Here is a 56101-nt window from a genome sequence, read left to right as displayed (position 1 = left end):
CCTGACCTGCCTTTCCACGAGTCGGCATGGTGGCCACACGCATAGCCATCCCCAGAACTGTGTTGTGCCGCCACATGTGCCCTTGACGTGCGCGTTCCTACGGTGTGCGAACACGTACCCGTCCCCACCGCACACGAGGAAGTGGCGCACATGGCCTCCGCAGCATCCGCTCCCCCGACGCCGAACAACTTGAAGCGCATCGTCGCCGCCAGCCTCATCGGCACCACCATCGAGTGGTACGACTTCTTCCTCTACGGCTCCGCGGCCGCCCTCGTCTTCAACAAGCTGTTCTTTCCCGACTCCGACCCGCTCGTCGGCACGCTGCTCTCCTTCCTGACCTACGCCGTCGGATTCGCCGCCCGGCCGCTCGGCGCCCTGGTGTTCGGGCACTACGGTGACCGGCTCGGACGCAAGAAGCTGCTGGTCCTGAGTCTGCTGCTGATGGGCGGGGCGACCTTCGCGATCGGACTGCTGCCGACCCACGCGACCGTCGGCGCGGCCGCTCCCGTGCTGCTGACCGTGCTGCGCCTGGTCCAGGGCTTCGCGCTCGGCGGAGAGTGGGGCGGCGCCGTACTGCTCGTGTCCGAGCACGGGGACGCCCGGCGGCGCGGCTTCTGGGCCTCATGGCCGCAGACCGGCGCACCGGCCGGGCAACTCCTAGCCACGGGAGTGCTGTCCCTGCTGACCGCCGTTCTGTCGGACGCCGCGTTCGGCAGCTGGGGCTGGCGGATTCCCTTCCTGCTCTCCGGGGCCCTGGTGGTCGTCGGTCTGTGGATCCGGCTGTCCGTCGATGAATCCCCTGTGTTCAAGCGGGCGTTGGCACAGGCGGAGGCCCGCAAGGCGGCGCGGGACGGCGCGGTCGAGAAGCTGCCGGTCGTCTCCGTGCTGCGCCACCACTGGCGCGATGTGCTGGTCGCGATGGGCGCGCGCATGGCGGAGAACATCAGCTACTACGTCATCACCGCGTTCATCCTCGTCTACGCCACCACGTCGGCCGGTGTCTCCAAGCAGACCGCCCTCAACTCGGTGCTCATCGCCTCAGCCGTGCACTTCGCGGTGATCCCCGCCTGGGGTGCCCTCTCGGACCGCGTCGGCCGGCGCCCGGTGTACCTGTTCGGCGCCGTCGGCGTCGGGCTGTGGATGTTCCCGTTCTTCCGGCTCGTCGACACCGGCGGCTTCGGCAACCTGATCCTCGCGGTGACCGTCGGACTCGTCCTGCACGGCGCCATGTACGCGCCCCAGGCGGCCTTCTTCTCCGAGATGTTCGCGACCCGGATGCGGTACTCCGGTGCCTCCATCGGCGCCCAGTTCGCCTCCGTAGCGGCAGGCGCCCCGGCCCCGCTCATCGCCACCGCGCTGCTGTCCGACTACGGCAGCTCCACCCCGATCGCCCTGTACGTCATCGCCGCGGCCGTTTTGACGGTCATAGCGGTGGGTGTCGCCAAGGAGACCCGCCACCGGGACCTGGCCGACGTCGAGCCGGACGCCGAACCGGAGGCGGCGGCCACCTCCCACGCGGCGGACGCCCGGACCGTCTGAACCCCGCCCCGGACGGGGCCGGCCCCCGTACGCCCGGGCGTGCGGGGGTCAGGGGCGTGTCGGCGCCGACAACCGGTGCAGCCGCAGCGCGAGTTGGATCTCCAACGCGCGCGCGGGGCTCTGCCAGTCCTGGCCGAGCAGACGGCCCACGCGCTCCAGGCGCTGGGCGACGGTGTTCACATGGACGTGCAGCTCGTCCTTGGTGCGGGCCGGGCTCATCCCGCACGCGAAGTAGGCATCCAGGGTGCGCAGCAGATCGGTGCCCCGCCGGTCGTCGTAGGCGACCACCTGGCCGATGGCGCGGTCCACGAAGCCGGCGATGTCCCGGTCACCGGCCAGGAGCAGACCGAGGAACCCGAAGTCCTCGGCGGCGGCCCCGTCTCCCGAGCGACCCAGGAGCCGCAGCGCGTCGAGGCAGCGTCGGCCCTCCTCGTAGGCGGCGGCCACGGCGTCCAGGTGGACGGCGAGGTCGCGGACCGGGGCCGAGGCACCGACGGTCACCGCCTCGTGGACGGCTGTTCCGAGGTGCCCGGCGGTGCGGCGGGCCAGTTCGGTGGCACTGTCCCCGGCGGCGAGGGGCAGTAGCAGGACGGTGCCGCCGTCGCGGGCGGCGGCCAGGCCGTGCCGGGTGGCGGCGAGGTGGGAGGCCGCGGACCACAGGCGCCTGCGGGCGGCCGCCTCTTCGTCGGCGTCGGCCGCGGGGCCGTCGAGACGGGCGGCCAGCACGACGTGGGTGGCGTCGAGGTCGGCGTCCAGCCGGGCGGCCCGTTCGCGCAGCAGACGGGGGTCGCGGTCGCGGGCGTCGAGCAGGTCGTCGAGGAGCTCGCCACGCACCCGCTGTTCGGCCTCGGCGGCGGAACGCCTGGCCAGCAGCAGCAGCGAGGTGACCATCGCGGCGCGCTCCAGGGTGCGCTGGTCCACGGGGTCGAGCCCAGGGTGGCCGCGCAGCACCAGCGCGCCGAGGAGTTCCCCGCCGGCGGCGACGGCGGCGATCCAGTCGTCGCCCTGCTGTACGGCGTGGCCTTCGGCCCGGGACGCCTCCAGTGCCTGGGCGGGTGCGATCTCGGCGAACTCGACCGTGCCGCCGAGGATTTCGGACACGGCCGCCGCCACGTCGTGCACCCCGCCACCGCGCAGCACCAGTTCGGCGAGCCGGTCGTGGACGTCGGAGGCGCGCTCGATGACACCGCTGTGATCCCGGATGATCTCGTTGGCCCGCTCCAGTTCGGTCAGGGCCGAGCGGGTCTCGGTGAGCAGGTTCGCGGTGTCGATGGCGGCCGCGGCCAGCGCGGCGAAGGAGCCGAGGAGCGCGATCTGCTCCCGCTCGAAGACGCGGGCGCGCCGGTCCGCCGCGAACAGCACGCCGATGACGTGGTGCCCCAGGGTCAGCGGCACGCCGAGGATGGCGACCAGGCCCTCGTCCCGTACGCCCGCATCGATGGTGAGGGTGTGCTGGAAGCGGTCGTCCTTGAAGTAGTCGTCGGTGACGTAGGGCCGGGCGGTCTGGGCGACCAGTCCGCCGAGCCCCTCGCCCATCCCGAGCCGCAGTTGCTGGAAGCGGGCGGCGACCGAGCCCTCGGTGACCCGCATGTAGGTGTCGCCCCGCACCGGGTCGTTCAGGCTGAGGTAGGCCACGTCCGTGCCGAGCAGGGATCGGGCGCGCTGCACGATGGCCCGCAGCACCGCGTCCAGGTCCCGGAGCCCGGCCAGGTCGTGGGCGGTCTCGAACAGGGCGGACAGCTCGGCCTCCCGCCGCCGCCGGCCCTCCAGCTCGGAGCGCACGCGCAACGCGACCGCCTTGGTCGCTTCGAGCGCGGCGATCCGCTCGGCCGGCCTTCCCTCGGCGCGGGCGATCAGCACCGGCTGCTCGTAGGCGTCGGCGGACGCGCCCCTGGCCAGCAGTTCGAGGAAGGGTGCCTCGGCACTGCCTGCGGGGCGCTCGACGGACTGCGCGTGATCGCTGGACATGCCCACAGGATTGCTCATCGCACGCTCACCCCGTCAGGCCTGTGGAAAACCCCGGGCGGGGCGGCGTGCGGCCGGATGCCGGTCAGTGCGCGGTCCAGCCGCCGTCGAGGACGAGCGACGTACCGGTGACGAAGGACGCCTGCGGACCGCACAGGTAGGCCACGGCCTCGGCGACCTCCTCCGGCTCGATGAGCCGCTTGAGCGCGCTGTCCTGGAGCAGCACCTCGGACACCACCCGCTCCTCGGGGATGCCGTGCGCCCGGGCCTGGTCGGTGATCTGCCGCTCGACCAGTGGGGTGCGCACATAGGCGGGGTTCACACAGTTAGAGGTCACTCCGTGGGAGGCGCCTTCGAGGGCGGCCGTCTTGGACAGGCCCTCCAGACCGTGTTTGGCGGCCACATAGGCCGCCTTGTACGGCGAGGCGCGCAGACCGTGCACGGAGGACACGTTGACGATCCGCCCCCAGCCCTGCCCGTACATGTGCGGCAGGGCGCCGCGGATCAGGCGGAACGGTGCCTCCAGCATCACGGTGAGCACCGTGTGGAACACCTCGGGCGGGAACTCCTCGATGGGCCGCACCAGTTGGAGGCCGGCGTTGTTGACTAGGACGTCGGTGCCCGCGGCGGCGTGCTCGGCGGCGTCCAGGTCGGTGAGGTCGAGGACCTGTGCTTCGACGGTGCCCGCCAGCCCCGCGGACTGCTCGGCGAGCGCGTCCAGACCGGCGGTGTCCCGGTCGACCGCTCTCACCTTGGCCCCGGCCGCCGCGAGCCGCAGCGCACAGGCGCGGCCGATGCCGCCGGCGGCGCCGGTGACGAGGGCGGTGCGGCCGCCGAGGTCGAGCGTGGAGGCGTGGGGGCCCGGGAGGGCGCTGGTGGCGGTCATGCTCCGACTCTAGGCAGCACCCGCTGCGCACCACATGTGGTCACACCCCATACTTCACTCGGAACTCGTAGAGTCGAACCATGTGGGTGCGTCGGTCAGTGCCTGCTTGATCCGCTGCAGCCCGAACTCGTTCAGTTCCGGCAGGGCGTCCACCGCGAACCACCTCACCTCCAGCGATTCGTCGTCGTTGACCCGCGCCTCGCCGCCCACGGCCCGGCAACGGAACGAGATGTCCATGTACTGGCAGGTGTCGCCGTTGTCGTAGGTCACCGGCTTGAGCGCCTGGACCACGATCACCCGCTCGACGACGCAGTGCACGCCCGTCTCCTCCTCGACTTCCCGCACGGCACAGGCCGCGGGCTGCTCCCCCGGCTCCGGGATGCCGCCGATCAACGACCACTTGCGGGTGTCCGAGCGGCGGTTGAGCAGCACTCTGCCCTCGTCGTCGAGGACGACGGCGCTGACGCCGGGGAGCCAGAGGAGGTCGTGACCGATCGACGTGCGAAGGGCGCGGATGAAATCAGGGGTAGCCATGCGCCGACCCTAACCGCGCTCGACGACACCTCGGTGATCTTCCGGACGGCGCAGGACCGGCGTACGGTCACACGCTCTCGGCGCGACGCCCGCGCAGCCCCGAGCCGATCGCCCAGCCGAGCCCGCCCGCGGCGACCAGGACCAGGGCCATCTCGGGCAGGATGCCGAGCCGGGTCGCCGGGGTCTGCGTGGACCTCAGCGGCACCTTCTGCACCAGGGAGGCGGCCACGAACATGCCGGTCTTCTGGGTGATCCGGCCGTCCGGCATGATGATCGCGCTGACGCCGCTGGTCACCGGCACGGTCACGGTCCGGCTGTGCTCCACGGCGCGCACCCGGGACATGGCGAGCTGCTGGTAGGTCATCTCGCTGCGGTCGAAGGTCGCGTTGTTGCTCGGCACCGAGATCAGTTGCGCGCCGTCGGTCACCTCGGAGCGCACGGCCCAGTCGAACGCGGCCTCGTAACAGGTGACCAGGCCGACCTTGGCGTTGGCCATCCGGAAGACGCCCGGCTCGGTGCCCCGGCTGAAGTCCTGGCGGACCATCGAGGTCCAGTTCTTGTTGATCGCGCCGACGAGGGAGCGCAGCGGGAGGTACTCACCGAACGGCTGGATCTGCCGCTTGTCGTAGGTGTCGGTGGGGCCCTTGACCGGATCCCACAGGATCTGCTCGTTGTAGAGCTTGCCGTCCCGCTCGACGACGCCGCCGACGGAGATCGGGGCGTCGATGGCCTTGGCCGCCTGCGCGATGACCACGGCCGCCTCCGCGTCGGTGAAGGGGTCGACGTCGGAGGAGTTCTCCGGCCACAGCACGATGTCGGGCTTCGCGATCTTGCCGGCCTTCACCTCGGCGGCCAGCCGCTCGGTCTCGCGCGCGTGGTACTCGAGCACGGCCCGCCGCTGGGCGTTGAACTCCAGCCCGGCGCGCGGCACGTTGCCCTGGATGGCCGCGACGGTCACGGTGCCGTCCTCGGCCTTGTCACTCACCAGCGTCCGGGCCGCGAGCGCCCCGAGCACCGGTACCGCCACGCTCAGCAGGGCCACGGCCGCGGCGGGACGCCGTACGGCGCCGATGCCCCGCCACTCCACCACCAGGCGGACGATCTCGTAGAGGCCGAAGCCGCACAGGACGACGGCGAAGCCCAGCACGGGCGTGCCACCCAGCGCGGCGAGCGGCAGGAAGACGCCGTCGGCCTGACCGAACGCGATCTTTCCCCAGGGGAAGCCGTGGAACGGCGCACGCGCGCGTGCCGCTTCTCCGGCGATCCACACGGCGGCCGCCCACACGGGCGCGCCGGGCAGCTTCGAGACGGCGGCGATGCCCACGCCGACCAGCGCGACGAAGATCGCCTCGATCGCCACCAGCGCGAGCCAGGGCCCGGGACCCACTTCGACGCCGGTCCACACCAGCAGCGGCAGCAGGAAGCCCAGACCGAAGAGGTAGCCGAGACCGAAGGCCGCCTTCCAGCCACGGCCGCGCAGCACCCAGCCGAAGACGGCGAAGGCGGGCAGGGCCAGCCACCACAGGGGGCGTGGCGGGAAACTGACGTAGAGCAGCACTCCGGAGAGTGCCGCGGCGGCGGCCGGGACGAGACGGCGGAGCCAGAGGGCCCAGCGGGAGACGGTCGCTGACTGCGGTTCCAGCCGGTCCGACTCGTCCACGGAAGTTGCGGTGACGGTCACTCCGGGAGTGTACGGCGGTTGACCACGGCGTCCACAGCGCGGTCCGCCGGCCGGCCGTGGCACCGGCCGCGCACCTGGGCCGCATAGATCCCGCACAACTCGTCCACAAATCACCCATCAGCCGTTACGGTGTGCCGGAGTCCCTGTCGTACGGGCCGACAGCGTCCGGGCGGCAGGGGCCACAGGTCGGGGGACCGGGGTTTCGGGGGGCGGGGTGGGTTCCACGGGGATCACGTCTGTGGCCGGTTCCGAGGAGGACGGCGACAGACGAAACGTTTCCGATGTGGTGGGCGTACTGGTGCTCGGCGCCTGTGCCTCTTGGTCGCTGATCACCGCGGCCGCGCACGACGGGCGTCCGGAGGGCGTGCTGCTCGCCCTGCTGGCCGTCGCCGCAGGGTATGCGGCCGGCCGGATCTCGGGGGCGCTGCTGCCGGTCGCTGCCCCGTGCGCGGCCGCGCTGACCGGACTGGGCCTGACGGTGGGACTCCCCCGTCTCACGCCCGGACCGGACCTCGTCGGTCCACTGGGGCACGCGGGCGCCACGGCCGCCCTGCTGACGCTCGCCACCGGTGCCGCGTGCTGCGCCGCCTGGACCACCGGCTCTCCTGCCCTGCGGCTCCTGCTGCGGCTGCTGGCCGTCGGCATCGCGGTGGCCTCGGCCGCCCTGGGGTCGGCCTCGGGCCTGGCCACCTGCATCACGGTGCTGTTGTGCTCGCTCGCCGCCGGCCGGATGCGCCACCGCGGTCCGGGCATCGCCGGCCTCGCCCTGGCCGCGACCGCGGTGACCGGCCTGACCTGGGCGGTGGCCGGCAACGCTGTACCGGACGGGCTCGCCGATGCACTGCGCGGCCGGCTCACCCCGCACCGGATCGGCCTGTGGCACGACGCCCTCCACCTGGCCCGGAAGAACACTGCCCTCGGGGTGGGTCCGGGCCGCTTCGGGGAGCTGAGCACCACGGCGGCCCAGTCCCTGCTGCCCGACGGGAAACCGCACTCGGCTCCGCTTCAGATCGCCGCCGAGCAGGGGGTGACCGGTGTGCTGCTGCTGGTGGCGGCCTTCTGCTGGCTGCTGTACGCGCTGTGGCGCTCTCCCCGTCCCACGCCGGTCGTCCTCACGGCGGGCGCAGCTCTGACGGCGTTGGCGGCGATCGCCGCGGTCGGCAACGCGCTGAGCTTCACGATGGTGTCGGTGGGCGTCGGATTTCTGGCGGGCCTGACGACGGCCCACCCGCTCATCGACGAACCGGCCGGGAAGTGACCGATCGGCCCGGTCTCAGCGGCGCGGACCCGTCGCCCGGGGCCGCAGCCGGTCGCGGATGATGCGTACGGCGGCCTCGGCGTCGTCGACGGTCACGGTGAACGTGTGCCCGTCCCACAGTTGGAGGACCACGCCCTCGCCACGGCGTACGACGACGGCGGTGCCCTTCTCGGGGCGCCAGCGGTAGCCCCACCCGCCCCACTGCCGCGGAGTGACGTGCGGGATGAACTCGGCTCCGGCGACATGGTCCAGCGGGATCCGTCGGCGCGGCACCCCGATGTGGCCGCAGCGCACCTCCAGGGAGTCCATGTCGACCTTGAGGGCGACATGGACGAAGGCGAGCGTGAGGAAGAGGACCAGCAGCCCGGCCGCGATGCAGCCGACCACGGACATGACGAGCGGAGCGGCCCCTGAGGTCCACGTCGAGTCGACGGCGAGCTCGACGCCGAGCGCCAGGATCGCGGCGCCCCCGAGCGCCAGCAGCCACTGGATCCGGTTGGAGGCGCGGCCGGTCCAGACCTCGGTGTGGTGCGAGGTGTGCTCGCCGTGGGGGTGGTCCCTCATGCCTACGAGGTTACTCAGGTTTCGCCGCGCTGGTACCTCGTCGCACAGAGTGACTGCTCCGGGCGGGGCTTTCCGGCCGCCGACAGGTGGTCAGCGGGCGGGGGTGGCGGTCCGCAGGAGCCGGCCCTCCGCATAGGCCAGGGCGGGCGCGGGCAGGGCGGCACCCTCGCGTCCGCTGAGCAGCACCGTGAGGGTGCCGGTGGCCGCTGCCTCGGGCGCGGGCTGCTCACCGATCCGGCGCAGCGCCTGGGCGGCGACCGCTCCGGCGGAGCCGTGCAGGACGAGCGGCGGACGGCCGGGGCGCTGCACGGCGGCGCGGATGCGCTCGGCGACCAGTTCGTAGTGCGTGCAGCCCAGGACGACGGTCGTCACGTCCGCGGGGGTCAGGGCGGCGGCCGCGGCCACGGCGGCGTCGACGGCCGCCTCGTCGGCGTGCTCCACCGCCTCGGCGAGGCCGGGGCAGGGCACCTCGGTGACCGGCACCCCGTCGGCGAACTCCTCGATGAGACCGCGCTGGTAGGGGCTGCCGGTGGTGGCGGGGGTCGCCCAGATGGCGAAGGGACCGCCGGCCGCCGCCGCGGGCTTGATCGCGGGAACGGTGCCGATGACCGGCAGATCCGGTTCGAGACGGGCGCGCAGGGCGGTCAGGGCGTGCACGGTGGCGGTGTTGCAGCCGATGATCAGGGCCTCGGGACCATGGGCGGCGGCGGCCCTGGCGAGGGTCAGGGCGCGCCCGATGATGTCGGCCGGTGTGCGGGGCCCCCATGGCATGCCGTCGGGGTCGAGGGAGAGCACGAGATCGGCGTCGGGGCGCAGTCGCCGTACCGCGGCGGTGGCCGCCAGCAGACCGATTCCGGAGTCCAAGAGCGCGATCTTCACCCGGCCACGATAGACGATGAGCCCTTGGGGGCCGGTTCCGTGGGGCAGACTGCGGGCGTGAGCGCCATCGCGTGGACCGCCGCCGTATCCCTCGCCGCCTGGCTGTGGCTGCTGCTCTGCCAGGGCTCCTTCTGGCGCACGGACATAAGGCTCCCGCCGCAGCGTGATCCCGCGGCCTGGCCGTCCGTGACTGTGGTGGTGCCGGCCCGTGACGAGGCCGAGGTGCTGCCCGTGAGCCTGCCCTCTCTCCTGGCCCAGGACTATCCGGGGCGGGCGGAGATCTTCCTCGTCGACGACGGCAGCACGGACGGCACCGGAGAGCTGGCCCGCGAACTGGCGCGCCGGTCCGCCGGACTGCCGCTGACCGTGTCCTCACCGGGTGAGCCGCCGGCGGGGTGGACGGGCAAGCTGTGGGCCGTAGGCCATGGCATCGCTCTGGCACGCGCGCGTGAGCCCGAGTACCTGCTGCTGACGGACGCCGACATCGCCCATGAGGCGGACAGCCTGCGGCGGCTGGTCGCCGCCGCGCACGCCGGTGGGTTCGACGTCGTCTCGCAGATGGCCCGGCTGCGGGTGGAGAGCCGGTGGGAGCGGCTCGTGGTGCCGGCGTTCGTCTACTTCTTCGCGCAGCTGTATCCGTTCCGCCGGATCGGCAGGAGGGGCACGCGGACGGCGGCCGCGGCAGGCGGCTGCGTCCTGCTGCGCGCCGACACGGCCGAGCGGGCGCGGATCCCGGACGCCATCCGGCACGCCGTCATCGACGACGTGGCCCTCGCGCGGGCCGTCAAGGGCGGCGGCGGCCACATCTGGCTGGGCCTCGCCGAGCGGGTGCACAGCGTGCGCCCCTATCCCCGGCTGCACGACCTGTGGCGGATGGTGTCGCGCAGCGCGTACGCCCAGCTTCGCCACAACCCCCTGGTGCTGCTGGGAACGGTGGCCGGGCTGGCGCTGGTCTATCTGGTGCCGCCCGTCGCCGTCCTCGCCGGCCTGGCGACGGGCAGTGCGGCGACCGTGCTGCCGGGTGCTGCCGCGTGGCTGGTCATGACGGGGACGTACGTCCCGATGCTCCGCTACTACCGGCAGCCGCTGTGGCTCGCTCCCCTGCTGCCGTTCACCGCGTTCCTCTATCTCCTGATGACGGTCGACTCGGCGGTGCAGCACTACCGGGGGCGCGGCGCGGCCTGGAAGGGCCGCACCTACGCGCGCCCGGACGCCGTCGTCGGCGAGGAGCGCTGAGGTCTCACTTGCGGCCCGGGGTCCAGTTCATGCCCCAGCCGTACACGTGGTCCACCGTCCGCTGCGGGCTCACTCCGCGCTCGGGCACCAGATAGCGAGCCTCGCGCTGGACGACCAGGTCGTCGCCGGTGTTGGTGATCAGGGCCAGGGCGCACACCGTCGAAGGCACCGTGCACTCGTCGAGGGAGAAGTCGATCGGGGCGCCGTACTGCGGCTGGAGGGTGACCGTGGCGTGCAGGTCGGCGAAGGAGCGCGCGCCCTCATAGATGGTCACGAAGACGAGGATGCGCCGGAAGTCGCGCTTGTGGTCGAGGTTCACGGTGAGGTTCTCACCGCTCGCGAGCGCACCGGTGCGGTCGTCGCCGTCGAGGTGGATGTAGGGCGGCTGGTGCAGGGCTCCATAGGCGTTGCCGAGCGCCTGTACGACTCCCTTGCGGCCGTCGGCGAGTTCGTACAGGGCGCACAGGTCGAGGTCGGCGTGCATGGCCACCGCCCGGCCGCGCTTGCCGCTCCAGCCCGAGAACTGTTTACGCACCTGCCAGTTGAGGTTCACGCGCATCGCACCCGAGGTGCCGCCCTGTTTGGCGAGGGAGACGGAGGGAGCGGACTTGGTCAGCGTGACTTTGGAGAGGCGGACCGGTGGCGAGGAGGGGGCCGGCGGCGGCGTCACCGGTGCCTTCTGCTGGGGCTCGTCCACGGTGATGCCGAAGTCCGTTGCGAGACCTTCCAGTCCGCTGTCGTAGCCCTGACCGACGGCTCGGAATTTCCATGCGCCCTGGCGGCGATAGAACTCCCCGAGCACGAAAGCGGTTTCTACTGTCGCGCCCGTGCTGTCGAACCGCGCCGCCACAGTGCCCTGCGCGACATCTCGCACCTCGATGTAAAGATCCGGGATTTGGGCGAAGGTCCCGCCGTCCGCAGAAGCGGCGAGCACAACGGTCTCCACCGACGGCTCCACGCGCGCGAGATCGACGAGCAGCGTGTCGGTCACCCGGCCGCCGTCGGTCCGCTTGCCCTCGTGGCGGACGGCTCCGGAGGAGTGCTGCGGCTGGTTGTAGAAGACGAAGTCGGCGTCGGAACGGACCTTTCCGCTGACGAGCAGCAGGGCCGAGGCATCCGCGTCGGGGACCCCCGGCCCGGTACGCCAGCCCAATTCGACGCGCAGTGCCGTCGTGGGCACCTGAGCGTTCGAGCCTTTCGACATTGGCATGTCCGCCCCCATCAGGTGTCGGCAGGCCAGGACGCGCCCCGGCGGCCCTTCGAGTTCTACCCGCTCAACCTATTCCCCGGGGACAGCGAACTCCCATCGCGCGCACAGGAAGATCGCCGGCCAACCGGCGGTAACCCGCTCGGAACTCGGCTTTTACCAGGATGGGACCTGGATTGGCGTCCTTTTTTGCCGAGTTCGCTCGCATTGGGGATCCCACGTCACTGCCGACACGGAAAACAACCCTCTTATCGGTCTCCCCAACCAGCACATCGTGGGCTTAACTTATGTGCCATGACCTCCCCCCGCTCCACTTATGGCGGCGGCTACTACTCCGCCTCCTTCCCGGACACTCCGATCTACGACTCACTCGTGGCCGAGCGGGGCACCCCGCAGATCGCCCCGATTCGGGTCCCGGCCGCCTACGACGTCCCGGCAAGCCACCTTCCCGCGCTGCCGTCCGCGCTGCCCGCTCTTCCCGCTGGTCCCTCCTATTCAGGTCCGTCCTACTCCTCCTACGGCTACCCGCAGGCGCAGCAGCCCTCTCCGCTGCAGCAGGCGCCCGGGGCGTACATCCCGCAGCAGGCCGCCGCGCCTCGCGGTTATCCCGGGCCGCAGCAGCAGCCGCGTCCGGCCGGCCCCGGCATGGGCACGGGCTACGAGGCGATGCGCCCCGCGGCTCCCCGGCCCGCTCCGGCGGCTCCCTACCAGGACCCGTACAACAACCAGCAGTACCGCGGGTACTGATTCCCCTCCCGGGCTGTCGGTGCCGCCTGGCACGATGGGCTCATGGGGAATGCGCAGCTGTTGTCGATACATGTCCATCCGGTCAAGGCGTTCCGGGGTCTGGCACTCCGGGAGGCCGAGGTGGAGCCCTGGGGGCTGGCCGGTGACCGGCGCTGGGCGCTGGTAGACGACGGGGGAAAGGTCGTCACCCAACGACAGCAGCCGCGCCTCGCGCAGGCCGCCGCCGAGCTGATGCCCGGCGGCGGCGTCGTTCTGTCCGCGCCCGGTCTGGATCCGCTGACCGTGCCGGTCCCCGAACCGGGCGAGACCGTCACGCTGGACATCTTCGGGGACAAGGTCGAGGGGGTGCCCGCCGCCGACGCGGCCGCACACGCGTGGTGCAGCGAGTACCTCGGCGCCCGGACCCGCCTGGTCCACCTGGACGACCCCGCCACCCGCCGCCCGGTCGAGCCCGAGTACGCGCTGCCGGGCGAGACCGTCACCTTCGCCGACGGATACCCGCTGCTGCTGACCTCCGCGGCCTCCCTCGACGCCCTCAACTCCCTGATCTCCGAAGGCCGGCACGCGGCCGAGGGCCCCCTGCCCATGAACCGTTTCCGGCCGAACGTGGTCGTGAGCGGCGCCGACGCCTGGGCCGAGGACGACTGGTCGCTCATCGCCATCGGGGACGTCACCTTCCGGGTGGCCAAGATGTGCGGGCGGTGCGTGGTGACCACCACCGACCAGGACCGGGCCGTCCGGGGCAAGGAGCCGTTGCACAGCCTGGGCCGGCACCGCCGCTTCGGCGGCAAGCTCGTCTTCGGGCAGAACCTGGTGCCCCGCTCCCGTGGCACGATCCGGGTCGGTGACCCGGTGACGATTCTCGACCGGTGAGCCAGCACCTCGGGAACACCGCCCGGGGGCATGCACGTTGGGGCTTTCACGAGGAGTTCATGAGAGGCCCGGCCGCAGGTGATTTCGCTCTCTCTTCGGCCGGTCCCGCGCGTGAACGACTCCGTCGGGGGTTATCACGGAGCGGGAAGGGGGTGCGGACGGTGCGGGCGATCAGTGGGCTGTGGCGTTGGCGGCGCAACCCGCTGCGCCGCGGGACCGACCTGGCCGAGGCCTGGGCCGGCCTCCTGGCCCTGCTGCTGATCCTGGTCGTAGCACCGGTGATCGGCTCCGTCACCGGGGGCGCGGCCCAGGGAGCGCTGCAGCAGTCGGTCCGTGAGCAGCAGGATTCCCGTCGGCTGGTGACGGCGACCGTGATCCGCAGGCTGGAGCGTTCGCCGCTGGACGCCGACCCCGAGGCCGCCTCGGGGCGGGATGTGCGCAGCCGAGTGGTGGCCGGCTGGACCGCGCCGGACGGCACCGCGCACCGGGGCACGGTGATGGCCGCCCTCCAGACCCCGCACCGCGGCGACCACTTCAGCATGTGGACGGACCTGCACGGCCGCACAGCGGCCCGGCCGCTGGACTCCGCCACCGCCACCACCCACGCCGTCCTCGCGGGCACCGGGGCGGCCCTGCTGACCGCGGGCCTGATCGAGTGTGCCAGACGGTTCGCCGTCTGGCGCATGGTCCGTCGCCGGTACGCCCGTTGGGACCAGGCCTGGGACCGCGCGGGCCCGGACTGGGGCCGGACCGGCACCGGCAGCTGACCGCCTTACGGCTCTGGTCAACCCACCACCCGCGCGCACGCTACGGTGGACCGGCCGAGGTTCCTCGGCAGCACAAACCCGCGTACGACGAGGTGGGGGCATAGCAACGCCATGGCACAGGGCACGGTCCAGGTGACGCACACCGGTACATCGCGGTGGCGGCGCCGCACGGGTGAGTACGCGTCACTCGCCGCTGCCCTGGAGGCCGCGGCGGACGGGGACGTCCTCACGGTCGCGCCCGGCACCTACCGGGAGAACCTCGTCGTGCAGCGGGCGGTGACCCTGCGCGGCCCCGAGGGTTCGCCCGGTTCCGTGCGCATCGCGCCCCTGGACGGGGTGCCGTTGACCGTGCGTTCCTCCGCCGTGGTGCAGGACCTGCACGTGGAGGGCCAGGACGCGGCCGCCCCCGCCCTGCTCGTCGAGGAGGGCACACCGGAGCTCACCGACATCCGGATCGTCACGCGGTCCGCGGCCGGCATAGAGGTACGCGGCGGCGCGCGCCCGACCGTACGGCGCTGCACCGTCGACAACCCGGCCGGCATCGGCATCGCCGTACTGGACGGCGCGGGCGGGGTGTTCGAGGAGTGCGAGATCGTGGCGGCCGGCCAGTCCGGTGTCTCGGTGCGCGGCGGCGCCCACCCCCGCCTGGAGCGCTGCCGGGTCCACCACACCTCGGGCGCGGGACTGACGGCGACCGGCGAGAACTCCGCGCTGGAGGCCGTGGGTTGTGAGGTCTACGAGGTCCGCGGCAGCGGGGTCCAGATCACCGGCCGGGCCACCGCGCACCTCACCGACTGCGATGTGCACCGCACCACCGGCGACGGCGTCACCCTCGACACCGACGCGGTGCTGACCCTGGCCGACTGCCGTATCCACGACATCCCGGAGAACGCGGTCGACCTGCGCTCCCGCTCGGTGCTCACCCTGACCCGTACGACGGTCCGTCAGTTCGGGCGCAACGGCCTGTCGGTGTGGGATCCGGGCACGCGCGTGGACGCCAACCAGTGCGAGATCTTCGACAGCACCGGCGACTATCCGGCCGTCTGGATCAGCGACGGCGCCACCGCCGTACTGGACTCCTGCCGGGTGCACGACGTGCCGGACGCCCTGTTCGTCCTCGACCGCGGCTCCCGCGCGGACGTCGTCGACAGTGACATCTCCCAGGTCCGCAACACGGCCGTGTCCGTGAGCGACGGCGCCACCGCGCAGCTCGACGACTGCCGGATCCGGGACGCGGCGACCGGCGCCTGGTTCCGTGACCACGGCAGCGGCGGCACCCTCAACAACTGCACCGTCGACGGCACCCAGACCGGTGTGATCGTCACCAAGGGCGCCGACCCGACGATCGAGCGCTGCACGGTCGACTCCCCCGCCGAGGCGGGCTTCTATGTGTCGGCGGGCGGCCGCGGCAGCTTCCTGAACTGCCGGGTGACGGGCAGCGGCGGCTACGGCTTCCACGTCATAGACGGCTGCCGTACGACCCTCAGGAAGTGCCGCACGGAGCGCTGCGCGCGCGGCGGCTACGAGTTCGCCGACGCCCCCGACGCGGCGGCCGGAGCGGGCCCCGTCGTCGAGGACTGCACGAGCGACGAGAGCGGGGGCCCGACGCCGCCCGCGGCGCGCGAGACGGCCGTACTGACGGAGTCCAGCTCCCCCGGTCTGCTGATCCCCGGGCAGCGGGTCACCGAGCAGGAGCCGCCGGCCGTCCCCGCCGAGCCGGAGAAGCCCTCGCGCACCTCGAAGGCCGTTCTCGGTGAGCTCGACGCCCTGGTGGGCCTGGACAGCGTCAAGCGCGAGGTGCGGGCGCTCACCGACATGATCGAGGTGGGCCGGCGGCGTCAGGAGGCGGGCCTCAAGGCGGCGTCCGTCAAGCGCCACCTGGTCTTCACCGGCTCCCCCGGCACCGGCAAGACGACGGTCGCCCGGCTCTACGGCGAGATCCTCGCCTCCCTCGGTGTCCTGGAGAAGGGGCATCTCGTCGAGGTGTCCCGCGTCGACCTGGTCGGCGAGCACATCGGTTCCACCGCGATCCGCACCCAGGAGGCCTTCGACAAGGCGCGCGGCGGAGTGCTGTTCATCGATGAGGCGTACGCGCTGTCGCCGGAGGACTCGGGCCGGGACTTCGGCAAGGAGGCCATCGACACGCTGGTGAAGCTGATGGAGGACCACCGGGACGCGGTCGTGGTGATCGTCGCGGGCTACACCGCCGAGATGGAGCGGTTCCTGTCGGTCAACCCGGGTGTGGCCTCCCGTTTCTCGCGGACCATCACCTTCAGCGACTACAACCCAGAGGAACTCCTCCGCATCGTGGAGCAGCAGGCCGAGGAGCACGAGTACCGGCTGGCACCGGGCGCTCCGGAGGCTCTGCTGAAGTACTTCACGGTGCTGCCCAAGGGGCCCGCCTTCGGCAACGGCCGTACCGCGCGTCAGACCTTCGAGGCGATGGTGGAGCGGCACGCGAGCCGGGTCGCCCAGGTGGACGACCCGACCACGGACGATCTCACCCTGCTCTACGCCGAGGACCTGCCCGAGTCCTCCTGAGACCGCGGGACCGGCACGTCCGGCTGGAGCCGGCCCAGCAGTTTCGCCCGCTCCTCGGCGAAGACCGGGTCGGCCTGGTAGTCGGAGTGGCCGAGGATCGGCACGGGCAGCGGGTGCAGATCGGTGCGGCCGTAGGCGAGCGGGTCCTTGAGGGGCTCCCGGTCCACCTCGGGGCCGCAGTCGCCGGGCAGCCGGACCGGGCCGCCGATGGGGTCGGTGAGCCGGTAGAGGTTGCGCCAGCAGTCCACGTCGTGGTGCAGGGCGGTGAGCGCGGCCGGCCCGAAGTGGGCCGGGAACCAGCGACCGTAGAGGCGCTCCAGCGGGGAACCGTAGGTCAGCAGGCCGACGCGTTTGCGGACCGTGGGCTCCAGCTGCCAGGCCGCGGCGGCCGCCAGCACACTGCCCTGGGAGTGGCCGGAGATGACCAGCCGGCCGCGCGTGGCCCGGGTCCAGGTCGCGATCCGCCAGGTCAGGTCCGGTACCGCGCGCTCGGCGTAGCAGGGCGGGGCGAAGGGATGGGCGGCGCGCGGCCAGAAGGTGCCCACGTCCCAGAGGATGCCGATGGTCCGGCGCGCGGAGGGGTCCTTGTAGGCGCGGCGGCCCCAGGTGACGAACAGGATGAAGCCGAGGCCGATCAGCCAGGAGCCGAGGGCCTGCGCGGTGTCGGCGCCGCCCTGAACGAAGACGTACGCCCCCTCGGCGGCCTGTGCCGGTGTCCTGCGGGAGGTCAGGGCGCCGACGAGGGCCCCGGCTCCCAGGAGCAGGGTGCTGGCCGACGTCACTCCGAGCAGGCGCGGTCCCCGGTCCGTCAGCGCCGCCATCGCGCGGGTGCGGGCGATGCGGCGGGTGCGTGCCGCGTCCTTGGGCTCCGCGGGGTACTCGCTCTCGACCGTGCCCAGTTGGGCCCGTCCGGAGCGCCAGGTGCGCCGGCCGAGCCAGGCGCAGTGCGCCAGCAGCACGAGAAGGACCAGTGGGATCACGGACGCCTGCCAGGTCAGCAGGACCGGCGGGCCGAGGATGGTGGCGCCGGTACCGTCCAGCCAGTCCGACACGCGCTGCGAGACGCCGCCGGACATCACGCCGCCCAGCGCGCAGGCCAGTGTCGCCACGGCGGGTCCGGCGAGCCCGCGCATCGCGGCGCGCGGGTCGGGATGCGTGCGGTACAGCAGGTGGGCGACCGCGGCCAGGGTGACCACCAGCAGACCCTGCACGAAGGCGATGCCACCGAAGGTGGCGTCCCCCGACAGCCGGCCGTGCGACTGCCACCCGGGCCGCTCCCACCCGGCGTACACCGCGGCGAGGGCGAGCAGGAGGAGCGCGGCGAGCGGCAGGCGCCGTACGAGACGCTCGTCGAGCTGCCGGTCGAGATACCTCTCGCTGCGTCCTCGGCGGCACACCACCCAGACGACGGCGACCGCGGCGGCGACGAGAGCGGCCAGCAGGAGCCGGCCCAGCGTGTCGAGGAGCACGGGGCCGCCGGGTTCGCGGTCGAAGCGGGCCGCCGTGGAGCTGACCGCGGCGGCGATCGTCAGCAGGCCCGCGGCGGTGTGCGCGGCGCGCAGGCGGGCGACCAGACGGCGGCCGTACCAGAAACCGGGCCGGCTGAGCGCGGTGCGCCCGTGGTCCTCCTCGGGCTCGCCCCCGCGGGACAGGGGCTGCTGGGACTCGTAGGCGCTCCACGTGCGGTGGGACAGGTACCAGAGCAGGCCGGTCAGCGCTGCCGGGACCAGGGCCGCGAGGGCGAGACGGCGACCGGGCCTGCTCCACCAGCCTGCGTCCGAGACGTCGGGCGACAGGAAGCCCAGCCAGGTGTGCGACTCGGCGCACGCGCGTGTGCCCGCGCACTGCCAGGCCGCTAGGTCCAGGGCGACCTCGCAGGCGGCGGCGACCAGCAGAACGGTCAGCGTCAGGCCCGCGAGCCGGACCAGGAGGCCGTAGAGGCGCACGGTCCGTTTGCGGCCGCGTGCGGTGGGGCGCATCCAGTGGGCGAGGTTGACCACCATGAACGGCAGTAACAGCAGCCACAGGGCGCGGGTGCCGTTGCCGGAGGTGAGGTTGCACCAGACGTACGCCTCGGGCACCGGGCCGGTGCGGGCGTCGCGCGGTCTCCGCTCGGCGTCGACGTCGTCGGCGCGCCGGAAGACGGCCGCGATGTCGTCGCCGGTGATCCGCACCGTGCGCGGATCGTCGAGCATTTTCTCCGGCGTGGTGCCGCCCACCCCGTGGACCAGGAGTTCCAGGGCGGTTCCGGATGCTTCGGGCCGGGCGGGCGAGCCGTCCGCGCCCATGGTCGGGACACGTTCCACTGTCTTTGCACTTCCCCCGTGACGCGCTGTCGGCATCTGTCCGTGCGGGAACAAGGATCTCCCGTTCGGCGCGTCGCGCACACCACTCGTCACGGAATCTCCCCGATCCGGGCGACAGCCGGAGCCCGGGTGTCACCCCGGTGGCACGAGTGAGACGGGGCGGTCGGTGGCGCTGCGGGTGGGGGCCCGTGCGAGTATGGGACGTCCCGCGCACCAGGGACGGGCAAAATGTGCTTGTGGGCGAGGGTGCGCAGGGCGTGTCGGACAGCCGCAGGCGAAAGGACCGGAGCGTACGTGAGTGAGAATCAGAACCTCCTCGCGGAGCAGCGGCGCGCCCTGATCCTGGACGAGGTCCGGCGCCGAGGCGGGGTGCGCGTCAACGAGCTGACCCGCAAGCTCGGCGTGTCGGACATGACCGTACGGCGCGATCTCGACGCGCTGGCCCGCCAGGGTGTGCTGGAGAAGGTGCACGGCGGCGCGGTCCCGGTGGTCGAGGCGAGCACCCACGAGCCGGGCTTCGAAGCGAAGTCGGGTCTGGAGCTGACCGCCAAGGAGGACATCGCGCGGTCAGCGGCGGAGCTGGTCGCCCCGGGCACCGCGATCGCCCTGTCGGGCGGTACGACGACGTACGCGCTGGCCCACCATCTGCTCGACGTGCCGGATCTGACCGTCGTGACGAACTCGGTGCGGGTGGCCGACGTGTTCCACGCGGCGCAGCGCACCACCGGCCCCCGTCAGGGTGCGGCGACCGTCGTGCTGACCGGCGGTGTGCGCACCCCCTCCGACTCGCTGGTGGGGCCGGTGGCCGACCAGGCGATCGCGGCGCTCCACTTCGACGTGCTCTTCCTCGGTGTGCACGGCATATCGGTCGAGGCCGGCCTGTCGACGCCGAACCTCGCGGAGGCCGAGACCAACCGGCGTCTGGTGCAGTCGGCCCGGCGGGTCGTGGTGGTCGCCGACCACACCAAGTGGGGCACGGTGGGCCTGAGTTCGTTCGCCTCGCTGGAGCAGGTCGACACGCTGGTGACGGACGCCGGGCTGCCGGCGTCGGCGCGCGCGGAGATCTCGGAGCATCTGCGGCGGCTGGTCGTGGCGGGCGACTCCGTTGAAGGTACAGACATCTGACGGAGCGCCAGCTAGGGTGACCCTTCCCGTTCACACCTGAGGGGGTTGTCCATGGCTCACCAACTGCGCGAGGTGGGGCTCGACTTCATCGCGACCGCACCCGTACGGCTGGTGTTCGTACAGCAGATGTCGGCTCCGCCGGAGGCGGTCCACCGGGCGCTCGCCGAGGACGTACCGGGGTGGGAAGAATGGTTCTCCGCGGTGACGCTGGCCCGCTCGACCGGGAACGGCTCGACCCGGGAGATCCACCTCAAGGGCGGCGGGCGCTTCCAGGAGACCGTCCTCGCGGCGAAGGCCCCCGAGCTGTACGCCTACCGCGTCGACGTGGCCAACGCTCCCGGTGCCCGCGCCATCGCCGAGGAGTGGCGGCTGACTCCCGCCGGGGCGGGCACCCATGTGCGCTGGACCTTCGCCGTCGACGGCACGGCGGTGTTCCGCCTGGTCGCGAAGCTGGGCCGGGCCGGGCTGGGGCGGGCCTTCCGGGACGCGGTCCGGACGCTGGACCGGCGGCTCGGGGCGCAGGGCTCCTAGCCGGGGTTCGGGTTGGGCCGCCTTCTGCGCGATGTCGACGAGACCAGGCCCTTCTGGTCCAGCTTGAAGTGCCGGCGCCGGCGAGGGCCGTACAGCTTCTGTCTGCTAGGGGCTGACCTGAGTGACCTGGCCGGGCCAGACCCCCGTCTCCAGCAGTGCGGCGATCGCCGCTGTGTACGGCTCGATGTCCAGGCCCTGCTCGGCCAGCCACGCGTCCGAGTAGTACTTGTCCAGGTACCGGTCGCCTGGGTCGCAGAGAAGGGTGACGACGCTCCCCCGGCGGCCCTCGGCCACCATCTCGGCGACGATCTTCAGCGCGCTCCACAGTCCGGTGCCGGTCGAGCCGCCCGCCCGGCGCCCGATGGCCCGGTCCAGGGCGCGCACGGCGGCGACACTGGCCGCGTCCGGGACCTTCATCATGCGGTCGATCGCCCCGGGCACGAAGCTCGGTTCCATGCGCGGCCGGCCGATGCCCTCGATGCGCGAGCCGCAGTCGCAGGTGACGTCCGGATCGCCGGTGCTCCAGCCCTCGAAGAAACAGGAGTTCTCCGGATCGGCCACACAGATGCGGGTGTCGTGCTGCATGTAGTGGACGTACCGGGCGATGGTCGCCGAGGTGCCGCCGGTACCGGCCGTGGCGACGATCCACGCGGGCTCCGGGAAACGCTCCAACTCCAGTTGCCTGAAGATGGATTCGGCGATGTTGTTGTTGCCGCGCCAGTCCGTGGCCCGTTCCGCGTAGGTGAACTGGTCCATGTAGTGGCCGCCCCTCTCCACCGCGAGGCGGGCCGACTCCTCGTACATGGTGCGCGGGTCGTCCACGAAGTGACACCGGCCGCCGTGGAATTCGATCAGGCGGATCTTCTCGGCGCTCGTCGTGCGCGGCATGACCGCGATGAAGGGCACGCCGATGAGCTTCGCGAAGTACGCCTCGGACACGGCGGTGGAGCCGCTGGACGCCTCGATCACCGGGCGGCCCGGCCTGATCCAGCCATTGCACAGGCCGTAGAGGAACAGCGAGCGGGCGAGCCGGTGCTTGAGGCTGCCCGTGGGGTGGGTGGACTCGTCCTTGAGGTACAGGTCGATGCCCCACCTCTCCGGGAGCGGGAAGCGCAGAAGGTGCGTGTCGGCCGAGCGGTTGGCGTCGGCCTGCACCTTGCGGACGGCTTCTTTCAGCCAGCCGCGGTAGGCGGTGTCACTGTGGTCGACGTCGAGGGTGTCGCCGGTCCGGGTCTGCTGAGGGGTGCTCACGGCGGGGCTCCTAACACTGCGCGCCGACGGCGCGTCGCGCGGCCGATGTCTCGATCATAGACACCTTCCGCACGCTTCTCACCTGCATAAACACACCTTTGAGCGCCCCAAAGACAGCCTGGGGTCGCAGCGGAGCGCGGCGGCGGGGGCGCATTCGAACGAGTGCTCCGGGCGCCCCCGGCGAGATGTCATGCGCACTGGTGCTCGACGCCCATGGCGGGCAGACTGCACCGGGCGGGACGGACGTCTCGAACGGGGGCGCGCACACTGGATCACGACAGAAGCCGGCTCTCGACCCACACGGGAGCAAGGGCCGGCAACCGACGCGCACAAGGGGGCGGGGCGGCATGGCGGAGCCGGAGTTCACGGCTATGGGCGTGCGGATCGGGAAGAGGTTGCGCTCGCTCACCCGGGCCGGCCAGGTCCGGATCAACGACGGCAGGCTGGAACTGCTCACCAGTTACGGCAGCGAGATCGACAGCGCGCCGGTACAGGCGGTGCGCGCTTCCAAGCCCTGGTTCGCCGCGGACGACCGGGCACTCGCGGACCTCAACGGCAACCGGTATCTGCTGACCCTGGGCGAGAAGGATCCCGCGCCGGGCGAGCCCGGGCCGCCCGCGGCACGCCGGTTCATCGAGGCCGTACGCAGGGCTGCGGGGCGTAGCGACTAGGTCACCGCGAGTTGCGAAGTCACACCTCCTGCGTCACGCTGGTCTCACATCACTCTGGGTTTACCGGCGATCACGCTGCACACCAGCCCGCCGGGCACGACGGCAGGCGGCCGTTCACGCAGGCACCTGCCGCATCGATCCGAACTCCGTGTTCTTCCGGACCTCACGTCGGGGAGTCGCAGCCGTGATCAGTCACCCAAGCAGGCATTGCACCGTGGAGCTTCAGGCTCTGCCGGCGCGGATCGGCCAGGTCCGCAGAATCCTTTCCGCACAGTTGCGCTACTGGCATCTGGATCCCCTCATAGACCGGGCCGTGCTCGGTGTGACGGAGCTGTTGACCAACGTCCACCGCCATGCCCAGCCCGACAAGACGTGCACCGTGAAGATCGAGCTGCTGCTCGACCGGCTCATGGTCTCGGTGCACGACCACGACCCGCGTCTGCCGGTCGTGGCCGACATCAAGGACACCGAACCGCTCGCCACGTGCGGCCGCGGGCTCGCGATGGTCGCCGCGGTCAGCGAGAGCTGGGGCGTACGGCCGGACGGCGAGTCGGGGAAGTTCGTGTGGTTCACCCTCCCGACGCCCTCCGCCGCACGGCCACCGCGTCGCACCGTCCTCGACAAGTCCGCGCTCAGGTTCGCCGAGGTGCGGGTCGACGGCCGCAGGCCCGAACACGCTCCCGCCCGGTCGGCCGTTGCCGGCTGACCGGGCGGTGACGCCTTCTCCTTCCGCTCGTGCGCCCGCGGGGCGCGCCCCTCCCGGTCTCCCGCGGCCGACGCGCCGGCTCAGTGACCGTCGGCGGGCTCTTGGCGGCCTCACTCGGTGGCGATCGCCCGCAGTACGTCGAGACGGGCGGCACGTTGGGCCGGGCGCAGGCCCGCGAGGGCTCCCGCGGCGAGGCCCACCAGGGCGACCACCGCGAGTTGCAGCGGTGGTATCGCGAAGGCGAAGGTGCTGTCGCTGGTCCCGTCCGAGGCCTTGACCAGGACCCAGCCCAGGAAGGCGCCGAGAGTGAGTCCACCGACCGTGCCGAAAGCGGCGACCAGGACGGACTCCCAGCGGACCATGGCGCGCAGTTGGGAACGGGTCTGGCCCACGGCCCTCAGCAGCCCCAGTTCGCGGGTGCGCTCGTGGATCGCCAGGGTCAGCGTGTTGGCGATGCCCAGCAGTGCGATGAGGACCGCGAGGGCGAGCAGCGCGTAGACCAGGGTGAGCATCATGTCGATGCCGCCGGCCGAGGACTGCGCGTACTCGTCGCGGGTCTGCACCTCGGGATGGCCGTACCGCGCCGCCACCTTCTCCACCGCCGCCTTGCCCGCGCCGGTGCTCACGCCGTCCTTGAAGGAGACCGCGACGAGCGAGTCGGAGTCCTGCGTGCGGTGTGGGGCCCAGGCCGCGCGGGTGATGACGTAGTCTCCCGCCAGCTCGGACCGTCCGTAGACCGCGCGGACCGTGAACATGTCCTTCTCGCCATCCGTGAAGGTGAGTCGGGCCGTGTCGCCGGTCGTGAGCCCCTGCTTTCGCGCCTCCGCCTCGGTGATGGCGATGCCGTCGGTGCCGAGGTCGCGCAGGGAGCCCCGCACGGTGCCGAGGTCGAAGGTGCGCTCCAGGGCGAGCGGGTCGGTGACGGTCAACGCCCGTCCCTGGCCGTCGACTTCGGCGACACCGCGTCCGAGACCCACGGCCGTGTCCACCTCGGGCAGTTGCTGGACGGCTCCGGCGAGCCGGGGGCTCAGTCCGCTGCCGCCCGCGCCGAACGACGGTGTGCTGACGGCGACATCGCCCGCGAAGGACCGGGACACGGTCTGGTCCATGGTGGCCTTCAGGGACGCCCCGAACACCGTGAACAGCGAGACCACGGCCACGCCGATCATCAGCGCGCCGGCGGTGGCGGCCGTCCTCTTGGGGCTGCGCAGGGCGTTGCGCCGGGCGAGGGAGCCGGTGACGCCGCGGAGCCGGTCGAGGGGACCTCCGAGCACACGTACGGCGGTCGTGGAGGCGACCGGGCCGAGGACCACGAACGCGACGAGGGCCAGAAGGGCGCCGGTGCCCGCGAGCCAGAGGGACGGTGACACCAGGACGCCGGTGAGGGTGACCGCCACCGCCAGCGCGGCCAGGCCGGCTCCGGTGACGGCACGGACACGGGAGGCGCCCGACCGGTCGACGGCCGTCTCGCGCAGTGCGGCGAGAGGTGCGGTGCGGCCGGCGCGTACGGCGGGCAGCAGCGCGGAGCCCAGGCAGACCACGACGCCGACCGCGAGCGGCTGCAGCATCGACAGCGCGCTGACCACCAAGTCGCCCTCGGGGAAGGGGAATCCGATCGCCGGGAACAGTGCCTGGAGGCCGGCGGCGACCCCGATGCCGCCCGCGAGGCCCGCGGCGGAGGCGGTGACCGCCACGACGCTCGCCTCGGTGAGGGTCGATGCGGTGACCTGGCGACGGGAGGCGCCGAGTGCCCGCAACAGGGCGTTCTCGCGGGTGCGTTGGGCGACGACGATCGCGAAGGTGTTGTGGATGGAGAAGGTGGCGACGAGCAGGGCCACGCCCGAGAACACCAGCAGGAAGGCCGTGAAGACGGTCAGGAACTGGCTGGAGATCATGTCGGTGTTCTCCTCGGTCGACTCCTGACCGGTGATCGCCTCAACGCCCTGGGGCAGTACGCGTGTCAGTCGGTCGACGAGTTCGCGCTGGCTGACACCGGGGCCCGCGCGCACCTGGATGCTCGACGCCTCGCCGGGCCGGGCCGTGAGGTACCTCTCGGCGTCGGCCCGGGTCATGCCCGTGAAGGTCACCTGGGCCATGCCGTCTTCGCCGCCGAAGGTCGCGAGGCCGACGATGGTCACCTCGACGGGGTCGGGTGTGCGCAGGATCGTCGTGTCGCCGATCCTCAGGTCGCCCTTCTCGGCGGTGCCGCGGTTGACGACGACCTCGCCGGACGTCTTCGGCGCTCGGCCCTCGGCGAGTTGATACGGGTTGAGCTTCGGGTCGTCGATCCAGTTGCCGGCGAGGGTGGGCGGACCCTTGCCGCCGATGGGCTTGCCGTTCTTGCCGACGAGCTGGCCGGCGCCCTGGATGTCGGGGGCGGCGGCCGCGACGCCGGGTACCTTTTCGACGGTCTCGACCAGGTCGGTGGCGACCGGCTCGCGCACTCCCTCGCTCTCCCCCGGCGTGGTGATGGCCTCGGCACTGCGGACGACGGCGTCGGTGCCGCCGGTGGCGTTGCCGAACATGGTGTCGAAGCCGGCGCGGAGGGTGTCTCCCATGACGAGTGTTCCGGCGAGGAAGGCGACCCCGAGGAACACGGCGAGGAAGGTCCCGACGAAGCGGCGCTTGTGGGCGCGCAGGGAGGACACGCTCAGGCGGAGGGAGGCGTTCATGAGGGATCCTCCGTCCGGGTCGGAGAGGGAGTCTCCGGTCCCGGGAGGGCTCGGGTCCGCGAGGGCGCCTGTGGCTGCGTGGGGGCTTGCGTGCGTGGGGCCGCCTCGGTCCGGGGGGACACTTCCGTCTGGGGCGTCGGCTCGGACCGGGAGGCCCCTTCCGTCCGGGAGGCCCCCTCCGCCCGGGAGGCCGGCTCCGACCGGGAAGCCCCCTCCGCCCGAGAGGCCGGCTCCGACCGGGAAGCCCCCTCCGCCCGAGAGGCCGGCTCCGACCGGGAAGCCCCCTCCGCCCGAGAGGCCGGCTCCGACCGGGAAGCCCCCTCCGCCCGAGAGGCCGGTTCAGTCCGGGAGAACACACCCGCCCGGGCGGTCGGCTCGGTCTCGGCGGTCGGCTCGGTCAGGGAGGACACCTCCGACCCGGGGGATACCTGCGTCCGAGAGGACGCCTCGGTCCGGGACGGCACCCCCGCCCGGGGGGACACCTCCGCGCAGGACGTCACCTCCGCCCGGGACCGCACCCCCGCCCGGGATGTCACCTCGAAGGCCTTCAGGCGGTCCAGGACCCTGTCGGCGGTCGGGGATTCCATCCGGTCCACCAGGCGTCCGTCGGCGAGGAAGACGACCTCGTCCGCGTGGGCCGCGGCCACCGGGTCGTGGGTGACCATGACGACCGTGCGGGCCGTCCGGCGCACGGTCCTGCCGAGGAGGCCGAGGACCTCGCCGCCGGAGCGGGAGTCGAGGTTTCCGGTGGGCTCGTCGGCGAAGACGACGTCGGGACGGCCGACGAACGCCCGGGCCACGGCGACGCGTTGCTGCTGCCCGCCGGAGAGCTCGGAAGGCCGGTGACGGAGCCGGTCGCGCAGGCCGACCACGTCGATCAGCGCGTCGATCCACTCGGGGTCGCCCTTGCCTCCCGCGAGGTCCAGCGGCAGTCGGATGTTCTCCTCGACGGTCAGCGTCGGCACCAGGTTGAACGCCTGGAAGACGAAGCCGACGCGGTCCCGGCGCAGGAGGGTCAGGCGGCGGTCGTCGAGGGAGCCGAGATCGGTGTCGCCGATGTAGGAGGTGCCCTCGGTGAGCGTGTCGAGGCCGGCCGCGCAGTGCATGAGGGTGGACTTGCCGGAGCCGGAGGGCCCCATGATCGCGGTGAAGCGGCCGGCCGGAAAGTCGACGCTCACCCCGTCCAGGGCCCGCACGCCGGTGTCGCCGCTGCCGTACACCTTCACGGCGTCGACCACCCGGGCGGCCGGCAACGTCCTCGTCGAGGCGGTCGTGGCGGTCATGCCGCACCGCCCTTGCCCGCCGCACGGCCGAACTGCTCGTCCAGCACGGACAGCCGGCGCCAGTACTCGTCCTCGTCGATCTCGCCGGAGGCGAAGCGGCGGCCGAGCATGGCGATCGGCGAGTCCCCGGAGGGGCCGGCGTCGGCCGGAGTACGCCAGGGGCCGCGGCGGCCGCGCCAGGCGGTGCGGCGCAGGAGCGTGACGACGCCGAGCACGACGGCCGCCCAGATCAACGGGAAGAAGAGGATCCACGGGCCCGGGCCACCGTCCCAGTTCGCGAGAGTCTGCATGTCGGTTCATCTCCTTGGAGTGTCTGAACGTGTCGTTCGGTGCTGCTTCGAGACTGGCTCCGGGGAGGGGGTCGGGTCGTCCTACGGCCAGCGGCAGTGCGTGTACCTCACGGGGAGTACGCGGGTCTGTTCCGCCTGCTCCTCCGGGGCCTCGACTTCTGTAACTACTAGTATGTACAGTGAGGCCATGAGCGCCTCGGACCGACTGATCGAGTCCACCCGTGAGCTGCTGTGGGAGCGCGGCTACGTGGGGACGAGCCCCAAGGCCATCCTGGAGCGCGCGGGGGCTGGACAGGGCAGCATGTACCACCACTTCAAGGGCAAGCCCGACCTCGCCCTCGCCGCGATCCGGAGGACCGCCGAGGAGCTGCGCGCCACCGCCGAGGGAGTACTCGGCGGCCCCGGCACGCCGTACGAGCGCATCGAGGCGTATCTGCGGCGTGAGCGCGACGTGCTGCGCGGCTGCCCGATCGGCCGGCTCACGATGGACCCGGATGTCGTCGCCAGCGACGAACTTCGCGCGCCGGTCGACGAGACGATCGACTGGATCCGTGAGCGCATCGCCGGGATCGTCGAAGAGGGCAAGGAACAGGGCCAGTTCGCGGCGTCGCTGGACGGCGAGGAGATCGCGGCGACCGTACTCGCGACCGTCCAGGGCGGCTATGTCCTGGCCCGCGCGTCCGGCTCGCCCGCCGCGTTCGACACGGGTGTGCGGGGCCTGCTCTCGCTGCTCACCCCCCAAGCACCGTAGAGAAGGCGACCGATGCACGCGATGCAGTACGCACTCACCCTGCCCGCCGACTACGAGATGGACGTCGTCCGCGCGCGCGTGGCCCGGGTCGGGCATGTGCTGGACGACTGGGAGGGGCTCGGCCTCAAGACGTATCTGATGCGCGAGCGCGGGGTGAACGGCTCGCCCGTCAACCAGTACGCGCCCTTCTACCTCTGGAACACCGTGGAGGGCATGAACACCTTCCTCTGGGGAGGTGCCTTCCAGGGACTCAGCGACGACTTCGGGCGGCCGTCCGTGCGTCAGTGGACAGGCCTGTCGTACGAGGAGGGAGGCGCCGCCGGCTCTCCTGCCCGGTGGGCCGTGCGGCGGTGTCAACCTGTGCCGCAGGGCATGGAGTTGACCGAGGCGATGGCGGACGCGGTGGGTGAGACGGAGCGGCTGGCCGGGCAGGACGGCGCGGTGCTCGCGGCGGCTGTGGTGGACACGGCTCACTGGGAGCTCGGCCACTTCTCGCTCTGGGCGCATCAGCCGTCCGGGGCGGACGGCGAGGTGTTCGAGGTGCTGCATGTGTCGGCACCGGGCCGGGGGCGGCTGCCACGGGGACGACAGTGGTGAGCGCGGTCGCGGTCCGTACGGTGGCCGGTGACGTGCCCGCCGAGCAGCTCGGGGTGTGCGACGCTCACGACCATCTGTTCTTCGGCAGTCCCCGACTGCCGGGGCAGGAACTGCGGAGTGTCTCCGCGGCGCGGGCCGAGCTGGCGGCGTTCGCCGCGCAGGGCGGTGGCACCGTGGTGCAGTGGACGCCGTACGGACTGGGGCGGCGAGCCGCGGATCTGCCGCCGCTGGCCCGGGAGACCGGGGTGCGGATCGTCGCCGCCACCGGGCTGCACCAGGCGATCCACTACGACGACGACACGCTCTCCGGGCTGCGCGGCAGGCTCGCCGATGTGTTCGTCGCCGAACTGACCGAGGGCATCGGCCCGTCCGGCGTCCGCGCGGGGCTGATCAAGGTGGCGGGCGGTTTCCACGCTCTGGACGCGCACGCCCGCTGGACCATGTCCGCGGCGGCCGCGGCCCATCATGCGACGGGGGCGCCGATCGCCGTCCACCTGGAGCTGGGGACCGGCGCGCTGGACGTACTGGACCTGCTGTGCGGGGAGTTGGGGGTGCCGCCGCGGCGGGTGATCCTCGGCCATCTCAACCGCTCTCCCGACCTCACCGTGCACGCCCAAGCCGCCGCGTCGGGCTGCTACCTCGCCTTCGACGGGCCGTCGCGCGCCAACCACGCCACGGACTGGCGCATGCCGGACGCCGTACGCGCCCTCGCCGAGGCGGGTCACGGGGACCGTCTGCTCCTCGGCGGCGACACCACGACCGCGGCCGCCCGGTCGGTCGACGGGGGCCCCGGGATGCCGTATCTGCTGCGCCGGGTGCGTCCGCGACTCGCCGTCGAGCTGGGTGAGGAACTGGTGCGGCACATCTTCGTCGACAACCCCGGTCGGGCCCTGGCCGTGGAGTGGAGCCGCCCTTGACGCCGCTCACCGGCCGGGCGCTCACCCGGGGAGGGCGCTCACCGGCAGAGGGCGTCGATGTCCTCGGGGAAGGCCGGGAACTCGGAGCGGGCGGAGGTGACGATGTCGCGGGTGGGGCGGCGCGGGGTGCTCGCGTGACGCTCGGCGAGTTCGGTCAGCGCCGGGTTCGGGCGGGCGTCGTACTGCTCGTGCTCCACCACCTCCATCGGGCCCAGGCCGTCGGCCAGCACCCACAGGAAGTCGGACAGGTTCGCCGCGACCACACCGCGCTCGCCCTCCGAGCCCAGGAACACCACGGGCTGCTCGGCGAGGGGCCGCCCCGGCCGCACGCGCCACAGGGCGGCGAGGCCACCGGTACCGTCCTGTCCGAAGACCCGGTAGGCGTCACCGTCCAGTTCGTGGTTGCCGGTCCAGTGGCGCAGCCAGTCGGTGGTCTCCTCGGCGGAGTCGAAGTCGTCGTACGGCTCGAAGTCGACGCCCTCGCCGTCGGCGTAGTCGAACTCCACGCGGGCCACGTCGGCCAGGGCGGCCGGGAAGGCACGGTCGTCCTCAGTCGTGTCGATCATGCCCGCAGGCTAGTCGCCGCCACTGACAACGGCCCCGCGCCACCGAGATGTCCACCGAGGGCGGCGCAGGTAGGCGCACGTCGGCGCTGTGGAGCTTGACGGCACCGCCGGGCACTCGACCAGACTGACCTGACCGGCCTGACAGCGATGGGATGAACATGCGAGTCGTCGTGATCGGCGGAAGCGGGCACATCGGCACCTTCCTGGTCCCCCGCCTGGTGCGGGCCGGCCATGAAGTGGTCAACATCAGCCGCGGCACGCGCACCGCCTACACCGAAGCCCCCGAATGGCAGCAGGTGCGTCAGGTGGTCGCCGACCGGGAGCGGGAGGACAGGGAGGGCGGTTTCGGGGGCCGGGTGGCCGGGCTGGGCCCGGATGTCGTCGTCGATCTGGTCTGTTTCACCTCGGACTCGGCCACCGCGCTGGTGGAGAAGTTGCGCGGTGAGGTCGGGCATCTGCTGCACTGCGGCAGCGTGTGGCGCCACGGCCCCGCCGACAAGCTGCCGATCTCGGAGACCACGGGCGCCCCGCCCGTCGGGGAGTACGGAATCCAGAAGGACCGGATCGCCCGGATGCTGAAGGAGGAGACCGCTGCCGGGGGCCTGGTGACCACGTCCCTGCACCCCGGGCACATCGTGGGCCCCGGCTGGCACCCGGTCGGCCCGCTGGGGAACTTCGACCCCGCGGTCTGGTACGCGCTCTCGGCGGGACAGCCGCTACGGATCCCCGGCAGCGGTGTCGAGCTGATGCACCATGTGCACGCGGACGACGTGGCGCAGGCCTTCGAGCGAGCGATCGAGCACCGGGACGCGGCGGCGGGAGAGGACTTCAACGTCGTCGCTCCCAGCGCGCTGAACGTCCGCGGATACGCCCGCGTCGCGGCCGGCTGGTTCGGTCGGACCGCGACGCTGGAGCCGGTGACCTGGGAGCAGTTCCGCAGGACCACGGCCCCGGAACACGCCGAGGTGAGCTGGGAGCACCTGCACCGCAGCCAGTGCTTCACCATCGAGAAGGCCAGGACCCTCCTCGGGTATGCCCCGCGCTACGAACCGGAGGCCGCCGTACTGGAGTCGGTGCGATGGCTGACCGACCACGGGGAGCTGAAGGTGGCGGGCGAGGTCAGCGCCTGACCGAACGCGCGCTTCTAGGACCGGCCGACGTCCAGGCGCTCCACCCGGGCCACGTTCTCCCGGTCCTCGGCGTCCTCGCTCGGCTCGGCGGTGAACCAGGCGTCGAGGATCTCCTTGAGGAGCGGCTCGGAGGTGAGGCGGAGGCTGAGCGCGAGGACGTTGGCGTCGTTCCAGCGGCGGGCGCCGTCCGCGGTGTAGGCGTCCGTGCACAGGGCGGCCCGTACGCCGGGGACCTTGTTCGCGGCAATGGAGGCGCCGGTGCCGGTCCAGCAGCACACGACGGCCTGGTCGGCCGTCCCCGCGGCCACCTCACGGGCCGCGGCCTCCGAGCAGACGGCCCACTGCGGGTCGGCGCCGGGGCTCAGGGCGCCGTGGGCGACCACGTCGTGGCCCCGCGCGCGCAGTTCGTCGACGAGAGTGCGCGCCACTGGTTCGTCCATGTCCGAGGAGACGGAGATCCGCATGTCACGAGCCTACTCGGCGGTTCGTCCAACGGACGACGGGTTCCAGGTAGGCGACGTGCGGACCGGCGAGGTCCGGCAGGTCGGCGGGGGCGCCGACGAGGGCGATCCGGTCGAACTCCGGGGCGTGGCCTCGTGCCGTCTCGGCGGCCACGAGTGCCGCGAAACGCTCGTGGAGGCGGTGCGCGGGCAGGGGCGGCGCCAGGTAGTGGACACCGACCTGTCCGTCCTCGCCGTGGGTGATCAGACAGCGGGTGAGGTCGGCGGCCGGAGGGTCGACGCCCGTCTCCTCGGCCAGTTCCACGGCCGCGTGGCGGCGCAGTACGTCCTCGTCGAGCGGCGCGTCGCCGGTGGGCGGTTCCACGGAGCCGCCGGGGAACTGCCAGCGGCCGGGCGTGGCGGTGGACGAGGACATACAGCCCACCAGTACGCGCCCGTCCTGCGTCGGCTGCACCACGCTCACGAACAGGGACCGCAGGGCGGTGGCGCCCGGGACGCGACGCAGGGCGAAGTAGCGATAGGTGACGCGGGACCAGGAGACGAGCAGGGTGTCCGGGGTTTCCCGGGACAGTCCCGCGCAGACCACCACCGGACCGTCGAAGAGCGCCGGGTTGGCCAAAACCGCCCGGTCCCACTCGCGGTTCATGGCCGTCCGCGTCCCGGCCGGGACCACCGGGGGCGCCACCTCGACCAGACGCAGCCCCCGCGTCTCCAGCAGCTCAGCCACGGGTCAGTGCCCGCAGCGGATCGTCCAGCACCGGCTGCCACGCCAACTCGGCCGCGCCGACAAGGCTGTTGTGGTCCAGGGTGCAGGCCAGGATGGGGACGCCGCCGCTCTGTCCCCACAGGCTGCGCTCGGCGACGACGGCCCGCAGGCGCTCGGGGTCGGCGTCCAGGAGGGTGCGGTGGAGGCCGCCGAGGATGATGCGGTCCGGGTTGAGGATGTTGACGAGACCGGCGAGGCCCAGGCCCAGGCGGTCGATCAGCGACTCGGCCGCCGTACGGACGGCGGGGTCGTCGTAGTGGTCGCGGACGAGGTCGTCGGCCTGCCGGAGCAGGGACTGTTCGGGGCCGGGGTCGAGTCCCGCCGCCGTGAGCAGGGCCAGCGGGTCGGCCTCGACGTCCAGGCAGCCGCGGCTGCCGCAGTAGCAGGGGCGGCCCTCGGGGTTCACGGTGAGGTGGCCCACTTCCAGGGCCAGGCCCGAACTGCCCGTGTGCAGACGCCCGTCGAGCACCAGCGCCCCGCCCACGCCCCGGTGCCCGGTCGCCACGCACAGCAGGTCCCGGGCGCCGCGGCCCGCGCCGTGCCGGTGCTCGGCGAGGGCGGCGAGGTTGACGTCGTTGCCCGCGAAGGCCGGTCCGGTGATGCCGGCCGCGCGCACGCACTCGTCGAAGATACGACGGACGGGGGCGCCCGCGGGCCAGGCCAGGTGCAGGGGGTTGAGGGCGAGCCCCTCGGGTTCGGCGACCGCGGACGGCACGGCGAGTCCGGCGCCGACGCAGCGTCTGCCGGTCGTGCGCAGCAGGTCGGCGCCCGCCTCCACAACGGAGCCGAGGACCTTCGCGGGGTCGGCGTCGACGGTCTCGCAGCCGGGGGCGGTGGCGACGATACGGCCGCCCAGCCCGACCAGGGCGGCCCGGAAACCGTCGGCGTGCACCTGCGCGGCCAGCACGACAGGACCCTCCTCGGCGACCGCGAGGCGGTGCGAGGGCCTGCCCTGGGAACCGGCGGCCGCGGTGGGCCGGGCGTCGACGCGGATCAGTCCGAGCGCCTCCAGCTCGGCGGCGACCGCGCCGGCCGTCGCCCGCGTCACCCCGAGTTCGGCGGTGAGCACGGCCCGGGTCGGGGCACGCCCGGTGTGCACGAGCTCCAACGCGGGCCCGAGCGCACCGCGCCCCCGGTCCAGCCGCGCCCTCGACGTGGTCCCTTCCCCCGCCGGCCGGGGGTCCGCCTTGCCGCTCATGAGGGCGAGTCTCCCATGATCCGTTCGTCACTCCGGTCAGAGGCCGCTGACGCGCAGCGTGATGTTGAGCCGCCCGGTCAGCCCCAACTCGGGCGGGGCGGTGCCCGGATGCACGCGGGGCACCCCGTGGTACGCGAGTCTCGACGGGCCGCCGAAGACGAACAGGTCGCCGGTGCGCAGCTCGACGTCCGTGTACGGCTTGGTCCGGGTCTCGGGGTTGCCGAAGCGGAAGACACAAGTGTCCCCGAGGCTCAGGGAGACCACGGGGGCGTCCGACTTCTCGTCGCTGTCGCGGTGCATGCCCATGCGGGCGTCGCCGTCGTAGAAGTTGATCAGTGCGATGTCGTATCCGGAGACCTCGGTGTCCAGGGCGTCCCGCACCGCGTCCCGGCCCAGTTCGCCCAGCCAGTGCGGGAAGGGCTTGACCGGTGCCCCGTCGCCGTCGACGACCGTGGGGGCGTAGCCGTACGGGTACCAGTGCCGGCCCAGGCAGACCTGCCGGGCGGTCATCGTGCCGCCGCCGGGGGTGCGGACCGTGCGCAGTCCGGCGGGCGGGCGCGCCCACTCCCGGCAGGCCGCCAGCAACTCGCGCTGCCGCTCCGGGTCCAGCCAGTCCGGCAGGTGCACCGCGCCCGGCGCGATCTCCGTGCGGGCTCTGGGGAACAGCTCGGCTTCCATGGTTCCATCCTGCCCGAGCGGGCCTGAGCTGCGGCTCGGCTAGCCTGGACGCACGATGGACGACCGAATGACGACGCCCTGGGGCGAGCTCGCCCTCACCCGCTTCCCCGAGGACCCGCGTGACCGGCTGCGCGCCTGGGACGCCTCCGACGCGTATCTGCTGAGGCATCTCGCGGACGCGGGGGTGCCGCTGTCCGGCACGGTCGTCGTGCTCGGCGACCGCTGGGGCGCCCTGGTGACCGCGCTGGCGGCGCACCGGCCGGTGCAGATCACCGACTCCTTCCTCAGCCAGGAGGCGACCCGCGCCAACCTCGAACGCGCAGGTGCCGAGCCCGGTACCGTCCAGCTGCTCACCACCCAGGACCCGCCGCCCGACCGCGTCGACGTCCTGCTGGTGCGCGTGCCGAAGAGCCTGGCCCTGCTGGAGGACCAGTTGTCGCGGCTGGCGCCCGCGGTGCACGAGGGCACCGTGGTCGTCGGCACCGGCATGGTGAAGGAGATCCACACCTCGACACTCCAGCTGTTCGAGCGGATCCTCGGGCCGACCCGCACCTCGCTCGCCGAGCAGAAGGCCCGGCTGATCTTCTGCACACCGGAGCCGTCGCTCGACCGGCCCGCCAACCCCTGGCCGTACGGCTACACCCTCCCGGACGGTATCGGTGCCGCCTCCGGGCGGACCGTCGTCAACCACGCGGGCGTCTTCTGCGCGGACCGGCTCGACATCGGCACCCGGTTCTTCCTCCAGCACCTGCCGGACAGCCGCGGCTCCCGGCGGATCGTGGACCTGGGCTGCGGCAACGGAGTCGTCGGTACGGCCGCGGCCCTGGCCGACCCCGAGGCCGAGGTGCTGTTCGTCGACGAGTCCTTCCAGGCCGTGGCCTCGGCCGAGGGGACGTACAAGGCGAACGGGGTGTCGGGGCACGCGGAGTTCCGGGTCGGGGACGGTCTGACGGGGGTCCCGGCGGGCAGCGTCGACCTCGTCCTCACCAACCCGCCGTTCCACTCCCACCAGGCCACCACCGACGCGACGGCCTGGCGGATGTTCACGGGAGCGCTCAGGGCGCTACGGCCCGGCGGCGAACTGTGGGTCGTCGGGAACCGGCACCTCGGGTACCACGTGAAGCTGCGGAAGTTGTTCGGCAACAGTCAACTGGTCGCCAGTGACCCCAAGTTCGTGGTCCTCAAGGCGGTAAAAAGGCCGAGTGACTGATTCCTCGGCGCGGGACTTCTACGACTCGCTGGCTCCGGACTACCACCGGATCTTCGCGGACTGGGACACGAGCATGGCGCGGCAGGCGGCGGTGCTGGGCGCCCTGCTGGGGCCGGGCCCGCACCGGGTGCTGGACTGCTCGTGCGGGATCGGGACCCAGTCTATCGGGCTGGCGCTGGCCGGGCACCGGGTCGTCGGCAGCGATCTCAGTCCCGTCGCGGCGGCCCGCGCCGGCGCGGAGGCGGCAGCGCGCGGGGCCCGGCTGCCGACGGCGGCCGCGGACATGCGGCGACTGCCGTTCGTGCCGTCCGTCTTCGATGTGGTCGTCTGCGCCGACAACTCCCTGGCGCATCTGCTGACGGCCCCGGACGTGGAGGCCGCGCTCGCGGAGATGCGGCGGGTTCTGCGGGGCGGGGGTCTGCTGCTGCTCACCCTCAGGGACTACGACGAGATCCGCCGGACCAGGCCCGGGGCCGCACCTCCGCAGGTCTCCGAGAGCCCCGACGGCCGGGTGATCACCTTCCAGCTGTGGCACTGGCACGAGGACGGCGAGCACTACGACCAGGAGCACTTCCAGTTGCTGCCCGGCGACCGGGACGACTGGGCCGTCCGCGTCCGCCGTACGACCTCGTGGGCGCTGACCCGTGCGCAGCTGACGGAGTTCGTGACCGCGGCCGGTTTCGTCGACGTGCGCTGGCACGCTCCGGCCGCCGGCGGGTTCTACCAGCCCGTTCTCACGGCCCGAGCAGCCGGATGATCCGCCGGGCCGCCTCGACCATGGCGTCCCGCCCCGCGCTCAGGTACTTCCGGGAGTCCACCACCTCGGGGTGAGCCGCCAGGAACTCCCGGATCGCGCCGGTCATCGCGAGGTTGAGCGCGGTGCCGACGTTGACCTTGGCGATGCCGCCCGCGACGGCCGCGGTGAGTTCCTCGTCGCGGACTCCGGAGGAGCCGTGCAGGACGAGGGGGACGTCCAGGTTGGTGGAGAGACGTTCGAGGAGGTCGTGGTCGAGCGTGGCGGTGCGCTCGGTCATCGCGTGGGCGCTGCCGACGGCCACGGCGAGGGCGTCCACACCGGAGTCGGTGACGAAGGCGCGGGCCTCGGCGGGGTCGGTGCGGGCGCCGGGGGCGTGGGCGTCCAGCGGGGGCCGGCCCTGCTTGCCGCCCACCTCCCCCAACTCCGCCTCGATCCACAGCCCTTGGGCATGCGCCCAGTCGGCCGCGGCTCGGGTCGCCGCGAGGTTCTCGGTGTAGGGCAGATGGGCGGCGTCGTACATCACGGAACCGAATCCGGCGTCGGCGGCCTGGTGGAGCAGGTGGTCGCTCTGGACGTGGTCGAGGTGCAACGCGACGGGTACGGCGGCGTGTTGGGCCGCGGTGACGACGGCGCGGGCCAGTGGGAGGAGGCTAGCGTGGCGGAACTTGACGGCGTTCTCGCTGACTTGGAGGACGACGGGCGCGTCCAGGGACTCGGCGGCGGCGATGACGGCCTCGACGTGTTCCAGGGTGATGACGTTGAAGGCGGCGACGGCGGAGCGGGTGGCGGCGGCGCGGCTGACGAGCTCGCCGGTGGTGACCAGGGGCACGAGTCTCCTAGGGCCTGTGGTGTGGATCAGGTCGGCTGCGAGGGAAGGGAGCGGAGGAGGGAGTCGACGCCGCGCGCACCCCGACAGGCAGGGCCCTTCTGATGGCTCTCCGTGGAAGACGGAGCGGCGTTCGGTGCGTGCGGTCGGTGAGCGTGCGTGCGGGCGGCGCGATGTCGCGGAGATCCCTCAGAAGGGCCCTAGGGGCGGGCGAGGATCACCGAGCGGGTGAGGTGGCGGGGCCGGTCCGGGTCGAGGCCCCGGGCCGCGGCGACGGCGACCGCGAGGCGCTGCACGCGGACCAGTTCGGCGAGCGGGTCGAGGGCGCCCGGCACCCACAGTGCGCCGGTCTCCCGGACCTGTGCGGCCAGACCCTCGGGCGCCTCGCCGAGCATCCAGGTGGCGGTGCCGTGGGTGGTGATGCTGATGGGGCCGTGCCGGTACTCCATCGCCGGGTAGGCCTCGGTCCAGGCGAGGGCGGCCTCGCGCATCTTCAGCCCGGCCTCGTTGGCCAGCCCGACCGTCCAGCCCCGGCCGAGGAAGGTGAACTGCGTGCACGCGACCAGGCCTTCGGGCAGGGGCGTCGAGAGCGCGGTGCGGGCGTCGGTGACGACGGCGTCGGTGTGCAGGCCCAGGTGGGCGCGGAGCAGGGTGAGGGCGGTGGTCGCGAACCTCGTCTGGACGACGGAGCGTTCGTCGGCGAAGTCGAGGACGACGACCTCGTCTGCGGCGGTCATGACGGGGGTGGCGGGGTCGGCGGTGAGGGCGGTGGTGCGGGTGCCTCCTCCCTTCAAGTGCCGCAGCAGGTCGAGGACTTCGGTCGTCGTGCCGGACCGGGTGAGGGCGACGACACGGTCGTACGAGCGGCCGCGCGGGAACTCCGACGCGGCGAAGGCGTCCGTCTCGCCCTGGCCGGCGCCCTCGCGCAGCGCCGCAACCGCCTGCGCCATGAAGTACGAGGTGCCGCACCCGACGATCGCGACCCGCTCCCCGGCCGCCGGGAGCGCGCGGGCGTGATCCGCGGCCTCCGCCGCCGCCCGGGTCCAGCACTCGGGCTGGCTGGTCAGCTCGTCCTCGACATGAGTCATGCCGTACCTCTCTGTCACCGTGATTACTCTTGCAAGATATAGCCATCATTCGAGCACAAGCAAGCATTCGCGTGCAGAGGCGGCGCACCTCGCAGTGCGTGGGCCGTTTCCGTGACACCCGCGGCCGATCCTGCATAGGCTGATCCGCAGGAGGCTGCGATGAGCGGATCACCTGGGGATCACACGGGCTACCTGCCGATCGCCGAGCACGGTCTGATCGGCGATCTGCGCAGTGTGGCGCTGGTCGGGACCGACGGCACGATCGACTGGTACTGCTGCCCGTCCTTCGACGCGCCGAGCGTCTTCGCGTCGATCCTGGACGCGGAGCGCGGGGGCGCCTTCGAGCTGGCGGCAGCCGTGCCCGCGCGGACCAAGCAGTTCTACTTCCCCGACACCAACGTCCTGATCACCCGGTTCTACACCGAGGACGGGGTGGGCGAGGTCCAGGACTTCATGCCGGTCGACGGCGACATGGTGGAGACCGACCGGCACCGGCTGATCCGGCGGGTGGTGTGCGTCCGCGGCTCGATCCCGTTCCGCACCCGCGTGGCACCGCGCTTCGACTACGGTGCCCAGCCGCACACCCTCCGCATGGTCGGGGACGTCGCGGTCTTCGAGTCCCCCAAGCTGTCGCTGGGCCTGACCGCGACCGTGCCGCTGGAGACCGAAGGGCCGGACGTCCGCGCCGACTTCAAGCTCTCCGAGGGCGAGTCGGCCGTGTTCGCACTGGACCAGGTCGGCGGTGAGGTGACCCCGCGCCGGTGCGCGCGCACCGAGGCCGAGGAGCAGTTCAACAGCACGGTCGCCTACTGGCGGCACTGGCTGTCCGCCTCCAAGTACCGGGGCCGCTGGCGGGAGATGGTGCACCGCTCCGCCCTCACCCTCAAACTGCTCACCTACGCGCCCACCGGCGCCATCGTGGCCGCGCCGACCACGAGCCTGCCCGAACAGCTCGGCGGCGAGCGCAACTGGGACTACCGGTACGTATGGGTGCGCGACGCCGCATTCTGCGTGTACGCGCTGCTGCGCCTCGGCTTCACCAGCGAGGCCGAGGCGTTCATGGACTTCCTGATCCGGCACGTCAGCCCGTCCGGTGACGGCCACGCCGGGCCGTTGCAGATCATGTACGGCATCGACGGCCGCACCGATCTGACGGAGCGTGAACTCGGCCATCTGCAAGGACATCGGGGCTCCGCGCCGGTCCGGGTCGGCAACGCGGCCGCCGACCAGCTCCAACTCGACATCTACGGCGCCCTGATCGACTCGATCTACCTCTACGACAAGTGGGCCAAGCCGATCTCCAGCGGCCAGTGGGACGATGTGTGCACGCTGGTGGAGTGGGTGTGCGAGCACTGGGACCAGCCCGACGAGGGCATCTGGGAGACGCGCGGCGGCCGCAAGAACTTCCTGTACTCGCGGCTGATGTGCTGGGTGGCGATCGAGCGGGCGATCCGCATGGCGAACCGGCGCGGGCTGCCCGCCGACCTGAACCGCTGGCGGGAGTGCCGGGACGCGATCTACCGGCGGATCATGGACCGGGGCTGGTCGGAGACCCGGCAGGCGTTCGTGCAGCACGAGGACGGTGACGTGCTGGACGCGGCCGTCCTGATGATGCCGCTGACCAAGTTCATCGCGCCGACCGATCCGAAGTGGCTGTCCACGCTGGACGCGTTGACCGAGGAGCTGGTGTCGGACTCCCTCGTCTACCGCTACGACCCGACGGCGAGCCCCGACGGACTGCGCGGCGACGAGGGCACCTTCTCGATCTGTTCGTTCTGGTACGTCGAGGCGATGGTGCACGCCGGGCGGATCGACGAGGCGCGCCTGGCCTTCGAGAAGATGCTCACCTACGCCAACCATCTGGGCCTGTACGCCGAGGAGATCAGCAACACCGGCGAGCAGCAGGGCAACTTCCCGCAGGCGTTCACGCACCTCGCCCTGATCAGCGCGGCCTTCAATCTGGACCGGGCACTGGGCTGAGGACCTGGTCGGGGAATAGCTGTGGACCCGCCCCTCGTTTCTGTCAGCATGACGACGAACGCGCCGCGCACCGAGGTCCTGCGGTACACCGCCTTCTCCAGCAGCCCCGAGGGCGGAAACCCCGCCGGAGTCGTACTGGACGCCTCCGCCCTGGACGACGGCGAGATGCTGGCCGTCGCCGCCGAGCTCGGATACTCCGAGTCCGCGTTCCTGACCGCGCCCCCGGAGGGGCTGGCCGGGCCGGAGGGGCGGGTTTTCACCATCCGTTACTTCAGCCCCAAGGCCGAGGTGCCGTTCTGCGGGCACGCCACCGTCGCGACCGCTCTCGCGCTGGCGGAGCGGATCGGACCCGGGGAGCTGGTGTTCGCGACGCGCGCCGGAACCGTGCCGGTGGCGGTGACCGAGGAGGGCGCGGCGGCCGTGGCCACGCTCACCAGTGTCGAGCCGCACGTCGAGGCGGTCTCCGAGGCCGACCTCACCGAGGCGCTCGCGGCGCTCGACTGGCCGGCCGCCGATCTCGACCCGGCGTTCCCGCCCCGGATCGCCTTCGCGGGCGCCCGCCACCTGGTCCTGGCGGCGGCGACCCGGGCCCGCCTCGCGGACCTGGCGTACGACTTCGCCCGCCTTGAAGCCCTGATGCACCGACTGGATCTGACCACCGTCCAGCTGGTGTGGCGGGAGTCGGCCACCGTCTTCCACGTGCGTGACCCGTTCCCCGTCGGCGGCGTCGTCGAGGACCCGGCCACGGGGGCCGCGGCCGCCGCGTTCGGTGCGTACGTCCGCGAGTTCGGCCTGGTCCCGGAGGATGCCGTCCTCACCCTGCACCAGGGCGAGGACCTGGGCCGCCCCGGAGAGCTCACCGTCACCCTCCGCGCGGGCGACCCCCGGATCCGGGTGAGCGGCGCGGGGACCCGCATCGGCTGAAGGCCGGGGGCCGTGTGACCTCGAAGGCGTCCTCGCTCTGACCGGGGTCGGTGGCGCCGGGTTCGCCGGTCCTGTTCCTGAGCGCGCGCACGGCCCCGGCCCAGTCGTCCCAGGTCCAGTTCGCGCGGGAGCGGCACTCCGGAGCCCTTCCACGCCTTGACGTCGTAGACGACGGTCTCGGTGCCCCGGCCCTGCGGGATCGCGTACTGGATGTCGTCCACGCGGCCGGTGGCGAGCAGCCCCGGGTCGATCGCGGAGGTGCGCAGGACGGCCTTCTGCTGCGCCAGGTCGAGGAGGACCCCTCCGGAGGCGTACTGGTCGATCTGGCGGTAGTCGAGCTGCATCACGTCGGGTGCGTCGCCGCCCGTGGCCTGGACGGCGAGCTTCTGCTTGTAGGCGTAACCCGAGAACGACGTCTGTATGGATATGTCCGGGTGCTGTTTCTCGAACAGGGCGACGGCCTGTTCGGTGCGCTCCGCGCGGTCGGGGTTGCCCCACCACGTGTAGCGGAGCACGACCTTGCCGCCGCCGACCGATTCCCCGGATCCCCCGCAACCGGCCGCCAGCGCGCAGAGCGCCAGTGCGACGGCCGAAGCGCAGAACCCCTTTGTCCTGTGTCCGGGCATGCCGAGGTCACCTCATCCCTTCATCGGGCTTTCTACGGCCCCCTCGGAACTCCCCCCAGAACAAACGGTGTTACTCGCCCGGGGACGGCAGTGTCGTCCCCGGCAGGTTGTACTCGTCGCGTCTGCCGCACATCCCGAAGCCCCCGAGCCGGGTCGGCGCGGCCTCGTGGGCGGTCGCCTCGCCGAGGTACGACGGTTCGCCGGACGCCAGTGCGTCGAGCTGGGCGCCGGTGCGCTCGGCGGTGGCCAGGGCGCCGGCCTGCCACAGCTCGCGCCAGTGGGGCACCTTGTCCCGCACCAGGCGGGCGGCGGCCCGCTGGAACTCCAGGTACGGGTCGTTGTCGCCGTCGGCCAGGGCCTCGCGCAGCACGAGGTAACCCACGACGGCGAGGTCCCTCCGGCGCCGGGCGGCGGCGGCCGTGTCCGGCCCGGTGCCGGGTGGGAGCCGGGCCGCCTCGGCGTATCGCGCGGGGTCGGCGAGCACCTCGGGCGGGAAGGTGAAGACGGCGTCCCCGGCCTCGGGCAGGCCACTGTTCTGCATCAGCACGGTGATGCGCAGATCGCCGCCCTGGACCATGCGGTGCACGGTGCCGGGGGTGAACCAGGCGATCGATCCGGGCTCCAGGGGGATCTCGCGGTAGCCGTCCGGACTGAGCGTCTGCACCGCGCCCCGGCCGCCGGTGACGACGTACGCCTCCGTGCACACCAGGTGCAGATGCGGGCTGCCACCGCAGACGCCGTCGGCGGCCTCCCAGTCGTAGGCGCTGAGGTGGGACAGACCCACGGCGCCCGGCAGCGGGTGGGGAGGGCCGGGCTTCACCAGGACAGGCCTTCCAGACACGAGGACACGCGTTCCTCGTCCCAGGCGCCGTCGGCCACGACCAGCCGGTAGCGGTACGCGAAGGACTCCCCCGGCGGCAGCTCGAACTCCTCGAAGAACGCCCAGGAGAACGCGACCGTCGGGAAGGGTTCGGAGCGCACGAACCAGTGCGACTCGTGGATCGCGTGCTGCGGATCGAGGTTCTCGGGGGCGTGCGCGAAGACGAGGGTGGAGTGGGCGTCCACGTCGTCGTGTTCGGTGGTGAAGGCGAGCCACGGGCTCTGGCTGCCCATCAGTTTGTCCGCGTCGCCGTCCGTGTCCGGGCCGAAGACCGCGCCGCCGGTGAAGTCGCGGGGGCCGCGCCACTGGAGTCCGGTGTAGCCGGCCATGTCACGGCCCGCGGTGGTGGGGGAACCGAAGGCGAGCGGCTCGGCGCGCAGGTTGGTGAGCCGGATCGACCAGTCGAGCGCCCAGGAGCCGGTGGCCTCGTCGACCGAGTGCACGGCCAGGCCACGCTCTTCGCGGGCCCACTCCGCGCCGCCGTTCTCCACCCAGGTCAGCGCCTCGGTGACGTCCAGCCGGGCCTCGGAAGCCGTGAACGCGGTGAAGCCGTCGTGCCGCATGGAGCCGACGCGCTCCGGCAGGGGGAGATAACCCTGGCCGTGGACATAGCAGTTGCCGCCCCAGAAGTTCTGCCCCGACAGATGGCTCGCCGTCATCTGCAGGCCCTTGTGCCAGCGGTGGTCGTTGGGACGGTAGCCGGTCACCGTGCGGCCGCCGAGGGTGCGCACCGGGTGGGCGTAGGGCTTCTTGGCCTCGAAGGCCTCGGGGTCGGGTCGGTAGACGTAGCGGAGGATCTCCGTGCCGTTCGCCGCCTCGACGGCGATGTGCTCGCCGTGGACGTGGCTGACGCGGATGCTCATGCGCGCTCCTTGGGGGCCCAGTGGGGGTGGTCGCCGTGCATGGCCGGGTAGAAGGGGTCACCCGGCGCGATCTCGCCCACCTGCACGGGCCGCCCCGTGAACGCGGACTTGTAGAGCGCGGCGGCGAACTCGAGGGTGGCACGCGCGTCGGCGCCGCTACCGGGGGGCCTGACACCGTTGTCGTACGCGTCGAGGAGCGCGTCGAGCTGGGCGGTGTGCGAGCTGGGCACGTCGGCGGCGGGCGTGCGCCAGGCGTCGACGCGGTCGGCGGTCACGTGGGGGGCGGGTGTGTAGGTCCAGTCCTCGTTGCGGTGCCCGTACAGATGGGTGAGTTCGACGGTCGCGTCGGCGCAGTCGATGCGGATGCGGCTCACCTCGTCGGGTGACAGCACACTGTTGACGACGGTGGCCAGGGCGCCGTTCTCGAACCGGACGAGGGCCGTGGAGACGTCCTCGCTCTCGGTGTCGTGGACCAGACGGGCCGCCATCGCGCGGATCTCCGCCCATGGACCGAGCAGGTGCAGGAGAAGGTCGTACTGGTGGATGCCGTGGCCCATGGTGGGGCCGCCGCCCTCACTGGCCCAGGTGCCGCGCCACGGTACGGCGTAGTAGGCGGCGTCCCGGTGCCAGGTGGTCTGGCAGTGCGCGACCCGGGGGGCGCCCAGCTCGCCGCTCGTGATGAGCTCGCGCGCGTGGACGGCGCCGGAGCCGTAGCGGTGCTGGAACACCACGGAGGCGTAGGCGCCGGACGCCTCCTCGGCCGCGGCGATCTCGTCGTACTCGGCGAGCGACAGCGTCAGCGGCTTCTCGCACAGCACCCAGGCGTCGGCCTTGAGGGCGGCCACCGTCTGTTCCCGGTGCAGCGAGGGCGGGGTGCCGATGAGGACCAGGTCGGGGCGTACGGCGTCCAGCATCCCGGCCATCGAGGTGTACCCGGCGACCTCGCCGCCCGCGAGTTCCCGGAAGGCGTCGAGCCGGCCCTGGTCCACGTCGACGGCGGCGACCAGTTCTGTGCGCTCGGCGTGGGCCCTGAGCGCGGGCAGATGGCTGCCGCTGACGATGGCGCCGGTGCCGACCACGGCTACGCGGCGGCGGGCTGGGCGGGGCATACGGGTCCTCCTCGGACGTCCGGCAAGGGGACGCTGACGTGCGGGGAAAGCGCTTGCTCCCCGGAGTCGACCCTAGATCCCCGGCGATTGTCCTAACAAGACCCCCGGCGGTGATATCGGTGAACACGGCACGCACACAATGCAGAGATCCCCGGTATGAGAGCCCGGTCAGAGAGCAGCGAAGAGGTCGTCGAGCGGGGCGGGTACGCGGTCGGGGTCGAGGGCCTCGACGAGGACGCGGCCGTAGTGGATCTTGCGGCCCTTCTTGGTGCCGAGGAAGCGCCGCAGCTGCTGTTGCGGGGTGCGGCCGCGCTGGGCGGGCTGGGACAGGAAGGTCTGCAGGGGCCGCAGGTCGCCCTCCTCGCGCACGAGTTCCGTCACCCGTGGCACACCCAGCGCGCGGATCAGCTCGTCCTCCAGGTCCGCCGCGCAGACGAAGTACCCCTCCGGTGCCGCGCCGGCCCGCTCCCAGCCCCGGTCGTAGAAGGGCCGCTCCCGCTCGTCGCACAGGCCCGTCAGACGCAGGCCCAGGCCGGACGGGCCGAGCAGGTGGGCGAAGCGTCCGACGCTCATCGCCCCGCCCATCGCCAGGACGCAGAGCCCCTCGGCGGCCAGGTCCCGGTCCCGGCTCGCGGCGAGCGCGTCGACCGCCGCCACGTCGCTCGGTCCTTCGAGCAGGACGACGGTCCGGACGGACAGTCGGGCGGCCAGTTCGCGTGCCGGGTCGCCCGGACCACCGGCCGCCCACGCCGTGACCGCGTCCCGGAACTCCCCCATGTCAGCCATGGCACGAGTCTGTGCCCTCACCGGCCCCGACGGTAGGCAATTTCCCCCCGGCCGGCCGGCCCGGCTCGCCTCTCCGTGCGGGGGCTCCTCCCAGTCGCCCATGAACCGGGCTCACAGCCGGTGCCGCTCGGCAGTGACCGCGTCCCCGAACTCCCCCATCTCAGCCACGGAACCAACCTGGGCGCACACCCACCCGCCCCGGCCGTAGACACATTCCCCCGGCGCTCACCGGCTCGCCCGCCCGTGCGGGGGGCCTCCCAACCGCCCACGAACCGCGCCCGCAGCCGGTGCCGCTCGGCCGTGACCACGTCCCGGAATACCCGCACGTCAGCCACGGAACCAACCTGCGCGGGCCCCACCCGCCCCGGCCGTGGGCGCATTCCCCTAGCGCTCACCGGCTCGCCCGCCCGTGCGTGGCCCCCGACCGCCCATGAACCCCACCAGCAGCCCGTGGCGCTCGGCCGTGACCGCGTCCCGGAACTCCCCCCACCTCAGCCACCGAACCAACCGGCGCGCGCCCCACCCGCCCCGGCCGTGGGCGCATTCCCCTAGCGCTCACCGGACCGCGGCCCCGTGCGTCACGCGGATCTTGGACTGGGCGTGTGGGAGTTTCTCCCAGTCGTCCATGAACCGGGCGCGCAGTCCGTGCTTCTCGGCCAGGGATACGAGCGTCTCGACGCGGTAGTAGAAGTCCTCCCGGAGCACATGGTGTTCCTCGCCCTCGGTGCGGTCGAAGGTGAAGTCGAACCAGCCGCCCGGAGCGAGGACCCGGCCGACATGGGCCAGGCACTCCTCGATCACCGGCAGCGGCGAGTGCGAGAAGACGCTGTGCGCGTGGACGACGTCGAAGTGGGCGTCCGGCAGGAAGCGCAGCGTCAGGTCGCGGACCGGGGTCAGGTTCGGCAGCCGCTTCTGGAGGGACATCTCGGCGATCGTGTCCTGCGCGGCGAAGAGGATGTCGGGCGAGATGTCGATGCCGTGGTAGTGGCCCGGCTCCAGATGGCGGATGAAGCGCCAGCCCCCGCGCAGGTTGCCGCAGCCGATCTCCAGCATGCGGTGCTCGGGGCGCAGACCGTGGCCGAGCAGGTAGTCGAACTGCATCGCGCCGAGCGCCAGCCAGCGTTCCCGGCTGCGGCTGCCGACGGCCGCGTCCGGGTCGGCGCGGGTGTCCGAGCGCATCACGGCGCGGTAGTAGGAGATGTGGTCCGGGTGCCGGCGGCGCAGCCACAGGTCGCGGGCGGCGCGGGCCAGATGGCGGGGCACGCGGCCCGGGTGGCGCAGGGCGTAGCCGACACGGTGGCCGAGGGCGGCGCGGTTGGCGGTGAGGTTCTTGGCGGGCATCGGGAGCCTTTCGGAGGTCTTCGCTCTGCTGCCAAGCCTCGGTGCGGCGGCCGGGCCCCCGGCTCGGTCAACAGGCTCTCGCCCCGGGGAGGTTCGGGTGACCGGCATGTCAGCCGATCGGCTGATGCGGCTCGGCGTCCGGCACGTTAGACACGGAACATGAATCACACCGATCCGGACGAGCGCTGGCTGGGCGCGGTCGTGCACGGCGCGTTCTTCGTGCTGCTCGGCTCGTCGTTCGTCCGCTTCCTGAGCCGCGACCAGGGCGGGGCGCGCACCGGCTGGACGGTGGCGCTGTACGCCTTCTTCTGTCTGCTGTACGTCCTCGGACATCTGCTGGCCCCGCCGCCGCGCCCGGGACTGCCGCCCACCCGGCGTCATCTGCTCTGGCTGGGCTCGGTCACCGCCGTCTGGGTCGTCCTGCTCGTGCTCGCGCCGAGCGCCACCTGGTGTGTGATGCCCCTGCTGTTCGCCGGACTGCACGCGCTGCCGCCGAGGATCGCGGTGCCGGCGGCGGCCGTGCTCACCGCGCTGGTCGTGCTCTCGGAGATACGGGTGGCCGACGGGCCGCTCAACCCGAACATGGTGGTGGCCCCGCCTGCCGTCGCGGCGGTCGCCACCGCCGTACTCGTGCATCTGCAACGGCAGGGCGCCCGGCAGCGCGTGCTGATCGAGGACCTGGTGCGCACCCGGCACGAACTCGCCGCCACGGAGCGGCGGGCCGGTGTCCTGGCGGAGCGGCAGCGGCTGTCCGCGGAGATCCACGACACCCTCGCGCAGGAGTTGTCCAGTCAGCGGATGCTGCTCCAGGCCGCCGAGCGGGTGTGGGGGACCGATCAAGAGGCTGCTCGGGAGCACGTCACGGCGGCGGCGGAGATCACCTCGCGCAGTATCGCCGAGGCCCGCCGCTTCGTGCACGACCTGGCCCCGGCCGACCTCGCGGAGCGTTCCCTCACGCAGGCCCTCGGCGAACTCGCCCGGCGCGCGAGCGGCCCGGGGCTGACCGTGGAGTTCCGGCTCGACGGGGAACAGGGGCCGCTGCCGGAGCGGGTCGCGGCGGCGCTGCTGCGGATCGCCCAGGGCGCGCTGGCCAACGTACGGGAGCATGCGGCGGCGACCCGGGCCGCGCTCACGCTGACGTGGCTGGAGGACCAGGTCTCGCTGGACATCGCCGACAACGGGCGGGGATTCGAGCAGACCGCCGAACCGGAGGCGTTCCGGTCGACGACGCGTGGACATGGGCTTCCCGCCATGCGGATCCGGGCTCGCCAGGCCGGCGGCACGCTCACCGTGGAGTCCGCGCCGGGAGAGGGCACCGTGGTGTCCGCCGCCGTCCCGCTCGTCGTCAAGGAGCCCGCCCTGTGAGCACGTTGCCGCCCTCCTCGCCCGTCCGGCTTCTGCTCTGCGACGACCATGCCGTCGTACGCGCCGGGCTGCGCGCCCTGCTCTCCAGCGCGGACGGCATCGACGTGGTCGGGGAGGCCGCGACCGGCGAGGAGGCGCTCGCCATGGCGGCCCACCTGAACCCCGATGTCGTACTGATGGATCTTCAACTGGACGACGGCATGGACGGGGTGACGGCCACCCGGCGGTTGACAGCGGAAGGCTCTCCCGGCCCCCGCGTGCTGGTGCTCACCATGTTCGACACCGACGCCGACATCACCCGGGCCATCGAGGCGGACGCCACCGGCTATCTCCTCAAGGCGGAACAGCCCGAGGAACTGTTCTCCGCCATCCGTGACGCGGCGTCGGGCCGCAGCACGCTGTCCGCCCCGGTGGCCGACCGGCTGCTGACCCGGCTGCGCAGCCCGCGCCCGGCCCTGTCCGCCCGCGAGCACGAGATCCTCGCCCAACTCGGCCGTGGCCTCGGCAACCGGGAGATAGCCCGGGCCCTGTTCATCAGCGAGGCGACGGTGAAAACCCATCTGGGAAGGATCTACGGCAAGTTGGGCGTCGAGACGCGGGCTGGCGCGGTGGCCGTCGCCAAGGAACGACGGCTGTTGCCGTGACCGGCGGCGGGAACCAGGCGTATCCGATCCGCGCTCTTCCGTTACGGCAGGCACCCTTGACAGCATGCGTACTGTTTGGCGACGTTTGATCCTTGCCGGCACTTCGATCGGCGGGACGCGGACGCCGCGTCGTGGGGGGAAACTGGGGGGAACGGTCGCCCATGCGATCCATCAGCAGTGATACGGACATATCCATCCACAGACCCGAAGAACTCGCCGCGTCGCTCCGCACGGCCTGGCACCGGGCGATGGACGAGTCACCCGAATACGCCAACCCGTTCCTGGCACCGGAGTTCGCGGCCGGAATCGGCAGACACCGCGGCGGCGCCCGGGTGGCCATCCTGCACCAGCGCGGCGAGGCCGTGGGCTTCCTCCCGTACGAACGGGGCTCCTTGGGCGTCGGCCGGGCCATCGGGCTCGGACTGTCCGACTGCCAGGGCCTCGTGCACCGCCCCGGGGTCACCTGGGACACCCCGGCCCTGCTGAAGGCGTGCCGGCTCTCGGTGTTCGAGTTCGACCACCTCGTCGAGAAGCAGCAGCCCTTCGCCCCCTACGTCACCGGGATGTTCGCCTCCCCGGTGATCGATCTGAAGGTCGGCAGCGACAGTTACCCGGAGTGGCTGCGCGGCGCGTACCCGGGGCTCGCCAAGACGACCCTGAAGAAGGAGCGCCGGCTCACCCGCGATCTGGGCGAGCTGCGGTTCGTCTTCGACGAACGCGACCCGGGTGCGCTGCGCACGCTGATGCGGTGGAAGTCGGCCCAGTACCGCAGGACGGGCCGGATGGACCGGTTCGCGCGACCGTGGATCGTGAACCTCGTGGAGGACCTCTTCCAGGTCCGCGAGGAGCACTTCACCGGGGTCCTGTCGGTGGTGTACGCCGGTGACCGGCCGGTGGCCGCCCACTTCGGGCCGACCTCGCGCACGGTGTTCGCCCCCTGGTTCACCGCGTACGACCCCGAGCTGCGCTACTACTCCCCCGGCCTGATCATGCACCTGCGGATGGCCGAGGCGGCGGGCCGGCGCGGGGCCCGGCTCATGGACATGGGGCGCGGCGACAAGGAGTGGAAGGACTGGCTCAAGACCCGTGAGCTGCGCGTGGCGGAAGGATTCGCCACCCGTCCCCACCCGGTCGCGACGGCACACCGTCTGTGGCGCCGGCCGGTGCGAGGTCTGCGCAACACGGTCAACGCCCACCCGGCCCTGCGCGAGCCCGCCGACCGCCTCCTGAAGACGGTCGGCACCCTGCGCACGTCCGGGCACCGCTCGGACTCCGACCGCGCGGGACCGCTGGCGAGCTGAGGCTGTCGGCTCAACTTCCCCCAGCGGGCGTGTTGTTCTCCTTCACGGCCCTTTCCTGGCCCATCGACACAAGGGGTGCCGATGCCGTACGGCTCGCGGCTGGCCGCGACGATGACCCGGCGACTCGGACGCGAATGCGTCTACACGCCCTCGGCCCGGCTGGCCCTGTACCTGGCGCTCAGGCGCTGGTGCCGGCCGGGGGCGCGGGTGCTGATGTCACCGGTGAACGACGACGTGATCCTCTTCGTGGTCCTCGCGGCCGGGCTGCGCCCCGTGCAGGCGCCGGTGTCCGTGTGGGACGGCAACATCGACCCGGCCGCCGTGCCGGAGTCGACCTGGCGCAACGTGGACGCGGTCCTGACCACCAACCTGTACGGCGTGCCCGACCGGGTGCTCGAACTGCGGCGCCGCTGCGACCAGTTGGGGATCCCGCTGTTCGAGGACGCGGCGCACGCGATCGGCAGTCATGTGGACGGGCAGCCGGTCGGGACCTTCGGCAGGGCGGCGGCGTTCAGCCTGTCCAAGCACGTGGCCGGGATGGCGGGCGGCTTTCTCGCCGTCGAGGACGCGTGCACCCGCCGGGAGCTGGAGCTGCTGCGGGACGACCTGCTGACCCCGGGTCGGCTGCGGGAGGACCTGACCACCACCCTGCGCCCGCTGGCCCGGTCCGCCGTCCGCTCGCTCCACCTGGTGCGCCCGGTATGGCGGACCATGGAGCGGCTCGGGCTGATGGAGCGCGACGCGTTCCGGATGGACCTGCACGCACCGCGGCTCGCCGCCTCCGCCCGGGAGGCACCGAGTCTGACCGCCTACGAGCGGTGGGTCCGTGTCGATCTGCACGGCTACCGCTCCCGGCACGGCTCGCTGGTCCGCGGCCAGCTGAGCCTGCGGATGGCCCGGCTCGACGAGGACCTGGCCCGGCGCAGGGCCGGGGTCGCCCTGCTGGCGGGCACGCCATGGGCCTCGCCGGCACTGCGCGACCGGACGGCACACGACGGCCCCCTGCCCCTCTTCCGGGTGCCGCTCCTGGTCCACGACCGCGACGCCCTCGTCCAGCGGCTGGTACGGCACGACGTGGTCTGCGGCTACATCTACGACCCGCCGCTGGACGACTACGCGGGCGCGGAGTTCGCCGAGCCGTCCCCCGACCCGGCGCCCGCCCGCTGGTTCGCCGCGCACACGCTCCCGGCGGATCCTCTGCTGGCCCGCCGGATCGTGGCCGCGTTCACGAAGGAACGGGTGGCCGACGCGCACCCCTCGCTGCTGCGGCCGGTCCCGGACGCCGCACCGCCGCGGCTGCCGGGCCAGTGAGCCGTGACACCCCGCCGATCGATCACCACATCAGGGGGTTAGCATATGAGCGCCGCCTAGCTCGAAAGAGAATTCTGTGACTGTCAAGGACGACTCGTTCACCGACTGGAAGAACCGCGAGGAGATCGCGGAATCGATGATCCCGATGATCGGGAGGCTGCACCGGGAGCGGGATGTAACGGTTCTCCTGCACAGCCGTTCCCTGGTGAACAAGTCGGTGGTCAGCATCCTCAAGACCCATCGGTTCGCCCGGCAGATCGCCGGCGAGGAGCTCTCCGTCACCGACACCCTGCCCTTCGTCCAGGCCCTCACCACGCTGGACCTCGGCCCCTCGCAGATCGACATCGGCCGACTGGCCGAGATCTACCAGGCCGACGACCGCGGCCTGTCGGTGGCCGAGTTCACCGCCGAGGCCGTGGCCGGCGCGACGGGCGGCAACAAGATCGACCGCCGTGAGCCGCGGGACGTCGTCCTCTACGGCTTCGGCCGCATCGGCCGCCTGGTGGCCCGGCTGCTGATCGAGAAGGCGGGCTCGGGCAACGGCCTGCGGCTGCGCGCCATCGTGGTCCGCGGGGGCGGCGGGCGGGCCTCCGAGGATCTCGTCAAGCGGGCCTCGCTGCTGCGCCGGGACTCCATCCACGGCCAGTTCCAGGGCACGATCACCGTCGACGAGGCCGAGAGCGCGATCATCGCCAACGGCAACACCATAAAGGTGATCTACGCGAACGACCCGTCCGAGGTCGACTACACGGCGTACGGCATCAAGAACGCGATCCTCATCGACAACACCGGCAAGTGGCGTGACCGCGAGGGTCTCTCGCAGCACCTGCGTCCCGGTATCGACAAGGTGGTGCTGACGGCGCCGGGCAAGGGCGACGTCCCCAACATCGTGCACGGCGTCAACCACGACACGATCAAGCCGGACGAGCAGATCCTGTCCTGCGCGTCCTGCACCACCAACGCGATCGTGCCGCCGCTGAAGGCGATGGCCGACGAGTACGGTGTGCTGCGCGGCCATGTGGAGACGGTCCACTCGTTCACCAACGACCAGAACCTGCTGGACAACTACCACAAGGCCGACCGCCGGGGCCGTTCGGCGCCGCTCAACATGGTCATCACGGAGACGGGCGCCGCCTCCGCCGTGGCCAAGGCGCTGCCCGACCTCAAGGCGCCGATCACCGGCAGCTCGATCCGGGTCCCGGTGCCGGACGTCTCCATCGCGATCCTGAGTCTGCGCCTGGGCCGTGAGACCACCCGCGAGGAGGTCCTCGACCACCTGCGGGACGTCTCGCTGACCTCCCCGCTCAAGCGCCAGATCGACTTCACCACGGCCCCCGACGCGGTCTCCAGCGACTTCATCGGCTCGCGCCACTCCTCGATCGTCGACGCCGGCGCCACCAAGGTCGACGGGGACAACGCGATCCTCTACCTCTGGTACGACAACGAGTTCGGCTACTCGTGCCAGGTCGTCCGGGTCGTACAGCATGTGACCGGCGTGGAGTACCCGACCTATCCGGCGCCGGCGGTCTGACCCGTCCGTCGCGTATGTCACCGACCGTCCGACCACGACGGGCCCCGGATCGGACGATCCGGGGCCCGTGGCAGGTGTGCGGTCAGTTCACGCCGACGTGGGCGGTGACGCCGAGCGCGACGCCCTCGGCGGAGACGAGGGCGCCGGCGTCGGCACAGACCTCAAGGTGCGCCACGCGCAGGTGGAGACCGGCAGCGGTCGCGGCGGTGACGCCACCGGAGACGTCGTTCAGGTCGGCGTCGCTGAGCTCGGCGGCCTCGATGTGGGCGGTGACGTTCATGGCGCGCGGTTCCTTTCGCATGAGCAATCCTCGAGGAGGGGGGACACCGGATGGAAGCACGCCGGGCATGGACACGGCCACTCAGCCGACCGCGTCTCACGGCACGTTCCGGTCGCCGTCTTCACCGGGGTCGCCACATGATCACCCAACCCACCCGCTTCTTCACAGGATTTGCAGCAGCAGGGTCCCGGTCCGGTGCGGCCATGGCCACTCTTCGGTCTCCGCGTGGCCGGGGGGTGAACGGTGTGCAGGTTCACCGGATTTTCGATGCGCCTCACTCCTGGCCCCTGGGACGGAAAACGTTTTATACGCGACCGGGGTAGACTTGCGTCGCCCATGGGGAGCAGCGAGGGGGTGGACGTCATGTCGGTTCGCCCCGCCCGTATCCAGGACGTCGCGGCCGCCGCCGGGGTCTCGGTCTCCACGGTGTCGAACGTCCTGAACCGGCCCGAGCGGGTCAACGCGCGCACCGCTGAGCGGGTCCGCGTCGCGGTCGCCGCACTCGACTACGTCCCCCATCCGGGAGCCGCCGGTCTGCGCACCGGCCACTCGTCGTCGATCGGCCTGGTGCTGCCGGACGTGGCCAACTCCTTCTACTCGCGCATCGCGCGCGGCGCCGCGGACGCGGCGTACGAGCACGGCTACTCCCTCGTCCTGTGCGACAGCGGGGACGCGCCGGAGCGCGAGCAGGGCTACTTCACGATGCTCATCGAACAGCGGGCGGTCGGCGCGGTGGTGGTCCCGCTCAGCGCCGACCCCACACGCCTGTCGCGGCTGCGCGAGCGCGGCATCCCGCTGGTGCTGGCGGACCGCGCGATGCCCGCCCAGGAGGGCTGTTCGGTCTCCGTGGACGACATCGCCGGCGGCCGCATCGCCGTGCAGCACCTCCTGGACCGCGGGGCCCGCGACATCCTCGTGGTGAACGGCGAGCGCACGATCCGTCAGTGTGCCGACCGCTACCAGGGCGCCCGTCAGGCCGTGCGCACCCGGCGCGAGGCCCGCCTCGGCCAGGTCGTCGCCGAGGAGATGACGGTGGCGTACGGCAGCGAGATCGCCCACGGCCTCGACGAGCTGCCCGACGGCGTGTTCTGCACCAACGACTTCCTCGCGGCGGGCCTGTGCCGGGCGCTGGGCGAGCGCGGTGTGAAGGTCCCGGAGGACGTGCAGGTGGTCGGCTACGGCGACCTGGACATCGCGAGCATCGTGGGCACGCCCCTGACGACGGTCCGCCAGCCAGTCGAGGAACTCGGCCGGGCGGCCGTCGAGATGCTCCTGGACGAGGTGGAGGCCCGCGCGGAACACGCCCATGAGGCAAGGGTGTTCGCGCCGGGACTGGTCCTGCGGGACTCCACGCGGGCTTCCTCAGACGCGCCTTTCTAGCCGCACCGGCCCCAGCAGCCCCGAGGGAAGCTGGGAGGGGAAGGCCCAGGCGGTCGGCGTGGCCTCGGCGAGGTACGGGGCCAGGGTGTTGTGGACGGTCACTTCGAGGCGGACGGTACGCCCGGCGGTGCCGCTGAGTTCGAAGCGGTACGGCGCGCAGAACGCCTCGCCGACGGGCTCGCCGTCGACACACACCTCGACACTGCCGCGCACCCGCCCCAGATCCAGCACCGGGTCCGGCCCGGCCGGCACCTCCAGGGTCCGGGCGTAGGTCACGCCCCCGCTCCAGCCGCCCAGGCCCAGCTCGCCCCACTCGCCCAGCGGCAGGGGCGCCGGTACCGTCCGCACCCGTACGGGTCCCCGCCAGGCGGAGCCACCGCGCAGAAAGGCCGTGGGGGCGGTGACGACTTCACACTCGGCCGCCTTGCCGAGTGGCCGGTCCAGCGTCAACTCATGCTCGACGAGGGACAGTTCGGGGCCGCCGTCGATCCTCACCCGCGCGGGAAGCTCCAGGGGCAGGTCGAGTGACACGGTCCCCGCCGGCAGGGTGAACCGGAAGCGCTGCTCGGCCTCCCGGAGCTCGTCGGTGGACCGCAGCGGCAGTACGGCGGAGCCGAGCACCGGGGCACCGGCCAGCCACTCGGCCCCGGGCAGCGGGTGCGGCCGTACCGCGGCGGCACAGTGCTGCAACTCCCCCCAGCGGCCCTCGTGTTCGACGGTCCGCCCGTGCCACTCCCCCGTCCGGGCTTCCCAACCCGGGCCGCTCACCAGCGCAGTCGTGCCCGCCACGAGGTCGACGTAGATCCCGTCCCGCGCATCGGTGCTGTCGACCACCAGGTCGAGGACGTGATCGCCGCCGTCCGGCGTCAGTTCGTGCCGGAAGAACGCGGGGACCGCGCCCCAGTCGGACTCGTAGTACTCGACCTTCTCCTGCCGTGCCACGACGGCTCCGTCCAGCAGCACGGTCACGCCCACCGCGGCGCCCACGACGAGGACCGCCGCCGCTCCCCGGTCCGGGGCGGTGATCCGGCCGCGGTAGGTCACGCTGCCGTCCGGTCGTACGCCGTCGGGCAGGCGCATGAACAGCGGTCGCGGCGCGAACCCGTCCGGGCGGGACAGACAGAAGTAGCTGCCCAGCGGGGTGTCGGCGGCGCCCGAGATGGTCTGTGGCCGGTCCTGGGCGTCGGACAGCTCGTACTCCAGCACGTTGCGGGCCCGTCCGACCTCCACTCGGGCCGACGCCAGACAGCCGCCGCCGCTCTCCAGCAAACTGCCGTTCCACCACACGCGTTTGACCGCCGCCGCGCCGACATGCAGGTCGGC

Annotated in this window: 50 protein-coding genes and 2 pseudogenes (1 of these 52 running past the window's edge); 25 read left to right on the top strand and 27 right to left on the bottom strand. The window is 72.3% G+C overall.

Translation table 11 applies throughout. The features are described from left to right. Nucleotides 1-150: 150 nt before the first annotated feature. Nucleotides 151-1539, top strand: coding sequence for an MFS transporter (locus tag ACIRP7_RS32110; RefSeq protein WP_403666303.1), 1389 nt, complete (start codon nt 151-153; stop codon nt 1537-1539). Nucleotides 1540-1587: 48 nt separating this feature from the next. Here the strand turns inward: ACIRP7_RS32110 and ACIRP7_RS32105 are convergent, their stop codons facing one another. The 4 genes from ACIRP7_RS32105 to lnt all read right to left on the bottom strand — a co-directional run bounded on the left by ACIRP7_RS32105 (nt 1588) and on the right by lnt (nt 6605). Further along, nucleotides 1588-3507 carry a helix-turn-helix domain-containing protein gene (locus ACIRP7_RS32105; protein WP_403666300.1) on the bottom strand — a complete coding sequence of 640 codons (1920 nt, stop codon included), beginning with the start codon at nt 3505-3507 and terminating at the stop codon, nt 1588-1590. Between the two features lie 82 nt (nt 3508-3589). Beyond that, nucleotides 3590-4390, bottom strand: a complete 801-nt coding sequence (locus ACIRP7_RS32100) for a 3-hydroxybutyrate dehydrogenase (protein WP_403666297.1) — start codon at nt 4388-4390, stop codon at nt 3590-3592. 54 nt (nt 4391-4444) lie between these two features. Next, a complete protein-coding gene (locus ACIRP7_RS32095) occupies nt 4445-4924 on the bottom strand; it encodes an NUDIX hydrolase (RefSeq protein ID WP_403666295.1) in 480 nt (159 codons plus the stop codon). A 67-nt stretch (nt 4925-4991) separates the two neighbouring features. Then, complete coding sequence (gene lnt / locus ACIRP7_RS32090; protein WP_403666292.1) at nt 4992-6605, bottom strand: apolipoprotein N-acyltransferase; 1614 nt, start codon at nt 6603-6605, stop codon at nt 4992-4994. A gap of 238 nt (nt 6606-6843) precedes the next feature. Here lnt and ACIRP7_RS32085 point away from each other — a divergent pair, with 238 nt between their 5' ends. Continuing rightward, nucleotides 6844-7863 carry an O-antigen ligase family protein gene (locus tag ACIRP7_RS32085; RefSeq protein ID WP_403666289.1) on the top strand — a complete coding sequence of 340 codons (1020 nt, stop codon included), beginning with the start codon at nt 6844-6846 and terminating at the stop codon, nt 7861-7863. Nucleotides 7864-7878: 15 nt separating this feature from the next. Here ACIRP7_RS32085 and ACIRP7_RS32080 read toward each other — a convergent pair whose 3' ends face one another. Beyond that, on the bottom strand, nt 7879-8427 hold the full coding sequence (locus ACIRP7_RS32080) for a hypothetical protein (protein ID WP_352386306.1): 549 nt from the start codon (nt 8425-8427) through the stop codon (nt 7879-7881). Between the two features lie 90 nt (nt 8428-8517). Continuing rightward, nucleotides 8518-9306 carry a glutamate racemase gene (locus tag ACIRP7_RS32075; protein WP_403666287.1) on the bottom strand — a complete coding sequence of 263 codons (789 nt, stop codon included), beginning with the start codon at nt 9304-9306 and terminating at the stop codon, nt 8518-8520. Between the two features lie 57 nt (nt 9307-9363). Between ACIRP7_RS32075 and ACIRP7_RS32070 the strand changes: the two genes are divergently transcribed. Continuing rightward, a complete protein-coding gene (locus ACIRP7_RS32070; RefSeq protein WP_403666285.1) occupies nt 9364-10542 on the top strand; it encodes a glycosyltransferase in 1179 nt (392 codons plus the stop codon). A 4-nt stretch (nt 10543-10546) separates the two neighbouring features. Here ACIRP7_RS32070 and ACIRP7_RS32065 read toward each other — a convergent pair whose 3' ends face one another. Then, nucleotides 10547-11746, bottom strand: coding sequence for a TerD family protein (locus ACIRP7_RS32065; protein ID WP_403666338.1), 1200 nt, complete (start codon nt 11744-11746; stop codon nt 10547-10549). Nucleotides 11747-12043: 297 nt separating this feature from the next. Between ACIRP7_RS32065 and ACIRP7_RS32060 the strand changes: the two genes are divergently transcribed. The 4 genes from ACIRP7_RS32060 to ACIRP7_RS32045 all read left to right on the top strand — a co-directional run bounded on the left by ACIRP7_RS32060 (nt 12044) and on the right by ACIRP7_RS32045 (nt 16677). Continuing rightward, on the top strand, nt 12044-12496 hold the full coding sequence (locus tag ACIRP7_RS32060) for a DUF6643 family protein (protein WP_403666283.1): 453 nt from the start codon (nt 12044-12046) through the stop codon (nt 12494-12496). 42 nt (nt 12497-12538) lie between these two features. Next, entirely contained in the window at nt 12539-13369 is an 831-nt protein-coding gene (locus ACIRP7_RS32055; protein ID WP_403666281.1) for an MOSC domain-containing protein, read from the top strand. A 161-nt stretch (nt 13370-13530) separates the two neighbouring features. Then, a complete protein-coding gene (locus ACIRP7_RS32050) occupies nt 13531-14136 on the top strand; it encodes a hypothetical protein (RefSeq protein WP_403666278.1) in 606 nt (201 codons plus the stop codon). A 111-nt stretch (nt 14137-14247) separates the two neighbouring features. Beyond that, nucleotides 14248-16677: a right-handed parallel beta-helix repeat-containing protein gene (locus ACIRP7_RS32045; RefSeq protein ID WP_403666275.1), complete on the top strand. Its 2430-nt coding sequence runs from the start codon at nt 14248-14250 to the stop codon at nt 16675-16677. Here ACIRP7_RS32045 and ACIRP7_RS32040 read toward each other — a convergent pair. Continuing rightward, nucleotides 16647-18965, bottom strand: coding sequence for a hypothetical protein (locus ACIRP7_RS32040; protein ID WP_403666335.1), 2319 nt, complete (start codon nt 18963-18965; stop codon nt 16647-16649). The genes ACIRP7_RS32045 and ACIRP7_RS32040 overlap by 31 nt on opposite strands. Before the next feature lie 312 nt (nt 18966-19277). Between ACIRP7_RS32040 and ACIRP7_RS32035 the strand changes: the two genes are divergently transcribed. After that, nucleotides 19278-20108, top strand: a complete 831-nt coding sequence (locus tag ACIRP7_RS32035; RefSeq protein WP_403666273.1) for a DeoR/GlpR family DNA-binding transcription regulator — start codon at nt 19278-19280, stop codon at nt 20106-20108. Nucleotides 20109-20159: 51 nt separating this feature from the next. Next, complete coding sequence (locus tag ACIRP7_RS32030) at nt 20160-20639, top strand: SRPBCC family protein (RefSeq protein ID WP_403666270.1); 480 nt, start codon at nt 20160-20162, stop codon at nt 20637-20639. A 105-nt stretch (nt 20640-20744) separates the two neighbouring features. Here the strand turns inward: ACIRP7_RS32030 and ACIRP7_RS32025 are convergent, their stop codons facing one another. Then, nucleotides 20745-21890, bottom strand: coding sequence for a PLP-dependent cysteine synthase family protein (locus ACIRP7_RS32025; protein WP_403666268.1), 1146 nt, complete (start codon nt 21888-21890; stop codon nt 20745-20747). Between the two features lie 347 nt (nt 21891-22237). Between ACIRP7_RS32025 and ACIRP7_RS32020 the strand changes: the two genes are divergently transcribed. Continuing rightward, nucleotides 22238-22561, top strand: a complete 324-nt coding sequence (locus ACIRP7_RS32020; RefSeq protein WP_352386322.1) for a hypothetical protein — start codon at nt 22238-22240, stop codon at nt 22559-22561. Nucleotides 22562-22745: 184 nt separating this feature from the next. Continuing rightward, on the top strand, nt 22746-23267 hold the full coding sequence (locus tag ACIRP7_RS32015; RefSeq protein WP_352386324.1) for an ATP-binding protein: 522 nt from the start codon (nt 22746-22748) through the stop codon (nt 23265-23267). A 110-nt stretch (nt 23268-23377) separates the two neighbouring features. On the opposite strand, the gene ACIRP7_RS32010 is transcribed toward ACIRP7_RS32015, so the two are convergent. From ACIRP7_RS32010 to ACIRP7_RS32000, 3 genes and pseudogenes are all read right to left on the bottom strand, one after another. Then, on the bottom strand, nt 23378-25939 hold the full coding sequence (locus ACIRP7_RS32010) for an ABC transporter permease (protein WP_403666266.1): 2562 nt from the start codon (nt 25937-25939) through the stop codon (nt 23378-23380). Nucleotides 25940-26466: 527 nt separating this feature from the next. Continuing rightward, nucleotides 26467-27222, bottom strand: a pseudogene (locus tag ACIRP7_RS32005) (ABC transporter ATP-binding protein); the annotation flags it as partial. After that, the gene (locus ACIRP7_RS32000) at nt 27219-27512 is read right to left on the bottom strand and encodes an SHOCT domain-containing protein (RefSeq protein WP_403666264.1); all 294 of its coding nucleotides are present in this window, start codon (nt 27510-27512) and stop codon (nt 27219-27221) included. The gene ACIRP7_RS32000 and the pseudogene ACIRP7_RS32005, both read right to left, overlap by 4 nt. Nucleotides 27513-27684: 172 nt before the next feature. On the opposite strand from ACIRP7_RS32000, the gene ACIRP7_RS31995 reads away from it, so the two are divergent. Genes ACIRP7_RS31995 through ACIRP7_RS31985 form a run of 3 tightly spaced genes read left to right on the top strand, consistent with a single transcriptional unit; the run spans nt 27685 to nt 29777 of the window. Then, entirely contained in the window at nt 27685-28263 is a 579-nt protein-coding gene (locus tag ACIRP7_RS31995; RefSeq protein WP_403666262.1) for a TetR/AcrR family transcriptional regulator, read from the top strand. Nucleotides 28264-28275: 12 nt separating this feature from the next. Beyond that, complete coding sequence (locus ACIRP7_RS31990; RefSeq protein WP_403666260.1) at nt 28276-28860, top strand: DUF4865 family protein; 585 nt, start codon at nt 28276-28278, stop codon at nt 28858-28860. Continuing rightward, complete coding sequence (locus ACIRP7_RS31985) at nt 28854-29777, top strand: phosphotriesterase (protein ID WP_403666258.1); 924 nt, start codon at nt 28854-28856, stop codon at nt 29775-29777. Before ACIRP7_RS31990 ends, ACIRP7_RS31985 begins: the two co-directional genes overlap by 7 nt. A gap of 38 nt (nt 29778-29815) precedes the next feature. On the opposite strand, the gene ACIRP7_RS31980 is transcribed toward ACIRP7_RS31985, so the two are convergent. Then, a complete protein-coding gene (locus ACIRP7_RS31980) occupies nt 29816-30343 on the bottom strand; it encodes an SMI1/KNR4 family protein (RefSeq protein ID WP_403666256.1) in 528 nt (175 codons plus the stop codon). A 152-nt stretch (nt 30344-30495) separates the two neighbouring features. Between ACIRP7_RS31980 and ACIRP7_RS31975 the strand changes: the two genes are divergently transcribed. Then, on the top strand, nt 30496-31473 hold the full coding sequence (locus ACIRP7_RS31975; protein ID WP_403666255.1) for an NAD-dependent epimerase/dehydratase family protein: 978 nt from the start codon (nt 30496-30498) through the stop codon (nt 31471-31473). A gap of 14 nt (nt 31474-31487) precedes the next feature. On the opposite strand, the gene ACIRP7_RS31970 is transcribed toward ACIRP7_RS31975, so the two are convergent. Genes ACIRP7_RS31970 through ACIRP7_RS31955 form a run of 4 tightly spaced genes read right to left on the bottom strand, consistent with a single transcriptional unit; the run spans nt 31488 to nt 34576 of the window. After that, the gene (locus ACIRP7_RS31970) at nt 31488-31937 is read right to left on the bottom strand and encodes an RpiB/LacA/LacB family sugar-phosphate isomerase (RefSeq protein ID WP_403666253.1); all 450 of its coding nucleotides are present in this window, start codon (nt 31935-31937) and stop codon (nt 31488-31490) included. Between the two features lies 1 nt (nt 31938). Then, nucleotides 31939-32661 carry an NUDIX hydrolase gene (locus ACIRP7_RS31965; RefSeq protein ID WP_403666251.1) on the bottom strand — a complete coding sequence of 241 codons (723 nt, stop codon included), beginning with the start codon at nt 32659-32661 and terminating at the stop codon, nt 31939-31941. Next, nucleotides 32654-33898, bottom strand: a complete 1245-nt coding sequence (locus ACIRP7_RS31960) for an ROK family protein (protein WP_403666249.1) — start codon at nt 33896-33898, stop codon at nt 32654-32656. The genes ACIRP7_RS31965 and ACIRP7_RS31960 overlap by 8 nt, the downstream gene beginning before the upstream one ends. A 36-nt stretch (nt 33899-33934) precedes the next feature. Further along, nucleotides 33935-34576 carry an alpha-ketoglutarate-dependent dioxygenase AlkB family protein gene (locus tag ACIRP7_RS31955; RefSeq protein WP_403666247.1) on the bottom strand — a complete coding sequence of 214 codons (642 nt, stop codon included), beginning with the start codon at nt 34574-34576 and terminating at the stop codon, nt 33935-33937. Between the two features lie 67 nt (nt 34577-34643). Here ACIRP7_RS31955 and ACIRP7_RS31950 point away from each other — a divergent pair, with 67 nt between their 5' ends. Then, complete coding sequence (locus ACIRP7_RS31950; protein WP_403666333.1) at nt 34644-35786, top strand: methyltransferase; 1143 nt, start codon at nt 34644-34646, stop codon at nt 35784-35786. Beyond that, nucleotides 35779-36543, top strand: coding sequence for a class I SAM-dependent methyltransferase (locus ACIRP7_RS31945; RefSeq protein ID WP_403666245.1), 765 nt, complete (start codon nt 35779-35781; stop codon nt 36541-36543). The genes ACIRP7_RS31950 and ACIRP7_RS31945 overlap by 8 nt, the downstream gene beginning before the upstream one ends. Here the strand turns inward: ACIRP7_RS31945 and ACIRP7_RS31940 are convergent. Together ACIRP7_RS31940 and ACIRP7_RS31935 are read right to left on the bottom strand one after the other, a co-directional pair. Beyond that, a complete protein-coding gene (locus ACIRP7_RS31940) occupies nt 36521-37372 on the bottom strand; it encodes a ketose-bisphosphate aldolase (protein ID WP_403666243.1) in 852 nt (283 codons plus the stop codon). The genes ACIRP7_RS31945 and ACIRP7_RS31940 overlap by 23 nt on opposite strands. Nucleotides 37373-37569: 197 nt before the next feature. Further along, nucleotides 37570-38457, bottom strand: a complete 888-nt coding sequence (locus ACIRP7_RS31935) for an SIS domain-containing protein (RefSeq protein WP_403666241.1) — start codon at nt 38455-38457, stop codon at nt 37570-37572. A 159-nt stretch (nt 38458-38616) separates the two neighbouring features. Here ACIRP7_RS31935 and ACIRP7_RS31930 point away from each other — a divergent pair, with 159 nt between their 5' ends. Both ACIRP7_RS31930 and ACIRP7_RS31925 read left to right on the top strand, forming a co-directional pair. Further along, the gene (locus tag ACIRP7_RS31930; protein WP_403666239.1) at nt 38617-40437 is read left to right on the top strand and encodes a glycoside hydrolase family 15 protein; all 1821 of its coding nucleotides are present in this window, start codon (nt 38617-38619) and stop codon (nt 40435-40437) included. A gap of 48 nt (nt 40438-40485) precedes the next feature. Next, on the top strand, nt 40486-41361 hold the full coding sequence (locus ACIRP7_RS31925; protein ID WP_403666237.1) for a PhzF family phenazine biosynthesis protein: 876 nt from the start codon (nt 40486-40488) through the stop codon (nt 41359-41361). A 16-nt stretch (nt 41362-41377) separates the two neighbouring features. Here ACIRP7_RS31925 and ACIRP7_RS31920 read toward each other — a convergent pair. The 6 genes and pseudogenes from ACIRP7_RS31920 to ACIRP7_RS31895 form a co-directional block, all read right to left on the bottom strand. Further along, nucleotides 41378-41987 (bottom strand): annotated as a pseudogene (locus tag ACIRP7_RS31920) (ABC transporter substrate-binding protein); the annotation flags it as partial. Between the two features lie 70 nt (nt 41988-42057). Further along, nucleotides 42058-42828, bottom strand: coding sequence for a cupin (locus ACIRP7_RS31915; protein ID WP_403666235.1), 771 nt, complete (start codon nt 42826-42828; stop codon nt 42058-42060). Then, a complete protein-coding gene (locus ACIRP7_RS31910) occupies nt 42804-43730 on the bottom strand; it encodes a PmoA family protein (RefSeq protein WP_403666233.1) in 927 nt (308 codons plus the stop codon). Before ACIRP7_RS31910 ends, ACIRP7_RS31915 begins: the two co-directional genes overlap by 25 nt. Beyond that, nucleotides 43727-44839 (bottom strand): Gfo/Idh/MocA family protein, encoded by a 1113-nt coding sequence (locus ACIRP7_RS31905; RefSeq protein WP_403666231.1) that lies wholly within the window; start codon nt 44837-44839, stop codon nt 43727-43729. Before ACIRP7_RS31905 ends, ACIRP7_RS31910 begins: the two co-directional genes overlap by 4 nt. A gap of 168 nt (nt 44840-45007) precedes the next feature. Beyond that, nucleotides 45008-45625 carry a TOPRIM nucleotidyl transferase/hydrolase domain-containing protein gene (locus tag ACIRP7_RS31900; RefSeq protein WP_403666229.1) on the bottom strand — a complete coding sequence of 206 codons (618 nt, stop codon included), beginning with the start codon at nt 45623-45625 and terminating at the stop codon, nt 45008-45010. 555 nt (nt 45626-46180) lie between these two features. Continuing rightward, a complete protein-coding gene (locus ACIRP7_RS31895; protein ID WP_403666227.1) occupies nt 46181-46966 on the bottom strand; it encodes a class I SAM-dependent methyltransferase in 786 nt (261 codons plus the stop codon). Nucleotides 46967-47125: 159 nt separating this feature from the next. Between ACIRP7_RS31895 and ACIRP7_RS31890 the strand changes: the two genes are divergently transcribed. The 5 genes from ACIRP7_RS31890 (at nt 47126) to ACIRP7_RS31870 (ending at nt 53118) form a co-directional block, all read left to right on the top strand. Next, entirely contained in the window at nt 47126-48331 is a 1206-nt protein-coding gene (locus ACIRP7_RS31890) for a sensor histidine kinase (protein ID WP_403666225.1), read from the top strand. Further along, nucleotides 48328-48975: a response regulator gene (locus ACIRP7_RS31885; RefSeq protein WP_403666223.1), complete on the top strand. Its 648-nt coding sequence runs from the start codon at nt 48328-48330 to the stop codon at nt 48973-48975. The genes ACIRP7_RS31890 and ACIRP7_RS31885 overlap by 4 nt, the downstream gene beginning before the upstream one ends. A 161-nt stretch (nt 48976-49136) precedes the next feature. After that, complete coding sequence (locus ACIRP7_RS31880) at nt 49137-50276, top strand: GNAT family N-acetyltransferase (RefSeq protein WP_403666221.1); 1140 nt, start codon at nt 49137-49139, stop codon at nt 50274-50276. Between the two features lie 81 nt (nt 50277-50357). Then, a complete protein-coding gene (locus tag ACIRP7_RS31875) occupies nt 50358-51587 on the top strand; it encodes a DegT/DnrJ/EryC1/StrS family aminotransferase (RefSeq protein WP_403666219.1) in 1230 nt (409 codons plus the stop codon). Nucleotides 51588-51663: 76 nt separating this feature from the next. Beyond that, the gene (locus tag ACIRP7_RS31870) at nt 51664-53118 is read left to right on the top strand and encodes a glyceraldehyde-3-phosphate dehydrogenase (protein WP_403666217.1); all 1455 of its coding nucleotides are present in this window, start codon (nt 51664-51666) and stop codon (nt 53116-53118) included. Between the two features lie 82 nt (nt 53119-53200). Here ACIRP7_RS31870 and ACIRP7_RS31865 read toward each other — a convergent pair whose 3' ends face one another. Then, the gene (locus ACIRP7_RS31865; protein WP_403666215.1) at nt 53201-53419 is read right to left on the bottom strand and encodes a hypothetical protein; all 219 of its coding nucleotides are present in this window, start codon (nt 53417-53419) and stop codon (nt 53201-53203) included. 315 nt (nt 53420-53734) lie between these two features. On the opposite strand from ACIRP7_RS31865, the gene ACIRP7_RS31860 reads away from it, so the two are divergent. After that, the gene (locus tag ACIRP7_RS31860; protein ID WP_403666213.1) at nt 53735-54778 is read left to right on the top strand and encodes a LacI family DNA-binding transcriptional regulator; all 1044 of its coding nucleotides are present in this window, start codon (nt 53735-53737) and stop codon (nt 54776-54778) included. On the opposite strand, the gene ACIRP7_RS31855 is transcribed toward ACIRP7_RS31860, so the two are convergent. Then, nucleotides 54761-56101, bottom strand: partial view of a glycosyl hydrolase gene (locus ACIRP7_RS31855; RefSeq protein WP_403666212.1) — the end only. Its footprint extends 2619 nt past the window's final position; the window shows 1341 of its 3960 coding nt (coding positions 2620-3960); the start codon falls outside the window, past its right edge; it ends in the stop codon at nt 54761-54763. The two genes, ACIRP7_RS31860 and ACIRP7_RS31855, sit on opposite strands and share 18 nt — an antisense overlap.

This window comes from Streptomyces sp. NPDC102270 (assembly GCF_044766405.1).
Lineage (GTDB): Bacteria > Actinomycetota > Actinomycetes > Streptomycetales > Streptomycetaceae > Streptomyces.
The sequence above is the reverse complement of the archived record's forward strand: the minus strand, read 5'-3'. Positions and strand labels throughout refer to the sequence as shown.

Bases quoted from the DNA above. Each gene is read 5' to 3' on its own strand.
- ACIRP7_RS32045 (WP_403666275.1), top strand. From the start codon at position 14,248: ATGGCACAGGGCACGGTCCAGGTGACGCACACCGGTACATCGCGGTGG.
- ACIRP7_RS32105 (WP_403666300.1), bottom strand. From the start codon at position 3,507: ATGTCCAGCGATCACGCGCAGTCCGTCGAGCGCCCCGCAGGCAGTGCC.
- ACIRP7_RS31960 (WP_403666249.1), bottom strand. From the start codon at position 33,898: ATGAGCGGCAAGGCGGACCCCCGGCCGGCGGGGGAAGGGACCACGTCG.
- ACIRP7_RS32100 (WP_403666297.1), bottom strand. From the start codon at position 4,390: ATGACCGCCACCAGCGCCCTCCCGGGCCCCCACGCCTCCACGCTCGAC.
- ACIRP7_RS31900 (WP_403666229.1), bottom strand. From the start codon at position 45,625: ATGGCTGACATGGGGGAGTTCCGGGACGCGGTCACGGCGTGGGCGGCC.
- ACIRP7_RS31935 (WP_403666241.1), bottom strand. From the start codon at position 38,457: ATGACTCATGTCGAGGACGAGCTGACCAGCCAGCCCGAGTGCTGGACC.
- ACIRP7_RS31865 (WP_403666215.1), bottom strand. From the start codon at position 53,419: ATGCGAAAGGAACCGCGCGCCATGAACGTCACCGCCCACATCGAGGCC.
- ACIRP7_RS32055 (WP_403666281.1), top strand. From the start codon at position 12,539: ATGGGGAATGCGCAGCTGTTGTCGATACATGTCCATCCGGTCAAGGCG.
- ACIRP7_RS32030 (WP_403666270.1), top strand. From the start codon at position 20,160: ATGGCTCACCAACTGCGCGAGGTGGGGCTCGACTTCATCGCGACCGCA.
- ACIRP7_RS31905 (WP_403666231.1), bottom strand. From the start codon at position 44,839: ATGCCCCGCCCAGCCCGCCGCCGCGTAGCCGTGGTCGGCACCGGCGCC.
- ACIRP7_RS32065 (WP_403666338.1), bottom strand. From the start codon at position 11,746: ATGTCGAAAGGCTCGAACGCTCAGGTGCCCACGACGGCACTGCGCGTC.
- ACIRP7_RS32040 (WP_403666335.1), bottom strand. From the start codon at position 18,965: ATGGGCGCGGACGGCTCGCCCGCCCGGCCCGAAGCATCCGGAACCGCC.
- ACIRP7_RS31955 (WP_403666247.1), bottom strand. From the start codon at position 34,576: ATGGAAGCCGAGCTGTTCCCCAGAGCCCGCACGGAGATCGCGCCGGGC.
- ACIRP7_RS31995 (WP_403666262.1), top strand. From the start codon at position 27,685: ATGTACAGTGAGGCCATGAGCGCCTCGGACCGACTGATCGAGTCCACC.
- ACIRP7_RS31875 (WP_403666219.1), top strand. From the start codon at position 50,358: ATGCCGTACGGCTCGCGGCTGGCCGCGACGATGACCCGGCGACTCGGA.
- ACIRP7_RS31895 (WP_403666227.1), bottom strand. From the start codon at position 46,966: ATGCCCGCCAAGAACCTCACCGCCAACCGCGCCGCCCTCGGCCACCGT.
- ACIRP7_RS31970 (WP_403666253.1), bottom strand. From the start codon at position 31,937: ATGCGGATCTCCGTCTCCTCGGACATGGACGAACCAGTGGCGCGCACT.
- ACIRP7_RS31990 (WP_403666260.1), top strand. From the start codon at position 28,276: ATGCACGCGATGCAGTACGCACTCACCCTGCCCGCCGACTACGAGATG.
- ACIRP7_RS31860 (WP_403666213.1), top strand. From the start codon at position 53,735: ATGGGGAGCAGCGAGGGGGTGGACGTCATGTCGGTTCGCCCCGCCCGT.
- ACIRP7_RS32110 (WP_403666303.1), top strand. From the start codon at position 151: ATGGCCTCCGCAGCATCCGCTCCCCCGACGCCGAACAACTTGAAGCGC.
- ACIRP7_RS31910 (WP_403666233.1), bottom strand. From the start codon at position 43,730: ATGAGCATCCGCGTCAGCCACGTCCACGGCGAGCACATCGCCGTCGAG.
- ACIRP7_RS31890 (WP_403666225.1), top strand. From the start codon at position 47,126: ATGAATCACACCGATCCGGACGAGCGCTGGCTGGGCGCGGTCGTGCAC.
- ACIRP7_RS32095 (WP_403666295.1), bottom strand. From the start codon at position 4,924: ATGGCTACCCCTGATTTCATCCGCGCCCTTCGCACGTCGATCGGTCAC.
- ACIRP7_RS32000 (WP_403666264.1), bottom strand. From the start codon at position 27,512: ATGCAGACTCTCGCGAACTGGGACGGTGGCCCGGGCCCGTGGATCCTC.
- ACIRP7_RS31880 (WP_403666221.1), top strand. From the start codon at position 49,137: ATGCGATCCATCAGCAGTGATACGGACATATCCATCCACAGACCCGAA.
- ACIRP7_RS32060 (WP_403666283.1), top strand. From the start codon at position 12,044: ATGACCTCCCCCCGCTCCACTTATGGCGGCGGCTACTACTCCGCCTCC.
- ACIRP7_RS31925 (WP_403666237.1), top strand. From the start codon at position 40,486: ATGACGACGAACGCGCCGCGCACCGAGGTCCTGCGGTACACCGCCTTC.
- ACIRP7_RS31930 (WP_403666239.1), top strand. From the start codon at position 38,617: ATGAGCGGATCACCTGGGGATCACACGGGCTACCTGCCGATCGCCGAG.
- ACIRP7_RS32080 (WP_352386306.1), bottom strand. From the start codon at position 8,427: ATGAGGGACCACCCCCACGGCGAGCACACCTCGCACCACACCGAGGTC.
- ACIRP7_RS31950 (WP_403666333.1), top strand. From the start codon at position 34,644: ATGACGACGCCCTGGGGCGAGCTCGCCCTCACCCGCTTCCCCGAGGAC.
- ACIRP7_RS31980 (WP_403666256.1), bottom strand. From the start codon at position 30,343: ATGATCGACACGACTGAGGACGACCGTGCCTTCCCGGCCGCCCTGGCC.
- ACIRP7_RS31975 (WP_403666255.1), top strand. From the start codon at position 30,496: ATGAACATGCGAGTCGTCGTGATCGGCGGAAGCGGGCACATCGGCACC.
- ACIRP7_RS32020 (WP_352386322.1), top strand. From the start codon at position 22,238: ATGGCGGAGCCGGAGTTCACGGCTATGGGCGTGCGGATCGGGAAGAGG.
- ACIRP7_RS32010 (WP_403666266.1), bottom strand. From the start codon at position 25,939: ATGAACGCCTCCCTCCGCCTGAGCGTGTCCTCCCTGCGCGCCCACAAG.